We start from the raw sequence: 56,648 nt of genomic DNA, 5'->3' as shown, positions 1-56,648 counted from the left end.
GTTCACCGGCTCTGCCAGCGACCTCGTGGTGCGGCACTCGACGTCTGCGGCAGGCGGCGTCCTCGACGTACTGCCGCACTGCGTGTCGATGTTCCTGGTCGTTCGCAAGCTTCACGCTGCCCGCTCGCCGGAGCATCGGTTGGCCCGGTTGCTCCAGCAGTTCGAGGGTGTCTACGACCACGTGCTGATCGACTGCCCGCCGTCCCTCGATGTGCTCACCGATACTGCCCTGGTCGCTGCGGACGGGGTGCTGATCCCGGTGCAGCCCAGCAACACCTCCTTGCGGGCGCTGCGCCTCCTCATCGAGCAGGTTGCGGTCATCGAGGAGGAACTACAGATCACTCGTCGTGAGCTCCACGGCCTGGTCCCGGGGGTGTATCGGCGGCCGCTATCGGGGATCGCGGCGTACAAGATGAGTGAGCTGGAGCTGTACGGGATCAGTGACGGCGAGGTCCCCCCGTTGCCGATCCTGGCGTATCTCCCTCTCGCGGTGGCGGTGGAGGAAGCGTGGCTGAGCGGGAAGCCCTTAACTGATTATCATCCCACCGCTCCGATCGCCGATGCCTATCGACGGCTAGCGACCCATCTCGATGTTGCCGCTGGTCTGTCGCCTGAGTCCGCTTTAGAGCGGGCAGAGGAGAGCCCCGAGGACACGGCCCAGTCCGGCGCAGAGGCGGGGGAGAAGTAGTCATGGCTAAGAGGAAGGACTACGGCGCGATGGAGCGGAGTCGCGCTGCGGCTCCGGTGGCGGATCGCGCTAGAGAGGCGCTACGCACTCGGATCACCGCGCCGCCCAGCAGGCTGCCTATCGATCAGCTGCAGCCCAACCCCTTGAACCCCCGGCCGGAAGAGGACGAGGGGCTGGCCGCGCTCGCCGATACGATGCGCCAGCACGGGCAGCTCCAGCAGATTGAAGTCGTCTCTCGGGTGGACTTCGTGCTGGCACTCCCGGAGTCGGCTGAAGCTCTCTCGTCCGCACCCTGGGTCGTGATCATCGGAAACCGCCGGCTCGCGGCCGCAGCGATTGCTGATCTCTCCTCGCTGGAGGTGAAGGCGCCGGAGGGAATCACCTCAGCCGACCAGATCGAGAGCAGGATCCTCGTCGAAAACCTGCAGCGGAGTGACCTGCCGGTTCTTCAGGAGGCTGAGTTCCTCCAGAGGCAGCTCAACCGAGGGAGAAGTCTTCGGGCGATTGCTAGCACGATCGGTAAGTCGTTCGCGTATGTCCAGCAGCGCGTCAATCTCTTGAAGCTCATCCCGGAGCTGCAGGAGCTCGTCTCGCGGGGAGAGCTCGGCATCAAGGCAGCTCGGAATCTCTACTCGCTCAGTCCGGAGAACCAGGCGCTCGTGGCACAGCAGGGACCACCGTGGTTGCCGCCGGCCGTTCGGAAAGAGGACCCGGTGGACGCAGGCCCCGGGCATGTGGAGTCGGGTGGAAACACCGCATCTCCTGCCACGGCTCCCCAGAGCGTCGCAACAGCCGAACAGTCCGAAGCTGCCACCGAAGCGACTACGGACGTACCGGTCGACAGATCTGACGCAGCTCGGGGAGTGTCCGCTGACGAGGACGCTTCGACCGAGCCGACGACGGGCGTCGAGCGTGGAGGCAGTAGCAATGTGGCCTCGGTAGCGACGCAGACCCGGCAGCTGGTTCTGCCGCTCGCGGGTGGTCTCAGCACCCTCATCGAGGAACTCCGGCAGGTCGCGAACTCCAGTGCCGACGGCGACGCAGTCGAATCGCTCCGTCAGGTTGAGCGGCAGCTCGACGCAGCCCTCAGCCAGCTGCGCCGCTTGTAGGAGAACCGGCTTAGAGCGTGTTTGAGAAGCTCAACTTGTGGTGGTGAAGACACGCTTCTGTTGGCGGGTCGCGGGGCCGCCGCGGGCGATCCGGCGGGTGATGGTGTTGATCGCGGCCCAGCGGATCATCGCCTCGGACATGGCGGTGTGACGTTCGTAGTCGCGGGCGATGCGGCGGTGCGCGGTGAGCCAGGCGAAGGTCCGCTCGACCGCCCAGCGGCGCGGGATGACGGCGAAGCCGCGCTGGTCGGCGGGCTTGCGCACGATGCTCATCGTGGTTCGCAGGAGCATGGCGGCCCAGTCGACCAGCCGTCCGGCGAAGGCTCCGTCGGCGAAGACGAACCGGACTCGGGTGCGCAGGTAGGTATCGAGCAGGACCGGCTTGGCGCCGTCGCGGCCCTGCCGTCCCGCCGACAACACGACCACACACAGCAGCAGTCCGAGGGTGTCGGTGACGATGAACCGTTTGCGGCCGTTGATCTTCTTCCCGGCGTCGTAGCCGCGCGTGTCGTGCCCGACGGCGTCGGCGCCTTTGACGCTTTGGGAGTCGATCAACCCCCGCTCGGTTCCGGGTTGCGGCCTTCCTGCACGCGCAGCTGTCCGCGGACCACGGGCAGGATCTGTTCGGTGACCTTGGCTTGTTCCCACTGGTTGAAGTACCAGTAGACGGTTTGCCACGGCGGGAAGTCTGCTGGTAGCGCCCGCCATGCGCACCCGTTGCGGACGACGTAGAGGATCGCGTCCACGATCGCGCGGCGCGGGTGCTTCTCCGTGCGGCCGCCGGTGCGCACGTCGGGCAGCAGCGGCTCGATCAACTCCCACTGCGCGTCGCTGGTGTCGGATGGGTAGCGCTGCACACGTCGTGTCATCCACCCCAGGCTTGATCAACCAGCGGTCGACAGTCACGGAGGCGCGCCGACGCTTCTCAAACACGCTCTTAGAGCGTGTTTGGAAATGGTGGGTGTGTCGGGATGGTCGACACGGCTGGGGTGCTCCATCGTGGTCGGCATGCAGGAACGACCGCGCCGGTACCCCTCGGATACCAGTGATGCCCAGTGAGGCTTATTCAGGCTCCGTCAGGTAAGTGTGTAGAAGATGAGTCCGATGACTGCCGAGATTGTCGTTTTAAATGTGGCGTAGGGCCGCCGGTAGTCTGTGTGGAGAACTTTCCACGTTTTGATATGGGCGATGACTCGTTCGATGGTGGCGCGTGTGTGGTTGAGGCTCTTGTTGAATGTTTTTTGCCAGTCGAGAAGTTCCCGGCCGGGTGGTTTTTTGAACGGGGTGAGCATGCCGCGCCCGATGTATCCTTTATCGCCGATCGGGGGGGATGTGGCGAGGTGGTCGAGGGCGCCGGATTGGTCGAGGCAATATAGGTCGTGTCGGGAGGTGGGTGGTGATCGAGCCGTTGTTACCGCCGCTCGCGCGGCGGGGGCGGCCTGTTGCTCATGCTCGTCGGGACGTGCTGGACGCGATCTTGTATGTCGTGCGGACCGGGTGTGCCTGGCGGGCGTTGCCGGTGGACTTCCCGCCCTGGCAGACCGTCTACTGGTACTTCAACCAGTGGGAACAGCAGAAGGTCACCGAGAAGATCCTCCCGGTCGTGCGGGGGCAGTTACGGATCGCCGAGGGCCGTGATCCGGAGCCGACTGCGGGGATCATCGACTCCCAGTCGGTCAAGGGCGCCGACACCGTCGGACAGGACTCCCGCGGCTACGACGCCGGGAAGAAGACAGGCGGGCGGAAACGGTTCATCGTGACCGACACCCGCGGTCTGCTGCTGACCACGACGGTGTGCTCGGCCTCGGTACAGGACCGCGACGGCGCCAAGCCGATCCTGCTCGACCTCTACCTGCGCACCAGGGTGCGGTTCGTCTACGCCGACGCCGGATTCGCCGGGCGACTGCTCGACTGGGCCGCCACGATCCTGCAGACAACAATCGAGGTCATCCGCAAGCCACCCGAGCAGCGCGGATTCGCCGCCCTCCCACGAAGGTGGGTGGTCGAACGGACCCTGGCCTGGCTCACCGCACACCGACGCCTGGCCCGGGACTACGAACGCCACCCCGCCACATCCGAAGCCATGATCCGCTGGGCCGCGATCAACACCACCACCCGCCGCATCGCCCGCGGATACCCCGCCACTCGCCAGCAGAAACACACGAAACCCTCAACCCACTAGAATTTCCAAACACGCTCTTAGAGCGTGTTTGAGAAGCGGATATTGAGGGCTGTGCCGAGGTCGGAGTAACAGCCCCTGTTCAATCCACCTGCGGAAGTTGTGGCAGAAGCTGGCGCCGTGCCCCGCCCCGGGCCCTCGATATGGACTTCTCAAACACGCTCTTAGTCATATACCGGGAGCCTTTTTCATCGTGATTCTGCTGGTCGGCGGCGGGTTTCGATCCGGTTGAGGACGGTGATCGCGGCGATGACGGTGCTCGCGTAGCGGGGGCAGCAGCGGAGCCGGTCGAGCACGTGCCAGCCTTTGAGCTCGGCGACGGCTTGCTCGACCCGGCACCGGATCCGGGCGTGAGCGTGGTTCACCGCTTTCTGTCCGGTCGACAGGTGTGGGCGGGTCCGGTGGCGTTTGTAGGGTGTCATGGACATAGCGCCAGGCGGTGCTGGTAGCGACCCCGAACCCGGCCGCGAGCCGCGCGTAGGTGTCACCGTTACGGAGATAGGCAAGGACGAGTAACGCCTGCTGACCGGCGGTGATCCGCCACCAACGCCCCCCGCTGGCACACCGCTGCCCAGCGATCATGGAGCGCAGCTGAGCAAGAGTGTGAGTCGACAACGCGATCGCAGCAGGGTAGGACAACACACCGAGCCTCCTGGTGAGACAGCCGATCTTGGACGACTGCTGTCCTACCGGGAGGCTCACCTAGCTCCACCACCACCCACACCAAGCCCCTGACCAGCAGAATCACGATGAAAAAGGCTCCAGGTCGTCAGCGCCTACTTCCGCGAACAAGGCTTCAAAATCGACAAGTTCAGCTACCGCTGGTAGATCTCCCACACACGCCGGTGGGGCGGCCCCCGAGGAGTCGGGGCCGCCCCACCGGGGGAGGCAACAGCAGCGCCATTCAGCGGCGCCATTCAGTCGCGCTGGTCAGCCGAGGGGGATGACTCCCAGCGCGATCGCCGTTGCCATCATCACCAGCGAGCACACGGCGGCCCGCCAGATGACCTTCTTGTGATGATCAGCGAGGTCGACCTTGGCCAGCGACACCAGCAGCAGCATCGCCGGGACCAGGGGGCTGGTCATGTGCACCGGCTGCCCGATGATCGAGGCGCGTGCCATCTCCACCGGCGAGATGCCGTAATGCCCGGCCGCCTCGGACAAGATCGGCAGGATCCCGAAGTAGAACGCGTCGTTGGTGAGGAAGAACGTCAACGGCATACTCAGCATGCTGACAATCACCGCGAACCAGCTGCCCACCTCCGCCGGGACCGCCGTGACGATCCCGTTCGCCATCGCCGCGACCATCCCGGTACCCGACAGCACCCCGACCAACACCGACGCGGCGAACACCATCGCGACCACCGCCACGATCGAGCTGGCATGCGCGGTCACGGCGGTGACCTGATCGGCCGGGCGAGGGAAGTTCACGACCAACGCGATCGCTGACGCGGCGACGAACACCAGCGACAACGGCAACACATCCAGCCCCAACACCACCAGCAGTGCCACGGTCAACACCAGATTGAACCAGATCAACTTCGGGCGCAGCGTCGGCCTGTTCGGATCCAACACCCCACCCGCGTCGATGAACCCGTCCCCCGGACCTGCCGCATCCCCGCCAGCACCAGCTGTGACAGCCGCGGCAGGCGCGGACTGTCCCGCAGGACCAGCACCGCCAGCACCAGCACCGCCCGGGTCAGGCGCGGCACCGACGGGCTCGAGGACACCCTCGAGTTCATCGGCGACGATCGGCAACGGCCGCCCGGCCCTGGCAAGCCGACGACGTTCCGAACGGCCGAGGAACCAGGCCAGGATCAGCACCGTGACCATCCCCAGCACCATGCTCGGGATCATCGGGTTGAACAGCTCCGAGGGAGACACCTTCAGCGCCGTCGCCGCCCGCGCGGTCGGTCCACCCCACGGCAGGATGTTGAGCACCCCGTTGGCCAGATTCGCCACCACAGTCAACACCACCGGACTCAGCCCGAGGCGCAGATAGATCGGCAGCAACGCCGAGACCGTGATGATGAACGTGGTCGACCCATCCCCATCCAACGACACCGCCCCCGCCAGGACCGCAGTCAGCACCACCAGACGGACCGGGTCGTTGTTCACCGCGCGCAGCACGAACCGGATCAACGGATCGAACAACCCGACATCGATCATCGTCCCGAAGAAGATGATCGCGAAGAACAACAACACCGCAGTCGGAGCGAAATCCTTCATCGCCGACGTGATCGACTTGACGACCCCGTCCTCACCCGACTCCGCGACCCCCGTACCAACCGCGACCAGAGCGAAGGTCAACGGCACCAACACCAGCGCCAACGTCGGAGCGAGCCGCTTCGACAAGATCAAGTACATGAAGACCGCGATCATCGCGGACCCCAGAGCGATAAGCATGCAGGTCCTCGCATCATTGCCGGGGCCACGCCCCGTCGACCGACTTGCAGACAGTAGTCACCCTCAGGCTCCCCGCCGCAAGATTTGACCATGAAGAAACTAGAGATCACGATGCGTGACGAAAATTCCGGGGCCGCCGGTCTGCCTCACCCGGACACCGAACGCGCTCAGACCCCACCCATACCGCGCCGCCCGACGCGGTCGAGGCAGCCCAGCACCGGCCGGGGGTTTGCTCTGGCGTCCTGCGGAAAAGCCTGCACGGCGTGTACCCGGTATACGCCCTTCCGCCTGCGGCGAGCCTTCCGCAGCTAGTGGTACCGATGCCGGTACCGTACTACGGTCAGCATCTTCTGGCTTGTCTCAGGACTTATATGCGTGAGAATTCGATGGTCGCCCGGCGCAACGAGCAAGGTCACGAAGTGCTTGTCGCGTACCGGCCTGTGCAGTTCAACCTCGACCAGACCGCACGGGCGATGCATGCTGTGCTCGATCCACATCTGCGGAAGCTCAACAGCCGTTCCCGAGTCGGCCGCAGCCGCGTTCGTGACGTGCTCCGCCAGATCGTCACCGATGGATGGCCGCCCGAGTTCGATGCCGACCCCGAGCGGGTCGCCTACTGGCGGACTTGGCTCCTCCGCAACAGCATCTTCACCGACGACTCCCAGTGAGGTCGATTCTGTCGTGACACCTACGTCTGCTCCGGCTCACGCCGCGGTGGCTCTCCCCCGCGTCACCGCCATCCTCAATCAGAAGGGTGGGGTCGGGAAAACCGGGCTCACCGCTGGAACCGGTGGGGCGCTGTCTGAACGTGGCCGGCGGACGCTGCTGGTCGACCTGGATCCCCAGGGGCACCTCACCACGGAGGCGCTCGGGCTCGCAGAGGTCGACCCCTCGGAACCGAACTTCGCGGCTGCTCTGACCGGGGAGTTCACCGGCTCTGCCAGCGACCTCGTGGTGCGGCACTCGACGTCTGCGGCAGGCGGCGTCCTCGACGTACTGCCGCACTGCGTGTCGATGTTCCTGGTCGTTCGCAAGCTTCACGCTGCCCGCTCGCCGGAGCATCGGTTGGCCCGGTTGCTCCAGCAGTTCGAGGGTGTCTACGACCACGTGCTGATCGACTGCCCGCCGTCCCTCGATGTGCTCACCGATACTGCCCTGGTCGCTGCGGACGGGGTGCTGATCCCGGTGCAGCCCAGCAACACCTCCTTGCGGGCGCTGCGCCTCCTCATCGAGCAGGTTGCGGTCATCGAGGAGGAACTACAGATCACTCGTCGTGAGCTCCACGGCCTGGTCCCGGGGGTGTATCGGCGGCCGCTATCGGGGATCGCGGCGTACAAGATGAGTGAGCTGGAGCTGTACGGGATCAGTGACGGCGAGGTCCCCCCGTTGCCGATCCTGGCGTATCTCCCTCTCGCGGTGGCGGTGGAGGAAGCGTGGCTGAGCGGGAAGCCCTTAACTGATTATCATCCCACCGCTCCGATCGCCGATGCCTATCGACGGCTAGCGACCCATCTCGATGTTGCCGCTGGTCTGTCGCCTGAGTCCGCTTTAGAGCGGGCAGAGGAGAGCCCCGAGGACACGGCCCAGTCCGGCGCAGAGGCGGGGGAGAAGTAGTCATGGCTAAGAGGAAGGACTACGGCGCGATGGAGCGGAGTCGCGCTGCGGCTCCGGTGGCGGATCGCGCTAGAGAGGCGCTACGCACTCGGATCACCGCGCCGCCCAGCAGGCTGCCTATCGATCAGCTGCAGCCCAACCCCTTGAACCCCCGGCCGGAAGAGGACGAGGGGCTGGCCGCGCTCGCCGATACGATGCGCCAGCACGGGCAGCTCCAGCAGATTGAAGTCGTCTCTCGGGTGGACTTCGTGCTGGCACTCCCGGAGTCGGCTGAAGCTCTCTCGTCCGCACCCTGGGTCGTGATCATCGGAAACCGCCGGCTCGCGGCCGCAGCGATTGCTGATCTCTCCTCGCTGGAGGTGAAGGCGCCGGAGGGAATCACCTCAGCCGACCAGATCGAGAGCAGGATCCTCGTCGAAAACCTGCAGCGGAGTGACCTGCCGGTTCTTCAGGAGGCTGAGTTCCTCCAGAGGCAGCTCAACCGAGGGAGAAGTCTTCGGGCGATTGCTAGCACGATCGGTAAGTCGTTCGCGTATGTCCAGCAGCGCGTCAATCTCTTGAAGCTCATCCCGGAGCTGCAGGAGCTCGTCTCGCGGGGAGAGCTCGGCATCAAGGCAGCTCGGAATCTCTACTCGCTCAGTCCGGAGAACCAGGCGCTCGTGGCACAGCAGGGACCACCGTGGTTGCCGCCGGCCGTTCGGAAAGAGGACCCGGTGGACGCAGGCCCCGGGCATGTGGAGTCGGGTGGAAACACCGCATCTCCTGCCACGGCTCCCCAGAGCGTCGCAACAGCCGAACAGTCCGAAGCTGCCACCGAAGCGACTACGGACGTACCGGTCGACAGATCTGACGCAGCTCGGGGAGTGTCCGCTGACGAGGACGCTTCGACCGAGCCGACGACGGGCGTCGAGCGTGGAGGCAGTAGCAATGTGGCCTCGGTAGCGACGCAGACCCGGCAGCTGGTTCTGCCGCTCGCGGGTGGTCTCAGCACCCTCATCGAGGAACTCCGGCAGGTCGCGAACTCCAGTGCCGACGGCGACGCAGTCGAATCGCTCCGTCAGGTTGAGCGGCAGCTCGACGCAGCCCTCAGCCAGCTGCGCCGCTTGTAGGAGAACCGGCTTAGAGCGTGTTTGAGAAGCTCAACTTGTGGTGGTGAAGACACGCTTCTGTTGGCGGGTCGCGGGGCCGCCGCGGGCGATCCGGCGGGTGATGGTGTTGATCGCGGCCCAGCGGATCATCGCCTCGGACATGGCGGTGTGACGTTCGTAGTCGCGGGCGATGCGGCGGTGCGCGGTGAGCCAGGCGAAGGTCCGCTCGACCGCCCAGCGGCGCGGGATGACGGCGAAGCCGCGCTGGTCGGCGGGCTTGCGCACGATGCTCATCGTGGTTCGCAGGAGCATGGCGGCCCAGTCGACCAGCCGTCCGGCGAAGGCTCCGTCGGCGAAGACGAACCGGACTCGGGTGCGCAGGTAGGTATCGAGCAGGACCGGCTTGGCGCCGTCGCGGCCCTGCCGTCCCGCCGACAACACGACCACACACAGCAGCAGTCCGAGGGTGTCGGTGACGATGAACCGTTTGCGGCCGTTGATCTTCTTCCCGGCGTCGTAGCCGCGCGTGTCGTGCCCGACGGCGTCGGCGCCTTTGACGCTTTGGGAGTCGATCAACCCCCGCTCGGTTCCGGGTTGCGGCCTTCCTGCACGCGCAGCTGTCCGCGGACCACGGGCAGGATCTGTTCGGTGACCTTGGCTTGTTCCCACTGGTTGAAGTACCAGTAGACGGTTTGCCACGGCGGGAAGTCTGCTGGTAGCGCCCGCCATGCGCACCCGTTGCGGACGACGTAGAGGATCGCGTCCACGATCGCGCGGCGCGGGTGCTTCTCCGTGCGGCCGCCGGTGCGCACGTCGGGCAGCAGCGGCTCGATCAACTCCCACTGCGCGTCGCTGGTGTCGGATGGGTAGCGCTGCACACGTCGTGTCATCCACCCCAGGCTTGATCAACCAGCGGTCGACAGTCACGGAGGCGCGCCGACGCTTCTCAAACACGCTCTTAGAGCGTGTTTGGAAATGGTGGGTGTGTCGGGATGGTCGACACGGCTGGGGTGCTCCATCGTGGTCGGCATGCAGGAACGACCGCGCCGGTACCCCTCGGATACCAGTGATGCCCAGTGAGGCTTATTCAGGCTCCGTCAGGTAAGTGTGTAGAAGATGAGTCCGATGACTGCCGAGATTGTCGTTTTAAATGTGGCGTAGGGCCGCCGGTAGTCTGTGTGGAGAACTTTCCACGTTTTGATATGGGCGATGACTCGTTCGATGGTGGCGCGTGTGTGGTTGAGGCTCTTGTTGAATGTTTTTTGCCAGTCGAGAAGTTCCCGGCCGGGTGGTTTTTTGAACGGGGTGAGCATGCCGCGCCCGATGTATCCTTTATCGCCGATCGGGGGGGGATGTGGCGAGGTGGTCGAGGGCGCCGGATTGGTCGAGGCAATATAGGTCGTGTCGGGAGGTGGGTGGTGATCGAGCCGTTGTTACCGCCGCTCGCGCGGCGGGGGCGGCCTGTTGCTCATGCTCGTCGGGACGTGCTGGACGCGATCTTGTATGTCGTGCGGACCGGGTGTGCCTGGCGGGCGTTGCCGGTGGACTTCCCGCCCTGGCAGACCGTCTACTGGTACTTCAACCAGTGGGAACAGCAGAAGGTCACCGAGAAGATCCTCCCGGTCGTGCGGGGGCAGTTACGGATCGCCGAGGGCCGTGATCCGGAGCCGACTGCGGGGATCATCGACTCCCAGTCGGTCAAGGGCGCCGACACCGTCGGACAGGACTCCCGCGGCTACGACGCCGGGAAGAAGACAGGCGGGCGGAAACGGTTCATCGTGACCGACACCCGCGGTCTGCTGCTGACCACGACGGTGTGCTCGGCCTCGGTACAGGACCGCGACGGCGCCAAGCCGATCCTGCTCGACCTCTACCTGCGCACCAGGGTGCGGTTCGTCTACGCCGACGCCGGATTCGCCGGGCGACTGCTCGACTGGGCCGCCACGATCCTGCAGACAACAATCGAGGTCATCCGCAAGCCACCCGAGCAGCGCGGATTCGCCGCCCTCCCACGAAGGTGGGTGGTCGAACGGACCCTGGCCTGGCTCACCGCACACCGACGCCTGGCCCGGGACTACGAACGCCACCCCGCCACATCCGAAGCCATGATCCGCTGGGCCGCGATCAACACCACCACCCGCCGCATCGCCCGCGGATACCCCGCCACTCGCCAGCAGAAACACACGAAACCCTCAACCCACTAGAATTTCCAAACACGCTCTTAGAGCGTGTTTGAGAAGCGGATATTGAGGGCTGTGCCGAGGTCGGAGTAACAGCCCCTGTTCAATCCACCTGCGGAAGTTGTGGCAGAAGCTGGCGCCGTGCCCCGCCCCGGGCCCTCGATATGGACTTCTCAAACACGCTCTTAGTCATATACCGGGAGCCTTTTTCATCGTGATTCTGCTGGTCGGCGGCGGGTTTCGATCCGGTTGAGGACGGTGATCGCGGCGATGACGGTGCTCGCGTAGCGGGGGCAGCAGCGGAGCCGGTCGAGCACGTGCCAGCCTTTGAGCTCGGCGACGGCTTGCTCGACCCGGCACCGGATCCGGGCGTGAGCGTGGTTCACCGCTTTCTGTCCGGTCGACAGGTGTGGGCGGGTCCGGTGGCGTTTGTAGGGGGTCCGGATGGTCCCTGCGGCGCCTTGGTAGGCCTTGTCCGTAGGCCTTGTCCGCCCAGGTCTCGACGTTCCGGCTGGTCAGGGCGGCGATCACCCCGGCGGCGCGGGCGGCGGTCACGTCATGGGTGGCCCCCGGTGTCGGCGGTGAGGCCCACGGTAGGCGGCCGAACGGGTCGGCGAGGACCTGGACGTTCACCCCGTGGCGGCGGTGTCGTCCGGAGTAGTAGCGGCGCTGCCCGCCGACCCGGTCGATCGGGACCAGGGTCCCGTCCAACAGCACCCAGGCCAACGCCGCCGCCCTGGCCGCGACCTGGTCGATGTCCTCGACGAGAGCGGCAAGCAGGGCCAGGGTGTCATGGACATAACGCCAGGCGGTGCTGGTAGCGACCCCGAACCCGGCCGCGAGCCGAGCGTAGGTGTCACCGTTACGGAGATAGGCAAGGACGAGTAACGCCTGCTGACCGGCGGTGATCCGCCACCAACGCCCCCCGCTGGCACACCGCTGCCCAGCGATCATGGAGCGCAGCTGAGCAAGAGTGTGAGTCGACAACGCGATCGCAGCAGGGTAGGACAACACACCGAGCCTCCTGGTGAGACAGCCGATCTTGGACGACTGCTGTCCTACCGGGAGCCTCACCCAGCTACACCACCACCCACACCAAGCCCCTGACCAGCAGAATCACGATGGAAAAGGCTCTCTATCCTCGACCGCAGCATCACCTTCCGCAGGCGACACGACACCACCGCCGGAGACGCCGCCGCTGGAGACGCCGCCGCCGACGGGCAGAACACCGACGCCGCCACAGCCGAGGAACAGACCCCGGACCGGGAGCAGGTGCCGCCGACACCGTTCGACATTCACCAGCTCGACCCGACCAACGTCTTCGAGCGCGAAGTGCTCCGGGCGGCCCGCGGCGCCGGCACCGCAGCCGACGACGACTACATCGACACCCTCCTCACCGCCGAGCACCCCACCGAGACCCAGCACATCGCCCCCGGCACTGCCCACGCCGCCGTACCCGCCCAGGTACAGCACCCGGACCGCGTTCCTGACCAGCAGAAACAAAAGAGCTCCGCGGACCAGGTGCCAGCAGCCGAGAGCACCGACGCGACCGGCACCGCCGACGGCGTCGTCACCAGAACCACCATCGGCACCGCACAGCCCGCCCCGCCGCCCCCGACCCAATTCGCACGGAAACGACAGAACACCCACACCCCACGACAACACCCCTAAACAGGCGAAAACGCGCATACATGCAATTTCGGACAACACCTGCACCGGAATTGCACGCTCCGTGGCCACGCATGTGCGATAAGTATCCGATCTTGATCGGACAATTCGCATCGTGCTGTACTACGGAGCGTGAGCACGACGGCGTACGCACAACACACCATCATCGTGATCCTGGCAGTGGCGATCCCGATGAGCATGACCACCGGATTCGCGGCCGCCGCACCCGTACAGCACACGTCGTCATCCACTGCCATCACCGCACCGGCGACACCTCTTCCCGCTGCGCTCCCGTCTAACCACAGCGATGAAGAGATCGCCCGCGCCCTGGAACGGATCGCGACCGAACTGGAACGCGCCCTGGCCTCCCTACCCCCTGACCAGCGCGACAATCCACACGCCGTCCGCGACGCACTCCATCGGAACACAGCCCACGACCGCCTCAACCCCGCCGGGGTCGCCGCCTGCATCGCCGCGCTGGGCGAGTTCATCATCACCACCGGGATCCCCGCAGCGAAGCTCGTGAAAATCATCCGGGACGCGAAGAAGGTCTACGGCTCCTTGATGGCCGCGATCAAGAAACTGAACACAAAACCGAGCGTGTCCGATCTGGGAGAGGAAGCTGCTACGATCCTTCAGAAGATCATCGGCATCGATGGTGTCATCGCCAAGTGCAGTAACATCTAGCACCCATGTCCGATAGTGAACCCCATTCGCCGGACCGCTTCCTCATCAAGGGGCGCTGGATCGGCTTCATCATCGCGTTTGCATTCGGATTTGTCGGGTGGCTCCGAGTGCTCGCCGGAGCGCTCATAGCTGGCCTCGGATACCAGTGGGCAAGTGACCTGCCTCCCACGCACAGTCCAATCCTTCAAGTAGTCGGCGCGGCAATATCAGCCTATCTTTTTGTCGTCATCGTCGCCCCTTTCAGGGTGTTTGCTCCAATAACCCCCAAGGAAGACTCCTGGCGTCTCTGGTGCCTACTTTACGCTGGCCTCACATTCCTCTCAGCCGCCGGAGCAGGTGCTGCATTCAGGATGGCTCTCCCTTTCATTCCCGTCTACGCATGCGCGACAGCACTCTGCGCCGGAGCCATCGAGATGATGTGGCTGAAACCCTGGCAACCCGGCCCAAGCGACGAGCTCGTCGCAGCACGACTAGCCGCTCTTCAACGAGGCGAAGACCCCTCAAAAATCACCGAAGACAATACTCGATAACTCTCGCGCCAGAAATACAGTCCGCCCCACCCGCGGCGAACGCCCATCTCCAAGACACAACCCATGCTGCGGCAGACGTCGAATCGTCACTCCACCGCAGATCCGTAGGTCGCAACCAGCAGCTGGTGACCACTGAGGCTTATTCAGGCCCCGTGAAATAACGATCTAGCCCGGCGTGTCGGGTTGGGCGACAGCCCGTCCATCGCGAATATTGGTTTGCCGAATCAATCCGAGATGAACGGGCTGCCGCAGTATGTACTATACCACTGGTTTCCGGCGTGATGAAATTCAGGATCTTGTCGCTATAGTGTATGAGCAGGATCAGCGGGACGCGACGGAGGCACGTTTGTCTTGGCCGCCGGTTCTGGGGTTGTTCTGGTCGGTGGTGATCACGTTGGCGTATCTGCGCGGGAATCGTGTGCAGTGGGAGTTGGCGGAAACCTATGGGGTGTCGCAGTCGACGGTTAGTCGAGCGATCACGGGGGTGACACCGTTGCTGGCACAGGCGCTGCGGAGTGTCGTTCCGACGGCAGAGGAGCTTCGTGCCGATCGGCAGTACATCATCGATGGAACCTTGCTGCCCTGCTGGTCATGGGCCGCGGTGCCGGGTCTGTGGTCGGGCAAGCATCGCACCACCGGCGTCGTCGTCCAGGTCGCAGCCACCCTGGAAGGGCAGCTGTCGTGGATCTCCGACCCGACCCCAGGCTCCCGACACGACCTATATTGCCTCGACCAATCCGGCGCCCTCGACCACCTCGCCACATACCCCCCGATCGGCGATAAAGGATACATCGGGCGCGGCATGCTCACCCCGTTCAAAAAACCACCCGGCCGGGAACTTCTCGACTGGCAAAAAACATTCAACAAGAGCCTCAACCACACACGCGCCACCATCGAACGAGTCATCGCCCATATCAAAACGTGGAAAGTTCTCCACACAGACTACCGGCGGCCCTACGCCACATTTAAAACGACAATCTCGGCAGTCATCGGACTCATCTTCTACACACTTACCTGACGGAGCCTGAATAAGCCTCACAGTGCTGTGATCCCGGTCCCGACGCCGGTTCCGCACAAACACTTCACTCCCGGCCACCGACGCCCGCGGAGAACGGCAGCTTGTTCCGCTACGGGATGCGCGCTAGCCGTGAATCATCAGGACGTCGGCGAGGCAGGCAAGCTGCGCCAGTGCCGAGTAGCACCACACGGACTTACCGGAGCAAGTCGCACCCTGAATGAAAGCGTGCAGAACAGTTGTGGCACATAAAACTAACTTTGCACAGTCGGCTAATTAAAACCAGACAACTCGACCCAATTAGTAGGCTATCACAGCAGCCTACACGGATTGGACTTCCAGATCGAGACATAGCCGAACTCTTCATGGCGCACTCCGCGATTATCGACAATCAAGAAATCCGCTTTAACTCGGTAGTCTGCTTTCTGGCATCGTTCATTAGGAGTGGCGTTCATATAATTTACGTTGTCTCCCTTGCGCTTAGCTGAAATCTTCCACGTGTACTGCGAACCGGGAAACTTACGCTCCATTACTGCGGTTACGCCAAGATATCGTTGCTTGGTCTTACACTTGATTCGCGGATCAACCGTAACATTTCCTCGGACGTGCCCTGAAGCGTGAGGCACTTCCATAATGATGTCACAGTCGCCGATCGTCTTAGTAGCAGCATACGCTTCCGAAGGGTTAAGAAAAGCTGATCCGACAACCACTGCAGAGATAAAGAGTACGGCAATAAAAATCTTCAGAAAGCGCATTTTCCTCCGTATATCGGTAAGCCGAACAGGCTCACTCAGAATTACCAACTATTGCTTTTACACACGTTTAGTAGCTTTATGAGGCTTATTCAGGAACTCCTAGCGAGCGACCTCACTACGATCCCGACCTGGGGAAACACTACACTTCGTCATCACCCTGGATGAACCTCTATGACCACGACTTCAGTTATCAAGGTCCGCGTTGCAGGGCAAGTGAAGCCACGCAGTAGACTCAGCGTCCCATCCGCTGAGCCATGCAACTCCCGCCGGAGTTACGACACGAAAATGGTGTGCCAGCGCGAGACCGCACGCTGTCAGGCGGACCGCCATATAGTCATCCGACGCTCGGCGCCAATCAACCACAGTCCGGCCGTTCTGAAGTTTGCGTGGATAATCAGCAACGAGCCGTCGGTAATCTTCCGGATACCGAATAATGAATATATCCCGCGGCGGAGGCAAACGAAATGTGAAGTTGCGCAGTTTTCTGTTTAGGCTGGCAAACTCACTTTTTTCACTGCGAGACCATGCGCTATCTCCATTAGGAAGATAAGAAGATGTCCAGAATGCTCCCAGCGGCTTGTCTCCGTACAGGTCATCCTCGGGGTTCTCAATCTGGGTGGCCCGAAGAGTAATTGAGTCAGAGAAAACCCCTTGAGGCGAGACAACGTCGGCGGACCCTAACCACCCCCGGCTCAGAACTTGAGCAAGGGCTGCAGCTGTCTCGTCGAGACGTTCGTCGGCTCGATCGGCAAATTCTTCCACTGCATACTGATAACTGTTGGCAAAAACAATATCCCAGTACGTCTCCACCTCATCCTGGACATTCAAGTCTATCCCATGCACAACAATAGATTCAGCCGCTTGCAGAATAACCGGACCCCAAACTCTTTCATCAGACGATCTCAACTCTTCTCCTCGTGACGCCTTCGCCACCTATCAACAATGAAAATCATGGTCGTTTAAATCTCAGAGCCGGGTCTCACGCCTCGGCGTCTCGTATCTGTGAGCCGGGTCGGCATCTCCCAACCGATGCCGTTCGCGTCCAGCCAGGCCCGAGCGGCGTCGGTGCCTTCTCGTTCGATGATCGAGAGGAACTCCGGGACCCGGGGCTGGAGCTGCGGCCAGGACTCGCGAGGGATGACCGCGACCTCCTCCCCGTCCAGGGAGTCGTCGTCGACGATCTCCTCGTCGCTGCGCTCGGTCTTCTCCTCCTCGGACAGGATGTTGCGCAGGTCGTGCTTGCCTCGTGACCAGGTCATCTGCGGGACTCCCTTGATCGCCTTCTCGAACTCGCGCAGCAGCTCCTGGGCCTGCAGATCGACCATCTGGACCTGCTGTCCGGTGTCGGGGTTCTCGTAGGTCCGCCCGATCGTTGCATCATGAATCAGCTCGCCGATCGTGCGGGAGATCCCCTTCGCCTTCTTGTGACCGGCCATCAGCTGCTCCGCCGCGATGCCCTTGGCCTGGTAAGCGGCCCAGGCCTGGGCCGCCTCGGTGTCCCCGTCAGGCAGGATCTCGAAGTCCAGACCATGCTCCCGATCCGGAGCCGGCATGCCCGCGGCCACCGCACCCCGCGACCAGCGGGTGAACCACCCCTCAGCCAGCTCGGTCATCTGCTCATCGGTCGTGCCCGGCTCGAACACCACCGTCACATGCTGATGCAGATGCCAACCGTTCTCGACACCCCAGGTCAGGTCCGGCGACCGCGACCAACCACGAAGCCCCAGCTCAACGTAGTCACGCATCCCCGCCCGGCCATCAGTCACCCGACTGAAAGCCGTCCGTGACGCCTTCACCGACAGGGCCAGCTCGTGCTCAGCGAAGTGCCGCAACGTCAGGGTCAGCGTCATCACCCGAGCGCCATCCTCGATGTGCCGCGTCACCACCTTCCCCAGCAACGCCGTCCGCTCCACCGAGATACGCATCGAGCACTCCGGGCACGTCCACACCGTCCCGCACCGCATCAACCCCGCGATCCCCGCGACCCGCTTCACCCTCCCACAACCCTCTGTGACTTCCGTCACTTTCGCGACGACGGAGGCGTCCGGACGGAGGCCCGGGAGCCCGCACGCGCGCACCCGCCGACCCCGATACACCTTCCGGAGACCCTCTCGCTGCGCATACCGAGCCGCGCGAGCCTCGTCCCGCCGGACCTGCTCCGCAGCCGGGTCACCGCTCTTCTTCCGCACCCACTCCTGCAACGAGAACCACCGCTGACAACAGCCCCCAGCAACGCTGTGACCTGCAGTGGAAGGTGTATCCGTGTAAGTGCCGAGATTGTCGTTTTAAATGTGGCGTAGGGCCGCCGGTAGTCTGTGTGGAGAACTTTCCACGTTTTGATATGGGCGATGACTCGTTCGATGGTGGCGCGTGTGTGGTTGAGGCTCTTGTTGAATGTTTTTTGCCAGTTGAGAAGTTCCCGGCCGGGTGGTTTTTTGAACGGGGTGAGCATGCCGCGCCCGATGTATCCTTTATCGCCGATCGGGGGGTATGTGGCGAGGTGGTCGAGGGCGGCGGATTGGTCGAGGCAATATAGGTCGTGTCGGGAGCCTGGGGTCGGGTCGGAGATCCACGACAGCTGCCCTTCCAGGGTGGCTGCGACCTGGACGACGACGCCGGTGGTGCGATGCTTGCCCGACCACAGACCCGGCACCGCGGCCCATGACCAGCAGGGCAGCAAGGTTCCATCGATGATGTACTGCCGATCGGCACGAAGCTCCTCTGCCGTCGGAACGACACTCCGCAGCGCCTGTGCCAGCAACGGTGTCACCCCCGTGATCGCTCGACTAACCGTCGACTGCGACACCCCATAGGTTTCCGCCAACTCCCACTGCACACGATTCCCGCGCAGATACGCCAACGTGATCACCACCGACCAGAACAACCCCAGAACCGGCGGCCAAGACAAACGTGCCTCCGTCGCGTCCCGCTGATCCTGCTCATACACTATAGCGACAAGATCCTGAATTTCATCACGCCGGAAACCAGTGGTATAGTACATACTGCGGCAGCCCGTTCATCTTGGATTGATTCGGCAAACCAATCTTCGCGATGGACGGGCTGTCGCCCAACCCGACACGCCGGGCTAGATCGTTATTTCACGGGGCCTGAATAAGCCTCTCGGTGTCGAGAAGGTCGATCTCTATCCGCATCTGGTCGATCTGCAGCTCGTGATGAACGACGTCATCGGACTCGACACCGGTGATGTCGCAGAACCGGACCGTGCGAACACCCACTACCGCACACCCACCACACGCCGGTATCCGACCGACCCGACCCGCCCGGCCGTGTGGGCCGTGTGGGCCGTGTGGGTTGTCATTCCTCGTCCGAGGCTTCGGCAGCGGCGCGTTGCAGGGCCGCGAGCGTCGCCCCGGACAGCGCCTTCGACGCGATCGCGTCCCCGACCTGACGGGGTGTCATGAACCCCGACCCGGACGGCGCCAAATACTGCTCCCCGTCAGCGCCGACCCGGTAGTCCAGCGTCGAGGCGACCCGGCGGAACCGGGTCCGGCCACCGACCTGGGCGCCTTCCCACTTCTCCACCTTCACCGCCAACCGGCAACACCCACACCGCAACCTGCGCAGCAACAGCCCGGTCTCGTCCACGCCGGTGAAGTGGATACCGGCCTGCCGGATCGTGGGGAACAGGTGCCGGCCCCGTTCCCGACAGGCCAGGACTTCATCCGACACACCGTCGACGTAGGCGTCGACATCATCATCCGAGGCCCGCGGCCGGGCCCCCGGCGCCCGGTCGGCTTGTTCACCCTGGATCGACCGCACCGCACCCGACCCCGGACCTGCTGCTGACGCCCCAGCCGCCGCTGCGAATTCCGGGAACGCCGTCATCTGCTCGGTCACCCCGCCTCATCCACCCACGACGAAAAAGTCGTACTCATCATCACCATCAACCCCGTCCTCGACACCATCAAGGATGTCCAGGACAGCATCGTCGCCGCCGGTACCCGCCAGCACAGACATCGAGCGCTCCTTCATCGCGCCAGTATGAATCTCAGTGGTTCTGCTCGTAGGCGTGCGTGATCTCCACTGAGATCCGGCCCCGATCCGCGACCGCGTACCCGTTCTCCCGGGCCCACTCCCGGATGGCCTGGTTCCGGGCCTTCATCTCATCCGTCGACGCCGCACGTCGCGCTACCCGCACGCCACCGGTGGTGTCCCGCCGCGCCGCCGCCACGAAATCCGCGACCGCCGCCCGGAACAACTCCACGTTCTCCGACTTCAGATCAATCACATACGACTTGCCGTCCACCCCGAACCGCACCGTCTCGTCCGCCGGACCCCCCTCCAGGTCATCCAGCAGCTCCACCCGAGTCACCTGAGCCATAACCCTGACCTCACATCCAGACACACAACGCGGCAGTCACCCCGGAATCAGAGCGACCCGAACACGAATAAACACTACAGAAAGAAGCCGGACAGCGCGATCACACCGCACCCCTGAAACCGGTCGCGCCACCGCGACGGCCCGACAAGATAACCGGCCAGAATGACATCCGCGCAGCACCCCGACGGTGCCCCCGGTCGGAGTCGAACCGACACCGGTGACCCTTTTAAGAGGCCTGCCTCTGCCATTGGGCTACGGGGGCCGCCCCCACGCCACGACCCGCGATCCTAGTCTAGAAACAGGGGCCTGTCCCAGGAACGGTGTTTCTGGCCGGGGAGTCCTCGGTGTCGTGACACGCGGTGAGGCGGACTCGATCGTCGGTCAGGTGAGTGCGCCGAGAGCGAACACCACGCAGGACAGGGCGAACCCGACCAGCGAGATCAGGGTTTTGATCACGCTCCAGGTACGGAACGTGGTCGGGACGTCCATGCCGAGCAGGCGCCCGATCATCCAGAAACTGGCGTCGTTGACATGCGGGAAGATCGACGACCCGGCGGCAAGTGCCAGCACAACCGCGACAGTCTGCACCGGCCCTAGCCCGGCCGCAACGACAGAGGCACCGAGTAGCCCGGCAGCGGTGGTGATCGTGACGGTCGCAGTGCCGAGCGCGATCCGCAGGATCGCCGAGACCACGAACACCGACACGATCACTGGCAGACCCGTCGCGCCCAGGGTCCCGGCGAGCGCGTCACCGATACCGCTGGCGATCAGAACCGCCCCGAACATGCCTCCCGCACCGGTGATGAACACGACCGACGCGATCGGCTTCAGGGCGTTATCGAGCAGATCCTCGACCACCGCCGCAGGCTGGCCGCGGCCGGTGCCGAGCACACGACTAGCGACCAACACGGTGATCAGCAGAGCGATCGGGGTCGACCCGATGAACATCATGATCTCCGCCCACGCCGCGGCGTGATCGATGGCGCCGGTCTTGCCCAGGGTCGCGACCGTGGTGTTCGCGAAGATCAACACAAGTGGGAGCAACAGCAGCGCGACAACGGTCCCCGGCCGGGGCGGCGGCGCGGCGGTGTCATCGTCGATCATCGGGCCACCGGTCAGCAGGTCCGGGACCGGCAACACGATCCGCCGGCCGATCCACACGCTGTAGAGATATGCGCCGAGGTACCAGGTCGGGACAGCGACCACGACCCCGATCAGGATCACCAGCCCGACATCCGCGCCGAGCAGCACCGTCGCCGCGACCGCACCCGGATGCGGCGGCAGGAACACATGCACCGTGGACAGCGCCGCAGCAGCGGGCAGAGCGTGGATCAGGACACCGCCCCCAACCCGGCGAGCGATCGTGAAGATGATCGGCAGCATCACCATGAACGCAGCATCGAAGAAGATCGGGAACCCGAACAGCAGCGACACCACACCCAACGCCAACGGAGCCCGCCGGTCGGTGAACCGAGTCACCAGAGCATCCGACAACGCCCGAGCCGCACCGCTGGTCTCCGCAAGCCGCCCGAACATCGCGCCGAGCCCGACCAACAAGGCGACCTCACCGAGTGTCGACCCAAACCCGTCGACCAGGACGTCGAGGACCTCACCCGCCGGGATCTGAGTGGCGAACGCCGTCCCCGCGGACACGATGATCAACGCAAGTAGCGGATGCACCTTGAACCGGATGATCGCAACCAGCAGAGCTGCGATCGCACCCGCAGCGATCCCCAACAAGACACCGGTACTCAACGGTGAGACCCAGTTCTCCACCCACGCCCCCTGCCCGCATGCAAGTAGGAGCACCTGCTATTCGGAAACAGAGATCAGATGCTCTCGCCGCATCCTGCCGCAGAACGACCGTGATCAGCTACAGCGCGGCCCCGCCAGAAACACCGTTCACGAGACACTCCCTAGTCTGGATCCACTCCAGAAACATGTCCTGCCGGGTCCTCGGTGGGCCCAGCCCGGCGTCGTTGCAGGTCCTCGGCGCGAGCCCGGGGTGGCGTCCCCGTTGGTGGTGGAAGTAGCGGCCCTGTCCGGCGTGTCTGACCACGTGGAAGGGGCCACCGCGTGAGTCTCTGCGTGTACCCGCCAAGGAACACGGAGAGGAAGGCGCCACGCGATGGCCCTGGACCAGTCTGCCCTGCTCGAAGTCCTCGAGGCACTCAAAGCCGCCGATGTCGGTGACCGTGTCCGCACCGCCGCCGAGACGATCTACCAGGCGTTGATCGAGGCCGAGCTCACCGACACCATCGGCGCCGGCCGCCACGAACGCAACGAGTCCCGCACCGCCCAACGCAACGGACACCGGACCCGCACCCTGACCACCACCGCCGGGGACCTGGAACTACGGATCCCGAAACTGCGCACCGGGAGGCTTATTCAGGGCCCGTGAAATAACGATCTAGCCCGGCGTGTCGGGTTGGGCGACAGCCCGTCCATCGCGAAGATTAATTTGCCGAATCAATCCAAGATGAACGGGTTGTCGCAGTATGTACTATGCCACTGGCTTTCGGCGTGATGAGATTCAGGATCTTGCCGCTCTGGTGCATGAGCAGGATCAGCGGAACGCGACTGGCCTGCGACGGCCTTGGCCGCCGATTCTGGGATTGTTCTGGTCGGTGGTGATCACGTTGGCGTATCTGCGCGGGAATCGTGTGCAGTGGGAGTTGGCGGAAACCTATGGGGTGTCGCAGTCGACGGTTAGTCGAGCGATCACGGGGGTGACACCGTTGCTGGCACAGGCGCTGCGGAGTGTCGTTCCGACGGCAGAGGAGCTTCGTGCCGATCGGCAGTACATCATCGATGGAACCTTGCTGCCCTGCTGGTCATGGGCCGCGGTGCCGGGTCTGTGGTCGGGCAAGCATCGCACCACCGGCGTCGTCGTCCAGGTCGCAGCCACCCTGGAAGGGCAGCTGTCGTGGATCTCCGACCCGACCCCAGGCTCCCGACACGACCTATATTGCCTCGACCAATCCGGCGCCCTCGACCACCTCGCCACATACCCCCCGATCGGCGATAAAGGATACATCGGGCGCGGCATGCTCACCCCGTTCAAAAAACCACCCGGCCGGGAACTTCTCGACTGGCAAAAAACATTCAACAAGAGCCTCAACCACACACGCGCCACCATCGAACGAGTCATCGCCCATATCAAAACGTGGAAAGTTCTCCACACAGACTACCGGCGGCCCTACGCCACATTTAAAACGACAATCTCGACAGTCATCGGACTCATCTTCTACACACTTACCTGACGGAGCCTGAATAAGCCTCTAGATCGAGAGATACCCACGACATCACGAAGAGTGCAGCAACTAGAACATTTCCGCGCGTTCTGCGATGACCTCTCTGGCGAAGAACCAGGCGGGAGCAGAATATCCCAGCCAGCACACTCCACACTACTATAGAGGCGACATCCATTTTAAGCTGTCACTCTGCTGCTGTGGCGTCGTCAGAAGATGTCGACAGCATCACCGAAGCCGGGTCCCGATATCTTCTGTCGCCTCTCCGCATCAGCCGCGTATCCCCAGTATTGCAACACGGCGGCGAAATGCTCGGCGTCATTCTCCTGAGGAGAGTCAAAGCAATCGCGGCGGAGACAGCGGCGCCACACCATGCCCGGAGGGAGGTGCGGCGCAATCATTCGGACCAGATCTTCGTCGCCATTGTCAGGTTTGTGATCGAGGGCCATGTGGCCGCACTCATGTAGAATCGTCTTCACGCGTTGCCGCGGAGGCAGGTTAGCGTCGTGAACGATGACATCGCTATCCGCACTTTCCAACCATAGACCGAATACATCCGAGCTGGGAAGGCAGAGCTCCAGGATACTGATCGGGCGACCTCGATGAACCGCGAACTTTTGGCAGAACTCATCAATGTCCAACGGAAACACCACCCCCAGATCACGGACCAGTCTCTTCGCGATAGTATCTACTTTTCGGCCGGGCAACCATCCACGCGACAACCCCCGCCTCACGGCCCTCTTTGGAATCATCCGCTTCTCCGCAGTTACGGTTCGAGCCATCTTGGAATCACCAGGCGTCGAGGTCTTCGTCCGGGCGCACCTCAAAGCTCTGCTGCCGAGACTTTGACCGAGGCGCACTCAGCGGCGGACCGACAGGAAGTGTCTCCACCACACCGAGGAGCCACGTCCGCATTCCAGGATCCAAGGTTGCTGCTCTCGTCGCAATTCCACGTACTTCAGCGTCCCGCAAGCTTGCGACCAGCTGAAGTTCTTCATGGATTTCCGCAGCAGTTGAACCCGTCTCCAGAAAATACCCGGCCGGGACCTCAAAAAATCTGGCAAGCGCTTCGATCGTTCGAACACCCGGGTTAGTCCGATCTCCACGTCGCAAGAGCCCCAGATAATTCTCGCTAATGACCGGCTCGCCGTTTTGCGAGTTCTCCGCCAGCCACTTCACTACTTCGCGATTCGTGTACGGCGCCTCACCCGGCCGATGCACTGTTTCGAAAGCCTGATTAATTTTAGCTGCAAGCGTAAGCGGGCGGACCCCCTCGTCGGCTGACATCAGGGCATCATCCTTCCAGGGGCCAGGGGCCAGGGGCCAGGGGCCAGGGGCCAGGGGCCAGGGGCCAGGGGCCAGGGGCCAGACTCTAGCAGCAAGACACCATCAGTCACCATGATCGGTGGCGAGTAATTTGATCGAGAGTGACGATCATGTTGACGGGCGACAGGTGCTCGTGCCAGTCTCCCGGGCACGTCCCGTGACGGGACGATCACTCACTACCGCCGGGCAGGCTGCCCGTCACGTGCTGGTACTTCGTCTCCCCCGGAGGTCCCCATGCTCGCCTCGCCCCCCGACGAGCCTGATCTCGGGCGGCAGTGGATGCCGCCGGGTCTCGTCCCGCCGCGGCCGGTCCGTCGTACGGGACGTGACGGGGTGGACCAGGAGAACTGGTTGCGGGACAGGATCCTCACCGCCGCCCGGGAGCTGACGCTCGCCGCAGAAAAAGTCCGCAACCCCTACGGCGCGACCCTGGAAGATCAGGCGCCGGCAGCGTGGCATGTCCGGACCACCCAGGCGATCCTGGACGATTGCGTCGAACACCTCGATGACCTCGACGACTGCGACGGACGCCACCGGCCCGGTGAGCCCCCGACGCGGCCGACACGCCCGTAAGAAGCCCCTTCCGGCAGAGCCGCCGGGAGGGCCTGGCAGGATCAGACAGTGAGCTGGCTCTTCTGGCTCTTCTGGCTCTTCTGGCTCTTCTGGCTCTTCTGGCTCTTCTGGCTCTTCTGGCTCTTCTGGCTCTTCTGGCTCTTCTGGCTCTTCTGGCTCTTCTGGCTACCGGGACCCCGGACAGCCGCTCCCCCGACTCAGACGAAGGATCGCCGACGATGCCCACCTAGACCCCCTGGGGCCGGCCGCCACATGCTGGTCGTCCTTGGATCTCAACTCGATATGGCGGGCTGGAGCAGCACCAGCAGCAGTATGTGCTTCAGAACGAAGTAGGGCCCGACCTCTCGGCCGGGCCCTACAACGGAAGTACAACGGAGTTCCCGCTCCGCTCCTTCAGCCCCCCCAACCCTGAAGGAGCGAACACGCGTTGGCTGCGTGGTCTAACAATAACGCGACCCGTCAAGTCCCGGCAACGCCCCCGGTCGAGGGTGCCCGGGATGTCTGTGGGTGTCTGGTCCGGGCCGGGCTCGACACCGGGCTCTGGCCCCTGGCCGCAGTCGACCCGGGTGAGCTGGCCGCTACCGCAGCGGCGACGACCACCGCGTGCTGGCCGCCCGCCCGCGAGCTGCACACCGCCCCGCCGCCGACGGCGCGGATGTGTACGCACTGCGTCCGCCGTTCCGGGCAGCCCCGGGACACGGTGCTCGACTCGATCGTCTGCGCCCCGTGCTGGATCTCGATCACCGACGACACGACCACCCGGAGCGACGCCGAGACCGCCGCTGCGGCACTCCGGGGGTTACCGCGGACCGCGCAGGACTGGCGTGAGGCTATCCACGCGTCGGCCTGGTGGCAGCGGCTGCGCCGTGATGTCCGCCGACGCCTGGAGCCGTTGCTCGCCGAGCTCGCCCGCCGCGCGGACTGGACCGACCATCTCACCTGGCCCACCTGGAAGCGTCTGCAGCAGGCCTCGGGGTGGTCACGGTCCTCGGTCGCGTCCTGGCTGGCGAAGCTCCAAGAGTTCGACTGGCTGATCCTCGTCGAGCCCGGCTCGACCCCGCAGTACCGCGGCCCGATCCAGAGCATGCTCCACGGACGACACGGCAACCGCGCAGCGGTCTACCAACTCCACCTGCCCGACCACGCGATCACCGAGTCGAACACCGCCGCGCACCGCGACGACCTCCGGCCGCTCACCGAGACCGGCGACATCACCCCCGACACCACAACCAACACCCCCTCTCACAGATCGTTGCGCGGCGAAAGTTGGACCCCAACGGGGTTTACTCTTACCGCAGGTAAGAGTTCTGTTCACACGCGCGCGAAAACGATCATCCACAGCGGCCAACGAACCCGGCCCCGGCCCGCTACGCGGGGCCCGCAGCCGACCCGTCCGGAGCCGCCCCGTCAGGGACGACGGTGGGGCGACTGGTTCGATGACCGAGTGCCCACCAGCCGCGGGGGGATGCTCGCCGCCGCACGACAGCTGCGCGATGACCCGCTACTGGCCCAGCTCTCACCGCGAGCAATCCGCGCCCAGGTGAAGCCGTTCTGGCGGGCCGGGTGGACCAACAACGACCTACGCCACGCCCTTCACCACCAGCCCACCCTCGATGGCCCGTCCCGGCCCGTCGAACGCTGCCCCGCCGGGCAGGTGCGCTGGCCATCGGCGTGGCTACGCCACCGCCTGGCGCCCTGGACCGGCCCGTGCGGGCCCCTGCCCGCCCCGCACGTCGACGCCCGCCAGCGGGCCGACCTCGCGGCCCGGCACGGCCACGCCGCCGCACAGCGGCTGCCCTACGGCCACACCCAGCTGGCGGTCGACACCCTGCGAGCCGACGCCCAGCAACAGGCCGAGGCCCGCGCCACCCTGGCCCGCAACCAGACCCGCGACCGGCACGCGCTACTCACCGGGCTCGTCACCGACCACGACACCGCCAGCACCAGCACCCGGGAGACCGCCCGCGACCACATCACCGCTCTGCTCAAAGACCGCCGTTCCCGACGACTCGCCGCTGCCGGGACGTCGTGCTGAACACCAGCACCCGCGCCCGTCCGGCGGCTCTGGAGACGCACGAACGGAGCTGCCGCGCCGCTTCCGGTCCTCGCCCGCCAGAGCGGGCTCCGGTCCGGGTCGACTTGCCCACGACCACCGACGTCACCTGAAGCCGTCACAGACGCCCTCAGCGCCCACTACAGGCCCGTCCGTCACCGCCGGTGAACGTCCCCGACCAGACCACAGCCAGGACACAACCGCCACGAAGGAACCGGGCAGCCCGGCCAATACCGGAACGCCCGCCTCAACACCGAAGACCCGACGTGTCGACGGCGCCAGGATGCCGCAGACAGCCACCCACAAGCACCCGGACCAGCGGAAACACCCCACTTCTCGATCAACAACGTGGTCGCGCCGGAGCTGCTCCCAGGGCAACTCGGGATAGCTGGCGGGGGCGCTGACCTGCGGATTCCCCCGGAACCAGAGCTGCCTCCGCCGCGTCATCGATACCGACGACCTCTCCCACCTACTGGCGCGATACACCCTCGATAAGCGCCGGGACCAGCAGAAACACCCCGGCGCATGATCAACCTCTGCCTCGCCGCGGCCCCCTTCCGGGGCTTCCCTGTTGGTCACGATTGCGCCCCTGACCTGGGGAATCCTGTCGAGGTCGACCGTGCTGAACACCTCCCTCCCTGGGCGCTCGCTCCCGGAACACTCCTGCGAGTGGATATCGACACGTAGCCGGACCAGCGGAAACAGCCTTGTTCATGATCGTCCCGTGGGTCGCTACGCGGCGCCGACCAGGCCTCCGCCCCGCTCGGATCGCGCCCCTGACCTGGGGATATGTTCGCTCGCGCGCCGCGGGGACCGAGCTCTTCGCCTGGACCATCCTCCCTCACGCGCCTGGGCGAGTAGGTGTCGACAAGTATCGGGACCAGCGGAAACGCCGCAATGAAACGATCTTGAGTGACTGGTGCTGGCAGACACTGGTCGCACCGGTCGAGCCGCAGTGCTCTGACCAGGGGATTCTCTCTGACGGCGTGGCTGTCGCCGGTGCCGTCCGGGTCGCTCCACGCCGCCGCGCGGCGAATGTTGCGCACGGCAAAGGTGCTGGTCCCGATACCTGTAGGGCGATCTTGAAGCGGGTCCCTGGGGCGCTGTCGGGGCGGCGGTCCGCGCTGCCCCAGGAGCAGGTCGTCACGGTGGACTCCGGGCGGCCGGGGCCCGACCGAGCTGCCCGCGGACACCTCGCCGCGCGCTGCCAGAGCAGGCCACCGCGGCGCCCGAGGTCCGTACCCGTGGTTGCCCGTCCCGGCGGCTGTCAGGCGGCGGGCGGCCGGTGTGGAGTGCCGCCGGGGCCGTGCTCGCTGAGGCCTGCGCCGGGCGTGTCGCGTCGGTTCCGGCCCTGCCCCGAGAGGGCGTTATCGAGCAGGTATCGCCCAGGCGGGGTCGCGTGCCGGGGCCTCCGTCCACGGGAGCCCCGGTGGGGCTGCCGAGGCCGTCGGCGTCGGTGGTGGTGTCGGGTCGGGGGCGTGGCCACCGAGCACCGTCCCGAGCCCGTCCGGGGCGCTCGGGGACATCGTCGGCGGCGGTCGCCGTGCACGGCGGCGACCGGAAAAGTCGGGTGGAAATCCCCGGACTCCTCGCGTGCGCGCGCGACACGCGCCTACGCGCACATCGCGTTGAGACCCGCCCGGCGGGGATTTCCGCTGTGGAAATTTCCTCGACGGAAACAGGCCGGCACCTCGGTCGTCGCCGCTCGGCGTCAGCGAGAGGAGTCGGGCTCGGCGGTTACTGCCGCGATCGGTGCTGACTGGCACCCCGAGTCGGAAGCCCCGGCTCGCAGCGACTGCCCCGTCGGGACCAGATCGGTCGGTGTGGTCGCCGCCGCCACGGTGGCGGCAGCGCGACCTTCCGGGTGCGTCGACGCTCGCCTGCCGCTGGCGCCGTCAGCTCGTGGTCGCGGTCAGGCCGCGCGGCCGGGCCCGCGCCCGGGGCTGGGTGGCTACCGGCTCGGGGTTCGGCTGGGTCGGCCGGGGCACGGCGCGCCGGTCCGGGGTGCCGCTGATCGCGCCGCGGTCGGAGTTTTCCCTGGGGAAATTTCCCCGTCGGCGGCTGCTCGTGGCCGGTCTCAACGCGATGTGCGCGTAGGCGCGCGTCGCGCGCGCACGCGAGGTGCCCCGGGAATTTCCTTCGGCCGCGACCGTCGCGGCGAGGTCCCGGCGACGTTCGTCGGGTCCTGCGACGTCCGCATCCCGGCTCGGCCGCTGTATGCGCTGGGTGCCTGCCCGGTGACAGCGGGTCGAGCCCCGGTCTTGTCACGGTGGGGTCGGGGTGCTAGACATGAAAAAGCTCGCCGGGAGTCCTGGTGGGCGACCGACACCCCGGACCAGAAGTCCGGGGCGCCGGTCTGACCAACCAACCTGACTAGAAACAGGTGATCGGCTATGTGGCATCGTGCCTGCACGACCGATGTTGTTCCACCCCAGGGTGGGGCGATTCCCCCGGATGTTGACCCCGGCTGTGAGCAGCCCAGGTGGTTCCCGGATGGTCTGACCGAGAAGCTCATCGATCGCCTGTGGGCGACCGTCGCGACGATGCCGCTGCCGCGCACGTCGGCGCCGGGGTGGGCCCGATGAACGCCCCGTCGAATGGCCGGTCGCAGGCGTGGCTGGAGGACCTGGTCCTCGCCCCGTCCCCTGGTGATGCCGACGGTGCTAGCTCTGACGGTTCGGCGCCGGACGTTGCTGGGCCGCGTCTGATCGGTGAGGCCCGCCTGCTCGCCAAAGAGATGGAGCAGGCCCGCGCCGTCGTCGCGCTACAGGACGATCCCGCGCTTCTCGACGCCCGGTCGTCGCGGGAGCGCCGCGCCGACCGGAAGGTCACCGAGAAGCTGCGTGGCGCCGAGCGTGCGGAACGGCGCCGGACCCGGATGGCCGAGATTGCCGCTGTGCGGGGTGAGCGCCGGGAGGCCGGCTGGGCGCATCGTGCGGTCGCGAACCGCGACCGTCTGCTCAACCCGGACCGTCGGCTGACCTCGACCTACCGCCGCTATGTCGGCCTGTCGATGGTGCCGCCGCTGCTGATCGCCGCCGGGGTGCTGTTCATGGCGGTGACCGTGCACGACGGCGTCGTCGGTGTCGACGGCCCGTGGTACGGCTACCTGATCGAACCTCTCGCTTCGGTGCTGCTGGTCGTGAGCTTGTTCGTGGGTTTCACCGCGGTGCAGCACGGCCGCCGCATCCCCCGCGGCCTGTATGCGCTGGATGCGGTCCTCGCCGCGGCGTCCCTCGCGCTCACGGTGGTGCCGTGGGGCGTGCGTTACGGCTTCGACCTCGGTTCGACCCTGGCGCATGTCCTGCCGCCGCTGCTGGTCGCTGCGGCGGTGGTGGTGCAGCATGTGTTGCATTCGGTGTTCCGGCCGATCTTCGCTGACCTGTATGACGAGCTGACTCCTGCCCGGCTGGATGAGACGGCGGCGGACACGGTCGTGCTGTATGAGCGGACTCGGCGCGCGGTCGCCGATGGCCACATTCCCGCTCCGGCGGTGTCGGGGGAGCGGGCCGGGTCGGTGTCGCGGGAAGCGATCCGCAAGACCTTCGGGATCGGGAAGTCCCGCGCCCAGCTCGCCGGTGACGCCTATGACCACGTCACCACGTTCCTGCACCGCACCACTGCCGCAGCCACAGCACCGGTGTCGCCGGGTGTGTCGTCGGTGGCGGGGCGTGTGAACGGTGCCCGGGTCGCCGCCCTCGCATAGTCCTGGCGCGGCGGCGTTCAGTTCGGCTCTGCCGTTCGCTCTGCCGGGCAGGTCTGTCTAGTTCTTTCTCGGGTCGTCTTCGGCTGGTTGTAGCGGCGTGCTGTAGCTGCTGTGGGGCTGCCGTGGGCCCGATGGTGTCCGTTATCTCCTGTTTGTTCTGCTTCTTCCTTTTTGGGGTGAGGTTTGCGTGTCTGTTGCTGTGTCGTCATCTGGAGTGTCTCGTCCGGTGCCGCGTCGATCGTCGCGTCGAGTGTCGGACCGGCCGCTGGACCGGGCGTTGGATCACTCGCCAGACCGGTCGGGTCAGTTGTCGTTGTTCCCGCCGGAGCGGGTGCGGGTGCGTCGCCCGCGGTTCGCGCCGCATCCGGTGCGGGCGGCGGTGTCGCGGCTGGGGTCGGTGGTGTCGTCGGTTCCGCTGCTGCTCGGGCTGGGTGGTGTGGGGTTCGCGGTGTTTGTGCTGGTGGAGGCGATGTTCCCGGCGGCCGGGGACTGGTCGGCGCCGCGGATCGTGATGGGCTTGGCGGCGGTGCTGGTGTGGTGCAGCGTCGCTGCTCTGGTGACCCGGGCCCTCGACCGCCGGCGTGGTGTGGGGCGGGGTGGGCGGCGGTGAGCGGCTACCGCCGCCGCACCGCAGCGGCTGCTGGCGCAGAGGTTGAGGTGGCGTCGCGGCGGGGTCGTCCGGATCGGCGTCGTGGTCGGTTCGTGGTGCGTTTCGCCGCCGCTTCGTCGGATGTGGAGCGGTTAGCGGCGGCGTTCGATTACGCCCGCGGCGCGGCGAGCAGGCGGCATCCGGACCCGGCCGAAGCTGCGGCTGCGGTCGAGTCTGCGGTGTCGGCGCTGGTCACGGCGGGGGATCGGCTGCTGGAGTTGCAGGCGCGGGAGCCGCTGAGCGCGGGAAGGAGCTCGCGGTGAGTGCGACGACGAGTACGGCGCCGGGCGAGTCGGCCCCGAGCGCGGCGGTGCCGGCTGCGGGGAAGGCCGGGTGGGGCCCGGTCCCGGAGGCGGGTCCGCCGTGGTGGACGCGCCTCGCCCGTGGGCTGGCGAGCGCTACCACGGCTGCGGTGACGGGCTGCCGGGCCGCGGTGGAACGCCCGGTCACCCTGGCCGAGGGCATCGAGTTGGCGCGCCGTGGGGACTGGACGGTCAGTGAGCATCCGATGGTGCGTCAGGTCGCGGTCGCGCACTTTTGGCTGGTGCAGGCCCCCGCGCTGATCGTGGCCGGGGTGTTGGGGTGGGCGTCGCGGACCCCGGGCCGGCTGTGGACGGTCGGTCCGCTGCTGGTCACGGTGGCGTCGGTGCTGGATCAGATCCCCGTCGTGGGTCTGGTGGTGCCGGAGTTCGTGACCTGGTCCTACTGGACGCCGACCGGGCTGTCGACGTGGCTGTCGGGATCGTCTGCTGGAGGTGCGTCGTGAACGCGTGGGCGTCGACGGGTGTGGTGGCGGCGTTGGCGCTGGTCCTGGGCGGGTGGTTGAAGTACAACGGCAACTGCGCGAAGACCACGAACGCGCTGTTCTTGGTCGCGGGGACCGGGATCGGCGGTGTCCTGGGGACGGTGCTGGGCCGGGTGTTCACGACGCTGTCGGGGGCGACCTCCACAGTCACCCAGCTGTTGGGCGTCGCTGGGGGCACGGTCCTGGCCGCGGTCTGTGTGATCGCGACCTTGGAGGTCGTGGTGAAGGGCATCGTGCCGAAGACCGCGCGCCCGAAGTCGTGGCATCCGTGGCTGGCGTTGACCGCGCCGACCCTCGCGGTGGCGTCCGGTGTGCCGTTGCTGGCGGGTTTTTACAGCGTCCTGGCTCGTGGGGTCGGGGGCGCTGGTGCGGTGGCCTCGACGTGGATCACCGGGTGATGCGCGGTGGAGACGATTCTGCTGGTGTCCCTGCTGGTGTGGGGTTTGGCGCGGTATGCGGGCACGGAGGTGATCGCGACCGCGCGAGGCACGGAGCCGCCGCGGTTGGCGGATCGGCGCCGCAGGGCGGAACGCGTCCACGAGCGCCGGATGGCGAAAGATGCCCGCCGGGCCGGTCCGACGATTGCCGAGGCCCTGGCCGGGCGGGTGGCGGAGCGGATCGCGCACCCGCGCTCGCGCCGCGCCCCGGGGCCGGCGCGGCGGGCTTTGGGTGCGTGGTGGGCCGATGGCTGGGACTACGCCACCGACCGGCGTCGGCAGCGTCATGAGCGGGCCGCTGCGGGGCAGCTACGTCGGCAGCGGTGGGCGCGGGCTCTGCGGGACCGCGTCGGGCAGAGGACCCGCCAGCGTGGTGCGGGTGACCGTGGCGAATGGACGCCTCGCCCGGGCGCGCGGCGGGCTCCGGGGCCGGGTGCGGGGCGTGACACCGGCCGGGTTCCGGAGGGCGGGCCCACGGAGAAGAAGACCGAGGAACGGCCTGGGGAGCCGCCCGCGAGCGGCAGCGTTCCCGAGACCGAGACCGAGACCGAGACCGAGACCGAGACCGAGACCGAGACCGAGACCGAGACCGAGACCGAGACCGGGGGCGGGTGGGCGACGGTGCACCCACTCCAGCGCCCGGCCCCGGCGAGCACGACCGACAGTCCTGTGACCAGCAGTAGCGATGGGAAGGATGTCCCGATGACCGCAACCACCAGCAGCACGACCATGGCGAGTGGGGAGACCCTGGATCCGGGCAGTGCGCATCATTTCTGCGAGCAGATGCGCGGTCTCGGGGAGCGGATGTTCACCGAGATCGAGCAGTTGGTGTCGTCGTTGTCCGCGGCGGGGGTGTCGGGCGCACCGATCGCGCTGTTGTCGCAGATGCAGGAGCACGCCGCGCTGTTCCGCGACAGCGCGTCGAGTGCGCAGGCCCATTTCGCTCGGCATCTGTCGACCCAGGACCAGGTCCTCTCGGACGACTCCCTGGCCGCGACGGTGTCGGGCACCTACATCGGCACCCGCACCTGACCCGCCCTCGGACTGGCCCTGACCTGCGCACGCGCAGGTCAGGGCCGGACCGGGGAAGCCCCGTCCTCGGAACCGGTACGCGCGTACTGGTTGTCGGGTGTCCGTGTCATGGCGGTGCGGGGCACCACCGAACATCACCGAACACTACCGAGCAGAACGAAACGAAAGTCTGCGCGTGACCGTACCTGCGCGCGACCGCTGAGGACCGGAGGGCGCGTTGAGTGCAGCGATCGAGTCAGGGCCGGCCGATCCGGCCGGGCTGTCCCCGGAGGTGCTGGTGGCGGCGTTGCAACGCCTGACCGCCGACGAGATCCACGACGAGTCCGCTGCGAGTGCGGGTGGTGAGGTGGTGGCGCGCCCGGCGGGTTCGGTGTTGCGGCGGGAAACGCCTGGTCAGGCCGCTGCCAGCGAGCGGGTGGAGCGGGTCCGGGCGTCGGTGTGGGCGCGGCGGGTGCCGTATCTGGTCACGGCGGCGACGGCGGCGATGGGGGCCCTGGGCTGGGCGTTGTGCGATCTCGTCGCCGCTTCGGAGGGGCCGGGTGCGGCGGCCGCGGTGTCGGCGGGTCTCGGGCTCGCGGTGTCGGCCGGGCTGGCCGGTGCGCGGGGCTGGTGGCGCCGCCGGGTCCCGGCGTCGTGGAAGAAGGCGTCGTGGGCGGGTGTCGCCGGTGCGGGTGCGTGGGTGGGTGCGGCGGCGTTGGCCGGCCCGGCCGATCCGGCCCTGCTCGCCGTGCTCGCGGCCGGTTCGGCGGCGTGCTGGTCGGGCTGGATGGCCGCCCACCCGGTCACGGTGCCGTCGACCGGCCCGGTCCTGCCGACCGAGGACGCAGGTGATGTCGGGGACCGTCTTGCTCGGCGGTGGGCGGCCAATGTCGCTCGCCGGGGGAAAGCGCTGCCGGACTCGCTGTTGACGGATCGGGTGGAGTCGGGGCGGGCGATCCGGTGGACGGTGCGCACTCCGCCGGGGGAGGTGTGTTTCGACGACATCCTGGGTCGTCGGGCCCGGATCGCCTCCGCTCTGGGTGTGTCGGGGAAACATCTGGTGGTGGAGCCGTATCCGGACGACGAGGGCTGGGCGGTGATCACCGTGATCGTGCGGGACGTGCTCTCGGCGGGGATCGCCTATACCGGGCCGCGGTATGAGTCCGGGGCCATCCCTCTCGGGCCGTATGCCGACGGGGAGGGGGAGATGGTCTTCCATGCCGTGGAGGAGGTCGGGGTCCGCAACGGTCTGGTGACCGGTGAGCCGGGGTCGGGGAAGTCGGCGTGTTTGGAGGCGATCGGCCTCGGCCTCGTGGCGTCGGGGTGCTGGCATGTGTTCTTCGGTGACGGTGACCCCGACGGCGGGTCGTCCCCGGTGCTCAACGATGTCGCCGATTGGGCGGAGTCCGGTCCGGACGGTGTCCTGGCCCAGCTCGCCGCGGTCGAGGCCGCCCTGGAAGTCCGGTCGCTGCTCAAGTCCACCCTCACCGACGCCCCCGCCGACCCCGACAGTGACGGCGACGGCGACGGCGGGGCCGGGGCTGGGGCGTTGGTGGCGATCACCGATCCGGCGGTCCAGTCCCCGGCGCGCAAGCTGCTGCCCACCCCGGAGCTGCCCGGGCTGATGTGGATCATCGATGAGTTGCATCGCCTGTCGACGCATCCGCATATGGTCGCGGCCGATTTCATCGGACGGTTGGAGCGGGTGGTGCGGATCGGCCGTAAGTACGGCGTCGGGCTGGTGGTGGGGACCCCGCGTTCCGCAGTTGATGGGCACATGAGCGGGGTCCGCGGGGAGTAAGGCCTGGTCAGCGTGCTGCGCCTGCGTGAGAGTGCTCGAAAACGTGGGCACACGTTTTGGCGGGTTGAGGCTTGTGTGAGCTGCCCGGAGTGTGATCGGCTGCGGTCATGTATCTGCGGACGACCGAGCGGCGGAACAAGGACGGCTCGGTCGTGCGCTACCTGGCCCTGGCCCACAACCAACGCGTCGGTGCCACCACGAAGGCGAACGTGCTGCTCAACCTCGGCCGGGAGGACCGCCTGGACCCCGACGGGCTGCGCCGGCTGGTCCGCTCGATCAACCGCTACCTGGGCGAACCCGGCACCGACGCCGGCACGGACGCCGCTGAGTCCGCGGGCGCCGGTACCGCGGCCGAGGGGCTGCGGTTGATCGCCTCCCGCCCGGCCGGGGCGGCGTGGTTGCTGAACGGGCTGTGGAAGGCCCTGGACGTCGAGGCCGCCCTGCGCAAGGTGCTGGGTGGGCGCCGGTTCACCACCGATGTCGAGCGGGTGCTGTTCGCGCTGGTGGCGAACCGGGCGATCGACCCGTCCTCGAAGCTGGCCGCGGCCGAGTGGGTCGGCCACGACGTGGCGATCCCCGGCCTGGACGCGCTCAGCGAGGATCAGGCGTATCGGGCGATGGACCTGCTGATCGAGGCCGACACCGACGCGAAGGTGCAGGAGGCGGTGTTCTTCGCGGTCGCGGACCTGCTCAACCTCGAGGTCGACCTGCTGTTCTTCGACACGACCAGCACCTACTTCGAGCGCGACACCGAGGACCCCGACCCCGCCGAGGGCACCGACAGCAGCACCGACAGCAGCGTCGACGGATCAGACGCAGTGGCAAGCCCAGGCGGCCCGGGCGGGTTCCGGCGCTACGGGCACTCCAAGGACCACCGCCGGGACCTGCCGCAGATCGTCATCGGGCTGGCCGTCACCCGGGAAGGCATCCCGGTCCGGTGCTGGTGCTGGCCCGGCAACACCAACGACCAGGCGATCCTGCCGCAGGTCAAGGACGACCTACGGGGGTGGCGACTGGGCCGCGTGGTCACCGTGGTCGACCGCGGGTTCTCCTCCCGGGACAACCTGGCCTACCTTCAGCGCGCGGGCGGGCACTACATCGCCGGCGAACGGATGCGCGACGGCAGCCCGCACGCCGCCCAGGCACTGTCCCGCCAGGGCCGCTACCAGCAGGTTCGGGACAACCTGCGCGTCAAGGAAGTCCGGATCGACTCCACCCCCGGCGTCCGGTGGATCATCTGCCACAACCCCGACGAGGCCGAACGCGACCAGGCCGCCCGCGAAGCCGCGATCGCCAGGATCTCCGCCGAGCTCGACCGCATCGCGTCCGCCCGCACCCGAGCCCGCGAGGCCGCCCGCACCCGCCGCGCCGCCACCACAACCAGCAAGGCCGCGTGGCGGCACGCCGCCCGGGCCGCCGAACGTGAGGAGGCCGCGCACGTCAAGGCCGAATGCGCGCTGCGTGAACACCCGGCCCTGGGCCGGTGGCTGCGCCAGACACCGTCCGGGCGGCTGCAACTGGACCGGACCAAGATCGCCGCCGAAGCGAAGCTGGACGGGAAGTACCTGCTGTCCACCTCCGACCCGGACCTCTCGGCCGAGGACGTCGCCCTGGGCTACAAGAACCTGCTGGAGGCCGAGCGCGGGTTCCGCGACTTGAAATCCACCATCGAGCTGCGGCCGGTGTTCCACCGCCTCGAACTCCGCATCCGCGCCCACGTCCTGCTCTGCTGGCTGGCGCTGCTGCTGATCCGGGTCGCCGAACGCCGCACCGGCCGCACCTGGCGCACCATCTCCCGCGAGCTGGGCCGGCTGCACACGATCACCCTCACCGGCCCGGCCGGCACCGTCGTGCAGACCACCGAGCTCACCACCACCCAGGCCGGCATTCTTCGGGCCTGCGGGGTCACCCCACCACCCCGGATCACCACCCTCGACCCCGCCTAACCAGCCCAAACAGCGCCAACAGGCACCGCGGCGGGCATGGACACACGCCCACCCCGCTCCCACACCAGCGGTCCTGCAGGTCAACCCCCGAATTCAGCCCTCACATCTGCCCACGAACTGCGGAATCCGGGGGGACGCAGTCGTTGCTGGCGCCGGATTTCGGGCAGTCCACGGTGCTGCGGAGTTTCCTGACCGCCCGGAACCTGTTCGCTTTCCGCAACATGAACCGCAGCGAGAACGCCGTGATCGACGGTCTCGCGGTCGCCCCCACCAGCCTGCCCTCGGGTGGTGGGTATTGCTTCGCGAACTCAGGTGGGCGGATGACGATGGGCCGCGTCGCCTGGGCAGAGGATTTGGGGGAGTGGGTGCGGTCGGTGCCCGCCGCCGTCCTGGACGGCGACACTGCTGCGGCGGTTCTGCCGTTCCAGCCGGTCCAGGGTCTGTCGCCGCAGGCGCGGTGGGAGACCCAGACGGCGAAGCTGGCCGCCTGGCGCCGCACCACCCACACCGGCGCCGGCGCCGCCGGGGAGCTGGCCCCGGAGGCACCGGCGCCGGAGCTCTCGGCGCCGTCGGTGGTGTCGGTGGTGGCGTTGCCGGGATGGGCGGGTGTCGCCGTGCCTGCGGCGTTGACCGCCGCCGACGTCGTGCCCCTTCCTGCCCCGGCTGAGGAGCCCAGCGCCCTCGAGGTCGCGGAGCACGCCGGGTTGTCGCCTGCGCAGCGGGAGGTCTATGCCGCCCTGGCCGCCGGGCATACCCGGACCGGGGACATCGCTGCGGTGACGGGTCGGAAGGCCCCGGCGGTGTCGAAAGCGCTGACTGCGTTGGCGAGTGCCGGGTTGGCGGTCAAGACCGGGCGCTGCTGGAGCGTCTCGACCGCGCCGGTCGGCGGGGCACGGGTGGGGGCGTGAACTCGGGTTTCGGTGGGGAAAGGTTTTATTGTTTGGGTGCGCCGCCGCGGGTGGTGGCGTGTTTGATGCGGAGTCCGACGAGGAGTTTCGGGTTCCAGTGTCCGTGTGTGAGTAGTTGGTGTTGGGTGAGCCAGGCGATTGCTGTGTGGAGTTGTTTCCGGAGTCGTTCTCGGTCGTCTTTTCCTAGTCCTGCTGGTCCGGCTTTCCCTTTTTCGAGTAGTGCTCCGATGACGGGTGCTAGTGCTCGGCGTTCTTGTAGTGTTGGTGTGCGTCGGGCGAGGACGGCTGCGATTCGTTGTTGGAGTTCGGGTGTGTCTTGTGGGTGCACCATGGTGAGTGGTGTCATTTTCACTGGCCCGGTGCCTTGGATCTGCATCCAGCCGTTTTTCACGGGTTTCAGTGGTTCTGGGGCGGGTTTCGGCTTGGGTGGTGTCGGGGGTTGGCGTTTACGTTTCGGGGTGGGGCGTTTTTTCGGGGGGAATTCCCCTTCGAGTTCTCCGGTGGTGGTGAGGACTAGCACGTGCGCGGGGGTTGTGACGGTTCCGGTTGTGGTCACGTTGTCGAGGTATGCCGACCATGATCGGCATTTTGTGAAGGCGGATAGTTCGAGTCCGGCTTGGGTGGCGAGCTGGGGTAGTGCGGCGAGTTCGTCGACGGGGTAGCGGTGGGTGATCTGGAGGGGCAGGCGTGGTGTCCCGGCGGGGAGTGTTGCTGTCACGGTGTCGCCGGGTGCTGCGTCGGGGATTTCGCTGCTGATGGTTGCTGTTTTACGGCCGTCGGCGAGTCGGGTCAGCGCTCCCCGCCCGAAGATCAAGACCGGTTGAGAGTCGTCGGTGGTGCCGTCGGCAGTGCCGACGGCAGTGGTGTCGGTGGTCATCGGGGTCCTGCTTCGTGTGCGCTGTGTCCAGCGGTGGCGTTGTCGGTGGTGTCGGTGGTGTCGGTGGGTCGCGGTTCCGGGTCGGTGGTCACCGGAGGTGCGGGCGTCGGAGTGGTGCTGTCGTTGTCGGGGCGTGTGGTGCGTAGTGCTGTTCCGGCGGGTTGGGTGCCGCAGCCGATGTCGTGGAGTTCGGTGGGGCTCCAGCCGGCGTCGCGTGCGGCGCGGTAGGCGTGGGCGTAGGCGGTTTGTGCGTTGCGCCATCGTTGTCGGGCGTCGTCGAGGTGCGTGCGGGCGGTGTTGACGGCGGTTGCGAGTTCGGCGAGTGCGGTGATGGGTTGGATGCGTGCGCGGAGGAGTTCGCGGGCTGCTGTGCGTGCGTGGGTCTTGGCTTGTGGTGTTGCTGTTGTCGCCGCGCGCGCGTTCATGCGCGGAGTGTATCGGGTGCGGCCCGATCTCGTTACGTGTGACTTGGTCGGGGTTGTGACCGGGTAGGTGCTGTCTGCGTTCCTCGCCTGCTGCGCTGTGGGTCTGCTGTCGGGTGCGTTACTGCGCGGCGCGGCTTGCGTGCGCCTGCGGCGCAGCTTGCGTGCGCCTGCCGCGCAGCAAGTTGTGTGTTTTCTTTAAGAAAACACTTGGTGGGTCGTCGGTTGTGAGATGCTCGCCCCGGAGTCCGGGTCGAGCAGTTGTGTTGGGTGTGAGTGGGTGGGGGGTCGTGGGCGGATGGCGGGGTCGCGTCGTGGTCGGGCGGTGGGTGGTCGTCCGCATGGGGTGTTGGTGTGGTTGTCGACGGCGGAGCGGGTTGTGGTGGAGGCGGCGGCGGTGCGGTCGGGGATGGCTGTGGGGGCGTGGTTGGGGGTGGTGGCGGTGCGGTCGGCGGAGGTGGCTGCGGCCGGTGATGACGCGGCCGGTGATGACGCGGTCGGGTCGGGTGTGTCGGTGCGTTCGGCGGGGGTGTCGGGTGCGCGGATGCAGGGGTTGATGGGGTTGCGGGCGGAGTTGATGGAGGACCGTCGGGTGTTGCGCAATGTCGGGGGGAACCTCAACGACGTCGCTCGGGTCGCGAACACCGGTGGGGTGGTGGAGGCGTCGGCGGGGCGGGTGCTGGACCTTGTCAGCAGGGCGGTGGAGCGGATCGATGCGACGGTCGCGGTGGTGGATGAGCAGGTGGGGGCGGAGCGCGCGGTGGTGCGGTCGCGGGCGCGTTCCCGAGCCCGGTGGGCGGCGGGGGCGCCGGGTTCGGATGGGTGCGGGGGTGTGGGGTGATCGCGAAGATCAGTCGGGGGTGGCGCCCGTCCGGGCTCGTCCGCTACTTGATGGGCCCGGGGCGGGCGAATGAGCATGTGGGGCAGCGGGTGGTCGCGGCGTGGGACGGCTGTGCGGAGGTGCATCAGCCGCCGCTGAGTGCGGATGGGTCGTTCGATGTTGCGGGGTTGGTGGCGGAGTTGAGTGATCCTGCGATGGCGGCGGGGGTGTCGTTGACGCCGCCGGCGAAGGGGGAGAGGCGTCCGAAGCAGGGCCCGGTGTGGCATTGCTCGTTGCGGTGTGCGCCGGAGGATCCGGTGCTCAGTGATGAGCAGTGGTCGCAGGTGGTTGAGGATTTGATGGATCGGACGGGGATCGCCCGGCGTGGTGATCTGGATGGGTGTCGGTGGGTCGCGATCCGCCACGCTGATGATCATGTGCATGTGGCGGCGGTGTTGGTGGGGCAGGTGTCGGGGCGGCGGGTGTCGCCGTCGTTTGACAAGCGGCGTGCGCGGGAGACGTGTCAGGCGTGGGAGCAGAAACTGGGGTTGACGCCCACGGCGGGGGCGGATCGCAGTTCGGTGACCGGGCCGTCGCAGGCCGAGCAGGAGAAGGCGCTGCGGCGTGGCGCGGAGGAGACGTCGCGGGAGTGGTTGCGGCGGCAGGTGCGGGCCGCAGCAGTGCAGGCGCGGGACGCGGAGGCGTTCGTGTCGGTGTTGGCGGATCGGGGGGTGATGGTGCGGCCTCGTTACGCGGTGGCGGGGGATCGGGCGAGCGGCATGGTGGGGTATGCGGTCGCGGTTCCGCATGATGTGAACGGGGTGGGGGAGTCGGTGTGGTTCTCCGGGCGGCGGTTGGCGGCGGATCTGTCGTTGCCGAACCTGCGGGCGCGGTGGGCGTCAGCGGAGCTGGTCGTGTCGGTGGAGTCGGCCGGGGTGCGGCGGTATCGGTCGCGGGCCTCGCGTGTGGAGCGGGCGGCGGCGGTGGAGAGCGCGGTGTCGGCGATGGGCCAGGCGAGCGCAGCGCTGAGGGAGGCGGTGTCTGGGGACGGTGGGGTTCCCGTCGTCGTTGTTCCTGAGGGTGCTGGTCGTGGTGGTGATGGGGTCGTGCATGCGGTGGGGGACATGCTGGCTGCGGTCGAGACGGTCACCGCTGGTCAGGTGGTGGCTCGGCAGGTCGGTGGTCGGGCGGGGGCCGATCTGGATCGGGCGGTGCGGGTGCCGTATCGGGTGCTGCCGGGGCGGTGGTCGCCGGCGGCGGAGGCGCTGCGGTCGGCGGCGTGGCGGTTGGCCGCTGCGGGCCCGTTGGGGCGTGATGGGGAGGAGGACGCGGCCCGGTTGATCGCTGCGGTGGCGGCGGTGGTCGCGGAGGTGGTGGCGTTGCGGGAGGCGCAGCAGCGTCCGGCGCAGGCCGCGGCGGCGCGGCGGAGCTACGCGGCGTTGACCGCTGTCCCGGCTGCTGGCGGGGTTGTGTCGCCGCCGGTGGGGGCGTTGCGGGGGGCCCGGTCCCCGGCGCCGGTGCAGGATCAGGATCGTCACGATTCGCCCCGCCCGGTGCCGTCGGTGCTGGCGCGGCGGTCCCCGGCCCGCGGGCACCGTCCGAGTCCGGGCCGGGGCCCCGGACTCGGACGGTAGCGCCGCTGGTGCGGTTGTGCCGTTGGCCTGCGGGTTTACGGTTCGAGGCGGGCGTCGTGGATGAGGTCGGTGGCGTAGTCCTCCCGTCGGATGCGCTGGTCTTGATAGAGCAGGGCGGTGGCGCCGATGCCGTAGCTGCAGCTGATCGCGAACACCGCGGCCAGGACAGCACCGACGCCGAGGATCGCGATCCAGAGTGGTCCGGCGAATCCGATCGCGATGGCGGCGGCGAGGGCGGGCAGGGTGATCAGGGTGGCCACGATCAGGAGGATCACGCTGATCGCGACCAGGACGGCGAAGCAGCGCCACCAGGATCGGTGGACCAGGTCGAGGGAACGGCGCAGCGCGGCCCCGGCGGTGAGTCCTTCGACGATCACGGCGGCGGGGGCGAAGGCGAGCAGGACCGAGACGTAGATCAGTAGCAGGACTGCGGCCACGGTCAGGATGCTGGCGAGGACGCCGATGGTGTCCGAGGCCTCGGCGGGGGTGTCGGGGGTGTTCCAGAACGGGGCTGCGGCGGCGGTCTGGATCGCGGTCGGGATGAGGCCGATCAGGGTGAGGACTGCCCACACTCCGTAGAGGGACCGCAGGTGAGGGCGTGTTGCCGCCCAGGCCTGCGACAGCGATACCCGACTGTGTCCGAGGACGGCGGGGCGCAGGGTGGACAGCACCATGGCGGCTGCGGGTGGGGCCAGGATGAAGTAGAGCGCGAGCAGCACGAGGCTGAACAGCAGGTCCTGCGGTGAGGATGCTGCTGCGGCGGCCTGCGCGGCGGCTTCTGCCGCGGCCGGGTCCGTCGCCTGCGCGGCTGCGGCGGCGGCGTTGTCGATGGCGGTGGCCGGGTCGAACAGCCACCACCAGGTCAGCCCGCCGCCGCCGATCAGGACCAGTGCTGCGAGCAGTGTCGGGGCCAGCACCGCTGCGGGGTTCGCCCGGACGAACCGGGCTGCGACACCGGCGATCTGATACCACCGCAACGCCTGCAACGCCATGATCCCCGGCCGCGGCCCCGGCCCGCTGGGTCCTGCCGGAACGTCTTCTTTCATGTTTCCCTCTTTGTTTCGATGAGAAGTGAAATGGGTTGTGCTTTCGCTGACCGGTGGAACTCGAGGGTCCTGCGATGGTGACGTGGGGTCTTTTTCCTTGCGGTGGAGTGTGAAGTTGAACCACAGGGTGACTGCGCCTTGCAGGATGAGACTCGCGAAGAAAATCAAGTCCGCCCACGGCTCATCCGGGAAAATACGTGCGGACAGATACATCGCCACGCCGCACCCGCACACAATAATAAAAGCAGCAAGGAAGGACGGTTTCTTGGCGGGTTCAGCAGGCATGGTTCCCGGCTCGATCGGGAAGTGCCCCGACTCTGGGGAGGGGTAGGGTTACTGGAAGCATCCGCTCACCACGGCATTGAGTGAGAAGAATTCGAGGAGTATGCCCTGGGCGACGCCGCCGCCGTTCTGGACGATAGCGGCCTGCGCGGCAGCGGCTGCCGCGCCGACGGACTCTCCCCGCGCTCGCGCCGCCTTGAAAGCGTCGATGCCCAGTTGGGCGACCTTCTTGACACCTCCGGCGGCTTTGATCGCGCTCTTCAGCTTGAGGATCTTCGCCGGGGCGAAGCCGTTGGAGATGATCGCGATGGCGATCGCCGAGCTGCACGCCCAGACATTTGCTCGATCGGGCGGGGAGAGATGATTCCTCTTCCACTGATCCCATGCGGCATCACTGACAAGCACGGACTCGGGGATGGACTCAATGAACCGCAGCCCCTCTTCAAGATTCTTACTGTCCTGCCCGGCGAAAGTTTCCTGGACGTGCCGTTCCGCTGGTCGCGGCGTGTGGGAAGGTGCTGCGGCGGCGAATCCGGTGGTCATGCTCATCGGGATCGCCGCTGCCAGGATCACAGTGATGGTGCGTTGTGCGTACGTCGTCGTGCTCACGCTGCGTAGTACAGCACGATGCGAATCGTCCGATCAAGATCAGATGCGTATCGCACATGCGTGGCTACGAAGCGTGCAATTTCGGGCAAGTATCGCCCGAAATTTCATGTATGCGCGTTTCCGCCTGCTTAGAGGCTTATTCAGGGCCCGTGAAATAACGATCTAGCCCGGCGTGTCGGGTTGGGCGACAGCCCGTCCATCGCGAAGATTAATTTGCCGAATCAATCCAAGATGAACGGGTTGTCGCAGTATGTACTATGCCACTGGCTTTCGGCGTGATGAGATTCAGGATCTTGCCGCTCTGGTGCATGAGCAGGATCAGCGGAACGCGACTGGCCTGCGACGGCCTTGGCCGCCGATTCTGGGATTGTTCTGGTCGGTGGTGATCACGTTGGCGTATCTGCGCGGGAATCGTGTGCAGTGGGAGTTGGCGGAAACCTATGGGGTGTCGCAGTCGACGGTTAGTCGAGCGATCGCGGGGGTGACACCGTTGCTGGCGCAGGCGCTGCGGAGTGTCGTTCCGACGGCGGAGGAGGCTTCGTGCCGATCGGCAGTACATCGAGGCTTATTCAGGCCCCGTGAAATAACGATCTAGCCCGGCGTGTCGGGTTGGGCGACAGCCCGTCCATCGCGAATATTGGTTTGCCGAATCAATCCGAGATGAACGGGCTGCCGCAGTATGTACTATACCACTGGTTTCCGGCGTGATGAAATTCAGGATCTTGTCGCTATAGTGTATGAGCAGGATCAGCGGGACGCGACGGAGGCACGTTTGTCTTGGCCGCCGGTTCTGGGGTTGTTCTGGTCGGTGGTGATCACGTTGGCGTATCTGCGCGGGAATCGTGTGCAGTGGGAGTTGGCGGAAACCTATGGGGTGTCGCAGTCGACGGTTAGTCGAGCGATCACGGGGGTGACACCGTTGCTGGCACAGGCGCTGCGGAGTGTCGTTCCGACGGCAGAGGAGCTTCGTGCCGATCGGCAGTACATCATCGATGGAACCTTGCTGCCCTGCTGGTCATGGGCCGCGGTGCCGGGTCTGTGGTCGGGCAATCATCGCACCACCGGCGTCGTCGTCCAGGTCGCAGCCACCCTGGAAGGGCAGCTGTCGTGGATCTCCGACCCGACCCCAGGCTCCCGACACGACCTATATTGCCTCGACCAATCCGGCGCCCTCGACCACCTCGCCACATACCCCCCGATCGGCGATAAAGGATACATCGGGCGCGGCATGCTCACCCCGTTCAAAAAACCACCCGGCCGGGAACTTCTCGACTGGCAAAAAACATTCAACAAGAGCCTCAACCACACACGCGCCACCATCGAACGAGTCATCGCCCATATCAAGTCGTGGAAAGTTCTCCACACAGACTACCGCCGACCCTACGCCACATTTAAAACGACGATCTCGGCAGTCATCGGACTCATCTTCTACGCACTTACCTGACGGAGCCTGAATGAGCCTCGTGGCACCACAGGGACACCGCGAACAGGCTCACCATCAACGGGATCGCGACGATGATCCCGACGATCGTGAAGACCAGCAGCCAGCCGATGAGGAAAAATATCCAGATCAGCAGGTTGAAGTTGAACGCCGCCGCGGACGCCCTCCGCACAAACGGGTCGTCCTTTTTGACCAGCCAGATCAGCAACGGACCCAACAAGCTCAGCGACCCGGCGCTGACCAGCGTAGCGAACGGCGCCGAGAGATGAGCGATGATCGCCACGGTGCGACTGTCCTCAGACACGCCGTCCGACACATCATTCATTTCTCCAGCCCTCCTCGTTCATCTTCGTTGTCATCCCGGCGGGCCCACGAAACAGCGGACGTGAGATCAAGGATGTCCAGCAGCAGCCGAGCATCGGCTGCATCCTGAGCGAGCGAGGCGACCACCCGCGCCGCGCGCACGGCAGTAACCGGATTATGATCCGCACTACTCCCGGACCAACCATTCGAATACATGTAACTCGGATCGCTCCCGCCCGCCATCGAAACCACCTATAGTCATTCCTACTGGGCCAGCAACACCATCCCGAAAGTATTCCTCAGAATAATCCAGATCTAGCCGCACCGGAGCTCGATGCAGAGTTCAGCGACTTACGCGACTTAGATGACTTACGGCGGCGACGCACAATACCTCGCGCGGCAAGAATTTTCTTCGTTGAAATCCATCGACCCGACTGGTCATTATATGGCTTCGCTGAATCTGGAAGCTCCCGAGTCAACACCCGCTCCGCCCACCCCACATACGCCACCGGATCCACCTGTCGCAACGACGCCGCCGCCTCCGCTAGACCCACCCGCAGGCGCCCTGCCGCAATCACCGTCAAATCAGCCAACAAATCCCGGCCACCACCATCCCCGACAACCCCGAGACCGCTGTGAACGCCGACCGCATCGACAGAGCGGCCAGCGCTGCCGCCCGACGTCAACTCAGGAGCCGACATCACCTCAGGAACAGCAGCGGGTGCAGCAGCGGCGGGGATCGCGGGGGCCGTCGGAACCGACGCTTCGACCCGGCCGGCGTCGATGAAGGGCCGTAACACGTCCAGGAGTCGTTCGTACTCGGAGGCTTATTCAGGCCCCGTGAAATAACGATCTAGCCCGGCGTGTCGGGTTGGGCGACAGCCCGTCCATCGCGAATATTGGTTTGCCGAATCAATCCGAGATGAACGGGCTGCCGCAGTATGTACTATACCACTGGTTTCCGGCGTGATGAAATTCAGGATCTTGTCGCTATAGTGAGGCTTATTCAGGCTCCGTCAGGTAAGTGTGTAGAAGATGAGTCCGGTGACTGCCGAGATTGTCGTTTTAAATGTGGCGTAGGGCCGCCGGTAGTCTGCGTGGAGAACTTTCCACGTTTTGATATGGGCGATGACTCGTTCGATGGTGGCGCGTGTGTGGTTGAGGCTCTTGTTGAATGTTTTTTGCCAGTCGAGAAGTTCCCGGCCGGGTGGTTTTTTGAACGGGGTGAGCATGCCGCGCCCGATGTATCCTTTATCGCCGATCGGGGGGTATGTGGCGAGGTGGTCGAGGGCGCCGGATTGGTCGAGGCAATATAGGTCGTGTCGGGAGCCTGGGGTCGGGTCGGAGATCCACGACAGCTGCCCTTCCAGGGTGGCTGCGACCTGGACGACGACGCCGGTGGTGCGATGCTTGCCCGACCACAGACCCGGCACCGCGGCCCATGACCAGCAGGGCAGCAAGGTTCCATCGATGATGTACTGCCGATCGGCACGAAGCTCCTCTGCCGTCGGAACGACACTCCGCAGCGCCTGTGCCAGCAACGGTGTCACCCCCGTGATCGCTCGACTAACCGTCGACTGCGACACCCCATAGGTTTCCGCCAACTCCCACTGCACACGATTCCCGCGCAGATACGCCAACGTGATCACCACCGACCAGAACAACCCCAGAACCGGCGGCCAAGACAAACGTGCCTCCGTCGCGTCCCGCTGATCCTGCTCATACACTATAGCGACAAGATCCTGAATTTCATCACGCCGGAAACCAGTGGTATAGTACATACTGCGGCAGCCCGTTCATCTCGGATTGATTCGGCAAACCAATATTCGCGATGGACGGGCTGTCGCCCAACCCGACACGCCGGGCTAGATCGTTATTTCACGGGGCCTGAATAAGCCTCAGTGTTCTAGTACGAAGTTCAATGCCTTTAAAAAAGCAAGGTCAAGGTCAAAGTCAACAGACTGTGGGGGAGGTGGTGGTTGGGTTGGGTTGGGTGTATCTGCTCGTAGGTGGGTTGTTCGCCTCGCTGACGCCTCGGTGGTGTGCGATGTTGTTGGTGGAATATTTTGGATGGGTAGCAGGAAAGGGTGGTTGTGGTGTTGGGTGAAGTCGGTGAGCGGGTGCGTGCGCGGCGTCGGGATGCGGGTTCGGTGGTGTTGACGGCGCGGGATACGGGTTTGTTGGAGATTGCTGCGCATCAGTATGGGTTGCCTCTGGATTTGTTGTCGAGTGTGTTGGGGGTGTCGGCGCAGGCGGCGCATGCGGTGGTGGGTCGTTGGAAGCGTGCGGGGTGGGTGTGTACGGGGAAGGTGGATGCGGGGGCGATGTGGGTGTGGCCGTCGCGGACGTTGGTGCGGGAGTTGTTGGGGTGGGATGTGCCGGGGTGGCGGCCGCGGCAGACGGTGTCGGGGCATGTTCGTGCGGTGGCGGCGGTGCGGTTTCATCGGGTGGGTTTGGATGTGGGGCGTTGGGTGTCGGAGCGGACGTTGCAGCATTTAACGGGGTGGCGTCCGCGTGGTGTGCCGGTGCCGCATATGCCGGATGGGGTTGAGGTTTTCCCGGATGGGCGGCGTGCTTTGGTGGAGGTGGAGTTGTCGCGGAAGACGCGGTCGCGTTATTTGGAGTCGCCGCCGAAGAATGGGGAGGCGGATATGGTGGCGGGTTTGTTGTCGGCGGTGGTGGACCGTGCTCGGGAGTTGGAGTGTGTCGGTGTGATGTATTGGTGTGCGCCGAATGTGTTGGGGCAGGTTCAGGATGTTGCGGGGGAGTTTGTGGAGCGGGACCGGGCGCGGCGGGCGCGGGCTCGGAACCCGGAGGCGTTGGCGCCGCAGCTGAAGTGGGCGATCCGGGACATCACCGAGGTTCCGTGTTGGGAGCCGGGGCCGCGGCGGTCGGCGCGGTGAGGACGATGAGGCCGGTGGGCGTGGGCGTGAACGCGGTGTTGGTCGTCTGCCGTCAGGATTTCGATCTGCCCGGGAAGGACCTTCCCGGGGCGGCGGAGGTCCTGGGTGAGCACTTCACGGGGCTGTTGTGGCGCGGTGTGTTGTCCCGCGCGGTCGCCGCGGTCATCCTGAACCCGGCTCGTCACGGACACGACCGTGACCTGCTCAGCGTGGAGATCGACGTCGTCGCCCGGAACCACGTCGCCGGGCTCGCGACCGCGCTCAACACCATCCGCGACGGTTTCCGGCTGCTCCCGATCGCGCTACCCGACCGGTTCACCACCGCCGAGATCGAACACCTCGCCAGCAGGATCGTCGGCGCCGACGGTCTCCAGACCAGTACCCGCAAGATCGACTAACGCGGCATGAATCGGACTATCCTGGACCTGGACCTGTGGGGGCGCGCTGGTGGCGAAGAATTTTCATTGCGTGATGCAACTTCTTGAGGTGTCGCCGCAGGTCGGGACAGCGATCGCGGCGCCGTTACGGACCGCGATGCGCCGCCAGCAGGGCGAGCACGGCGGGAAGCTGGTCGGGACGAAAGCCGACCTCGTCCCCGGTCTCGGTGTCGGCCTGGCGACGATCGTGATCGCCCGGTCCCCGCAGACCGCGATCGGGTTCGCCGCCCGGATCGCGAAGACCGCGTTCGTCCGGCTCGCCGCCGACCCGACGGTCTGCTACGACCTGGACATGAGCATCGCCCAGGTTGAGAACCTCTATGCCGCCACCGCGGCCCCGGCGTGGCTGGCCCCGGGGGGAGTTCCTCGGCTGGCAGGCTTGTAACGACCAGACCTGCCCCGACCGCGAACAGACCGGATGAACCAGCAGCGTCTACCAGGCCAGGTACGTCAGATCGGCGCCGGTTTCGGGCGGCCCACGACCGTCCGGCTCAGCATCCCCGCCGACCTTCATCAAGCGTTCGCGGCGTGGCGGTCGCAGACCGCGCTCGACCTCGGCCTCGGCGTGGACAGGTAGCGCCGGGCTGGGAGCGGATCACGACCGGCGCCGGGCGCGCGCTTCCGGTGCGCGGAGTGCTCTCGGTGCCGGTCATCGAGGCGAAGCTGCGGTGTGCCCTCCCTCGAAGCGGCCCCAGTGTCGAACGGTGCCCAGAACCCGCCAAGGGCGCCGCGAGCGGCGTCGCTACGCGATCGGCTACGCCGCCCCTTGACTGAACCTGAGCACCGCTCGGGCGGCCTTGTATCGAGGAAGAGCAGCCGTCGAGACGGGCGTGGTGTCGGTCCGTCGTCGGGCATCCGGTGACCTCGTCGGACACACACGACGACCGGTTGAGGCTATCGTCGCTGGTGGCGGGCGCCGGAGTTCCTGTTTCGCGGTCGGAGCAAAGCGCGGTCTGGACGGCGCCCGCCCCACAGTCAGGGACCGCTTACCGGCGAGCGGGATTCAGCGCGGTCGGCGGCCAGGTAGACATGGTGGGCAGCCGCTACCGCGCCCAGCAACGCGACCATCGCGGCCACGACCGGCGCGGCGACCAGGGCGACACCAGCGGTGAGGACACCGACGGCAGCGAGCAGCCCGAAAGCCCGTAGGAACAGAAGCCCACCGATGGCCGGCGCCGACGCGCGCGGCCCCGCCGGCCCCGCCGGTGTCGTCGTGTGTGGAGTTGCTCGCGGTGGCGCTGGTGGTGTGGTGAGTAGTTCGTAGGCGCTGGTCAGGGCGATGAACCGTTCCGGGTCGCCGCCCCGGTCTGGGTGGTGATGGCGGGCGGCGGCCCGCCACGCGGTCCGCAGCAGCTCAGGTGAGGCGCCGGCGGGGACACCGAGCAGCGCCGCGGCGGCGGCCCGCGCCTGTTCAGGATGGACACTCGGGCTCGGGCTCATCGTGGGTCCTCGTTGCTGGTGTCGTGTGTCCAGTCGTCGCCGGTCCAGTCCGGCGCCTGGCCATCTCCGCCGCCGGTGGCCCGGGCGCCGTTACCGGTCGTGGTGCCGGGTCGGCGGAGCTGAACCGTCCTGGGTGGTGGAGAGGCTCCTGATCTAGCAAGGAGACTGGAGCTGTGGGAGCACCTCGGAAGTTCGATGAGGAGACCCGTGCCCGCGCGGTCCGCCTCTACCTTGACCGTCTGTGTGATCACGGCGAGTCGAAGCTGGCCGCGCGCCGGCACGTCGGTGAGCTGTTGGATGTGAACCCGGCGACGATCCGCAATTGGGTCGAGGCCGAAGAGCGCGATTCCGGTTCCGGGGTTGGCTCGGCGGCGGGTGGCGATGACGCAGCGGCCGAGTTGCGACGGCTTCGTGCAGAAAATGCCGAGCTGCGGCGGGCGAATGAGATTCTGAAGACTGCTTCGGCGTTTTTCGCGCGGGCGGAGCTGGGCCGTCGACTCAGGGAGGCTTATTCAGGCCCCGTGAAATAACGATCTAGCCCGGCGTGTCGGGTTGGGCGACAGCCCGTCCATCGCGAATATTGGTTTGCCGAATCAATCCGAGATGAACGGGCTGCCGCAGTATGTACTATACCACTGGTTTCCGGCGTGATGAAATTCAGGATCTTGTCGCTATAGTGTATGAGCAGGATCAGCGGGACGCGACGGAGGCACGTTTGTCTTGGCCGCCGGTTCTGGGGTTGTTCTGGTCGGTGGTGATCACGTTGGCGTATCTGCGCGGGAATCGTGTGCAGTGGGAGTTGGCGGAAACCTATGGGGTGTCGCAGTCGACGGTTAGTCGAGCGATCACGGGGGTGACACCGTTGCTGGCACAGGCGCTGCGGAGTGTCGTTCCGACGGCAGAGGAGCTTCGTGCCGATCGGCAGTACATCATCGATGGAACCTTGCTGCCCTGCTGGTCATGGGCCGCGGTGCCGGGTCTGTGGTCGGGCAAGCATCGCACCACCGGCGTCGTCGTCCAGGTCGCAGCCACCCTGGAAGGGCAGCTGTCGTGGATCTCCGACCCGACCCCAGGCTCCCGACACGACCTATATTGCCTCGACCAATCCGGCGCCCTCGACCACCTCGCCACATACCCCCCGATCGGCGATAAAGGATACATCGGGCGCGGCATGCTCACCCCGTTCAAAAAACCACCCGGCCGGGAACTTCTCGACTGGCAAAAAACATTCAACAAGAGCCTCAACCACACACGCGCCACCATCGAACGAGTCATCGCCCATATCAAAACGTGGAAAGTTCTCCACACAGACTACCGGCGGCCCTACGCCACATTTAAAACGACAATCTCGGCAGTCATCGGACTCATCTTCTACACACTTACCTGACGGAGCCTGAATAAGCCTCAGGTAAGACTTCTGTTCGTTCACGAACATCGAAGCCGTTTCGGGGTCGAGCCGATCTGTGCCGTGTTGTCCGAACACGGTGTGCAGGTCGCCCCGCAGACGTATTATCGCTGGCGGTCCCGGCCGGTGACCGATCGCCAGTTGGATGAGGCGTATCTGGTGAATCGGATTGTGGATATCTATCGGAAGAACAGGTGTGTGTACGGGGCGCGGAAGATGTGGCGTGCGGCGCGGCGGGAAGGGCTGCGGGTCGGGCGGGACCAGATGGGCCGATTGATGCGTGTCGCCGGGATCCAGGGCGTGCGCCGCGGGGTCCACCACACGACCACGACGACCCGTGATCAGCGCGCAGCCCGCCATCCTGACCTGGTCAGGCGGGCGTGGGCGGCGCCGACTCGACCGGATGCGCTGTGGGTCGCGGATTTCACGTATGTGTGGACCGCCTCTGGGTTCTGCTACGTGTCGTTCGTGACCGACGTCTACTCCCGCAGAATCCTCGGATGGAAGGCGTCGATGAGCAAGACCACCGATCTCGTCTCCGGGGCCCTGGCGCAGGCGTTGTCCACTCGCCAACGGGCGATCAGCGAGTTCACCTCCGAGGGTCTTATTCATCATTCGGATGCCGGGTCTCAATATACGTCTCTGGCGTTCACCGAGCAACTCGCCGAGGCTGGTATCGTCGGCTCGATCGGCACCGTCGGTGACGCGCTGGACAACGCGCTGATGGAGTCCACGATCGGCCTGTACAAGTCAGAGCTCATCGTTCCGTATGCTCATTCTCGGAACTGGAGCGGTCTTCGTGAGGTGGAGCGAGAGACCGCGGAGTGGGTTCACTGGTACAACAGTGTGAGGCTCCACTCCTCCATTGACTATATGTCGCCGATCGAACGAGAAATGGTGTACGCTACATCCATCGCCCAACAGGGTGCGGTGGCCTGAACCTCAGCCTCTCGCAGACCCAGGACGGTTCAGAGCCGCCGGTTGATCGCGGCGGCCTGGCCTGCGGTGAGCCGCCGCCGGGACAGCGCGGGCCCGTTGGTGGGCGCGGTGCGCCGGGGCGAGCCGGCGATCGCGGGCGAGGCGGTGAGTGGGGCGACGACGCCGTAGATGACCTGGTCGGGTGTGGCGTAGGCGAGGTGGTGGCGGGGGAGTTGTCGGAGCCGGTTCGGGTCGAGTAGGTAGGTGTGCTGGCGGCGCACGGTGCCGACACCGGTCATACGGCCACCGTCGAGTTGGTAGCCGACTTCGTCGACCAGCCTGGTCCCGAACCGCTCGGCCAACGCTTCGGCGTTGCTGGTGCGGCCGAGTAGGGCGCCGCCGCCCATCGCGCCCAGCAGCCGCCGTCGTTGGTCTTCGGTGTCGGCGAGGCCTTCATAGGATTGGGCGGAGACGATGACCGAGCCGCCCAGGGAGCGGAGGCGTTCGACGAGGTTGATGACATCGCCGGCGGTGTCACCGGAGACCGCGGAGAACTCGTCGATGACGAACAGCACCTGACGGCGTTGCCCGTCGTGGGCGACACCGAGTTCGTAGGTCAGAAGTTCGATGAGGACGGCGGTCTTGGTGGCGGCGACGACCTGGTCGGTGGCGCCGGGGACGGAGACGTAGAGGGCGTCGAAGTCCGACAAGGGCTGCCCGGCGTCGAAGTCGCCGCCGATGCTGCGGAACAAATCGGCGAACAGCAACAGGTCGGTGTCGAGCGATGAGGCGCCCGCTCCGCCGCCGGTGGTCTTGGTCAGGGCGGCGATGGCGCGTTCCTCGACCGGATGTCCCGCCCACGCCGCCGTGAGCCAGGCCGGGTCGAGCCGTTGCAGGAACTCCGCCGAGGATGCGGGTGGTTTCTCGGTGGGTGTGTCGATGATCAGGTGGAGCAGGCCGCGTTGCAGGACGTCGTAGAAGCGGTGATCGGTTTTCGCGAGTTTGTGTAGGGCGGCGCGGAGCTGGGTGGCGGGCATGCGCCACATGTTCAGCCGGGTCTCGAACGGGAACACCCCGATCCGGTCCGGGTGCAGGCCGAGGTCTTCCATCGCGTCGGCCCATTCGTGGGCGTCGGTGTCGGCGTCGGGGCCGCCTTTCGCCGCGAGGAAGATCACCAACGGCCGTGATCCCGCAGCGCCGTGCTGTTGCTGGTTGTAGGCGGTCCAGGTGATCTCGGCCCAGCTGGCTGAGCAGCGCACCAGCATCGTGGTCTTCCCGGCGCCGGTCTCGGCCAGGCAGACGGTGTGGAGGGCGATCGCGGGCATCGGGACCTGTAGCCACGGTGCGGCGCGCCGGCGCAGAGTGTCGGTGAGTAGGTCCGGTTGGGCGCGGACGGTGTCATAACGTGGGCCGAGGATGACCGAGGGTGTGCCGGTGCGGTCGGTGTGGGCCAGCGGGATGCGCTCGCGGCGGGCGCGGCGGGCCGCCGCACCGGCGCGGATGTGTAGCTGGCGGCGGACGTGGCGTTCGCCGGCGGCCTGGGCGACACCGGACCGCATCCGCTTGGTGTAGAGGTGCCACCACACCCACGCCGCCGCCGCCACCAGAGGGGCGGTCGCCGCGGCGGAGTCGATCCCAGCGGGCAGGTAGTGCCCGTCCCATGCCTGACGCACCGCCGAGGCCGTCAGCTCCACGCCCCACCAGGGCAGCCTGCCGACGATCGGCCCGGCCAGCAGCGCAGCGGCCACGATGACCAGGGCGAGGTTGCGCAGCCGGTGCGGTTCCCAGCCGCGGGCCCACGCCCACAACACCAGCACATGCCCGACCACGGTCGCGGGCACCACGACCGCCGCGACCGCCACGAACACCTGCCCGACCGTCACCGAACCGAACAACGGGATATCCGGAAGGTCCGGGGCCCGCGCCGCGAGCACCTTCGCGAGGTCACTCATCGCTACTCGTCGTTCGGGTGCGCTTGAGTTCGGTGAATTCCGGGTGCGCGATCAGCGTCGCGACGGCGTCGAAGATCGCCGCGCCACGTGCAGTGTCGGGGACGGTGGTGAGGACCGGTCCGAAAATCCCTGTCCCGTTGATCCGCACGATCGGAGTGCCGACGTCCTCACCGACACCGTCCAGGGCAGCGTGGTGGCTGGCGGTCACCGCCTCGTCCCAGAGCGGGTCGTCCGCGGCGCCGTACAGGCCCATGAGGTCGAGTGCGGCGAGTGTGTCGCGTAGGACCGTGTCACGGGGGCGTTGTCGCAGATCGTGATAACGACGGCCGAACTCGTCGAGATAGCGGTGAAGATACTCGGAGGCTTATTCAGGCCCCGTGAAATAACGATCTAGCCCGGCGTGTCGGGTTGGGCGACAGCCCGTCCATCGCGAATATTGGTTTGCCGAATCAATCCGAGATGAACGGGTTGTCGCAGTATGTACTATGCCACTGTTTTCCGGCGTGATGAGATTCAGGATCTTGTCGCTATAGTGTATGAGCAGGATCAGCGGGACGCGACGGAGGCGCGTTTGTCTTGGCCGCCGGTTCTGGGGTTGTTCTGGTCGGTGGTGATCACGTTGGCGTATCTGCGCGGGAATCGTGTGCAGTGGGAGTTGGCGGAAACCTATGGGGTGTCGCAGTCGACGGTTAGTCGAGCGATCGCGGGGGTGACACCGTTGCTGGCACAGGCGCTGCGGAGTGTCGTTCCGACGGCGGAGGAGCTTCGTGCCGATCGGCAGTACATCATCGATGGAACCTTGCTGCCCTGCTGGTCATGGGCCGCGGTGCCGGGTCTGTGGTCGGGCAAGCATCGCACCACCGGCGTCGTCGTCCAGGTCGCAGCCACCCTGGAAGGGCAGCTGTCGTGGATCTCCGACCCGACCCCAGGCTCCCGACACGACCTATATTGCCTCGACCAATCCGGCGCCCTCGACCACCTCGCCACATACCCCCCGATCGGCGATAAAGGATACATCGGGCGCGGCATGCTCACCCCGTTCAAAAAACCACCCGGCCGGGAACTTCTCGACTGGCAAAAAACATTCAACAAGAGCCTCAACCGCACACGCGCCACCATCGAACGAGTCATCGCCCATATCAAAACGTGGAAAGTTCTCCACACAGACTACCGGCGGCCCTACGCCACATTTAAAACGACAATCTCGGCAGTCATCGGACTCATCTTCTACACACTTACCTGACGGAGCCTGAATAAGCCTCGTGATATCGATATCTTTGAGGACCAGTCGATCCGTGTAAGAGAACGTAACTCTTGACATCTGCAAGACATTCCCGCTGGAGGATGCGCTCTCACCCGTGGGTCGCTCTCCTACGACTTGTAGCGCTGTCGCGATATCCGCTGGTTCCACCGGCAGATCGAGGAGCTCGTT

At 66.1% G+C, this 56,648-nt stretch carries 57 protein-coding genes, 1 tRNA gene and 6 pseudogenes (1 of these 64 running past the window's edge); 33 read left to right on the top strand and 31 right to left on the bottom strand.

The window, feature by feature from the left end; all coding sequences use genetic code 11:
* Positions 1-688 carry the 3' portion of a ParA family protein gene (locus KPL59_RS11755; protein ID WP_226360820.1) on the top strand. 212 nt of this gene lie to the left of the window's left edge, so 688 of the gene's 900 nt are visible here — the last part of the coding sequence; its start codon lies off the left edge, out of view; it ends in the stop codon at positions 686-688.
* Between the two features lie 2 nt (positions 689-690).
* Positions 691-1,797, top strand: a complete 1,107-nt coding sequence (locus KPL59_RS11750) for a ParB/RepB/Spo0J family partition protein (protein ID WP_226360819.1) — start codon at positions 691-693, stop codon at positions 1,795-1,797.
* Between the two features lie 30 nt (positions 1,798-1,827).
* On the opposite strand, the gene KPL59_RS11745 is transcribed toward KPL59_RS11750, so the two are convergent.
* The 3 genes and pseudogenes from KPL59_RS11745 to KPL59_RS11735 all read right to left on the bottom strand — a co-directional run.
* A complete protein-coding gene (locus KPL59_RS11745) occupies positions 1,828-2,352 on the bottom strand; it encodes a transposase (RefSeq protein ID WP_255676971.1) in 525 nt (174 codons plus the stop codon).
* Entirely contained in the window at positions 2,349-2,654 is a 306-nt protein-coding gene (locus tag KPL59_RS11740; RefSeq protein WP_226360818.1) for a transposase, read from the bottom strand. The genes KPL59_RS11745 and KPL59_RS11740 overlap by 4 nt, the downstream gene beginning before the upstream one ends.
* Before the next feature lie 219 nt (positions 2,655-2,873).
* Positions 2,874-3,179, bottom strand: a pseudogene (locus tag KPL59_RS11735) (transposase family protein); the annotation flags it as partial.
* Here KPL59_RS11735 and KPL59_RS11730 point away from each other — a divergent pair.
* On the top strand, positions 3,128-3,979 hold the full coding sequence (locus KPL59_RS11730) for an IS5 family transposase (protein ID WP_226360817.1): 852 nt from the start codon (positions 3,128-3,130) through the stop codon (positions 3,977-3,979). The pseudogene KPL59_RS11735 and the gene KPL59_RS11730 sit on opposite strands and share 52 nt — an antisense overlap.
* A gap of 185 nt (positions 3,980-4,164) precedes the next feature.
* On the opposite strand, the pseudogene KPL59_RS11725 reads toward KPL59_RS11730, so the two are convergent.
* Together KPL59_RS11725 and KPL59_RS11720 are read right to left on the bottom strand one after the other, a co-directional pair.
* Positions 4,165-4,618, bottom strand: a pseudogene (locus KPL59_RS11725) (transposase family protein).
* Positions 4,619-4,906: 288 nt separating this feature from the next.
* Positions 4,907-6,358 carry a CitMHS family transporter gene (locus KPL59_RS11720; protein WP_226360822.1) on the bottom strand — a complete coding sequence of 484 codons (1,452 nt, stop codon included), beginning with the start codon at positions 6,356-6,358 and terminating at the stop codon, positions 4,907-4,909.
* A gap of 395 nt (positions 6,359-6,753) precedes the next feature.
* Here KPL59_RS11720 and KPL59_RS11715 point away from each other — a divergent pair, with 395 nt between their 5' ends.
* The 3 genes from KPL59_RS11715 to KPL59_RS11705 are packed head-to-tail and all read left to right on the top strand — an operon-like array spanning position 6,754 to position 9,105.
* Entirely contained in the window at positions 6,754-7,050 is a 297-nt protein-coding gene (locus KPL59_RS11715; RefSeq protein ID WP_226360821.1) for a hypothetical protein, read from the top strand.
* 46 nt (positions 7,051-7,096) lie between these two features.
* Positions 7,097-7,996 (top strand): ParA family protein, encoded by a 900-nt coding sequence (locus KPL59_RS11710; RefSeq protein ID WP_226360820.1) that lies wholly within the window; start codon positions 7,097-7,099, stop codon positions 7,994-7,996.
* A 2-nt stretch (positions 7,997-7,998) separates the two neighbouring features.
* The gene (locus tag KPL59_RS11705; RefSeq protein ID WP_226360819.1) at positions 7,999-9,105 is read left to right on the top strand and encodes a ParB/RepB/Spo0J family partition protein; all 1,107 of its coding nucleotides are present in this window, start codon (positions 7,999-8,001) and stop codon (positions 9,103-9,105) included.
* A gap of 30 nt (positions 9,106-9,135) precedes the next feature.
* Here KPL59_RS11705 and KPL59_RS11700 read toward each other — a convergent pair whose 3' ends face one another.
* The 3 genes from KPL59_RS11700 to KPL59_RS11690 all read right to left on the bottom strand — a co-directional run bounded on the left by KPL59_RS11700 (position 9,136) and on the right by KPL59_RS11690 (position 10,478).
* Positions 9,136-9,660, bottom strand: coding sequence for a transposase (locus KPL59_RS11700; RefSeq protein ID WP_255676971.1), 525 nt, complete (start codon positions 9,658-9,660; stop codon positions 9,136-9,138).
* Entirely contained in the window at positions 9,657-9,962 is a 306-nt protein-coding gene (locus tag KPL59_RS11695) for a transposase (RefSeq protein WP_226360818.1), read from the bottom strand. The genes KPL59_RS11700 and KPL59_RS11695 overlap by 4 nt, the downstream gene beginning before the upstream one ends.
* A gap of 219 nt (positions 9,963-10,181) precedes the next feature.
* Complete coding sequence (locus KPL59_RS11690) at positions 10,182-10,478, bottom strand: transposase family protein (protein ID WP_226360851.1); 297 nt, start codon at positions 10,476-10,478, stop codon at positions 10,182-10,184.
* On the opposite strand from KPL59_RS11690, the gene KPL59_RS11685 reads away from it, so the two are divergent.
* Positions 10,437-11,288 carry an IS5 family transposase gene (locus KPL59_RS11685; RefSeq protein ID WP_226360817.1) on the top strand — a complete coding sequence of 284 codons (852 nt, stop codon included), beginning with the start codon at positions 10,437-10,439 and terminating at the stop codon, positions 11,286-11,288. The genes KPL59_RS11690 and KPL59_RS11685 overlap by 42 nt on opposite strands.
* Before the next feature lie 185 nt (positions 11,289-11,473).
* Here the strand turns inward: KPL59_RS11685 and KPL59_RS11680 are convergent.
* Positions 11,474-12,278, bottom strand: a pseudogene (locus KPL59_RS11680) (transposase family protein).
* Between the two features lie 102 nt (positions 12,279-12,380).
* Entirely contained in the window at positions 12,381-13,004 is a 624-nt protein-coding gene (locus KPL59_RS11675; RefSeq protein WP_226360816.1) for a hypothetical protein, read from the bottom strand.
* 60 nt (positions 13,005-13,064) lie between these two features.
* Between KPL59_RS11675 and KPL59_RS11670 the strand changes: the two genes are divergently transcribed.
* Together KPL59_RS11670 and KPL59_RS11665 are read left to right on the top strand one after the other, a co-directional pair.
* Positions 13,065-13,619 (top strand): hypothetical protein, encoded by a 555-nt coding sequence (locus KPL59_RS11670; RefSeq protein ID WP_226360815.1) that lies wholly within the window; start codon positions 13,065-13,067, stop codon positions 13,617-13,619.
* A 783-nt stretch (positions 13,620-14,402) separates the two neighbouring features.
* On the top strand, positions 14,403-15,167 hold the full coding sequence (locus tag KPL59_RS11665) for a transposase (protein WP_226359944.1): 765 nt from the start codon (positions 14,403-14,405) through the stop codon (positions 15,165-15,167).
* A 308-nt stretch (positions 15,168-15,475) separates the two neighbouring features.
* On the opposite strand, the gene KPL59_RS11660 is transcribed toward KPL59_RS11665, so the two are convergent.
* The 9 genes from KPL59_RS11660 to KPL59_RS11620 form a co-directional block, all read right to left on the bottom strand.
* Complete coding sequence (locus KPL59_RS11660; protein ID WP_226360814.1) at positions 15,476-15,919, bottom strand: hypothetical protein; 444 nt, start codon at positions 15,917-15,919, stop codon at positions 15,476-15,478.
* Positions 15,920-16,102: 183 nt separating this feature from the next.
* Positions 16,103-16,852, bottom strand: coding sequence for a hypothetical protein (locus tag KPL59_RS11655; protein ID WP_226360813.1), 750 nt, complete (start codon positions 16,850-16,852; stop codon positions 16,103-16,105).
* Between the two features lie 26 nt (positions 16,853-16,878).
* A complete protein-coding gene (locus KPL59_RS11650; protein WP_226360850.1) occupies positions 16,879-17,883 on the bottom strand; it encodes a protein rep in 1,005 nt (334 codons plus the stop codon).
* A gap of 56 nt (positions 17,884-17,939) precedes the next feature.
* A complete protein-coding gene (locus KPL59_RS11645; protein ID WP_226360812.1) occupies positions 17,940-18,920 on the bottom strand; it encodes a transposase in 981 nt (326 codons plus the stop codon).
* A 97-nt stretch (positions 18,921-19,017) separates the two neighbouring features.
* The gene (locus tag KPL59_RS11640) at positions 19,018-19,155 is read right to left on the bottom strand and encodes a hypothetical protein (RefSeq protein ID WP_226360811.1); all 138 of its coding nucleotides are present in this window, start codon (positions 19,153-19,155) and stop codon (positions 19,018-19,020) included.
* Positions 19,156-19,234: 79 nt separating this feature from the next.
* The gene (locus KPL59_RS11635) at positions 19,235-19,699 is read right to left on the bottom strand and encodes a hypothetical protein (RefSeq protein WP_226360810.1); all 465 of its coding nucleotides are present in this window, start codon (positions 19,697-19,699) and stop codon (positions 19,235-19,237) included.
* Positions 19,700-19,928: 229 nt separating this feature from the next.
* Entirely contained in the window at positions 19,929-20,261 is a 333-nt protein-coding gene (locus KPL59_RS11630) for an Lsr2 family protein (RefSeq protein ID WP_226351925.1), read from the bottom strand.
* A gap of 188 nt (positions 20,262-20,449) precedes the next feature.
* A tRNA-Leu gene (locus tag KPL59_RS11625) sits at positions 20,450-20,523 on the bottom strand.
* 119 nt (positions 20,524-20,642) lie between these two features.
* Positions 20,643-22,037: a GntP family permease gene (locus tag KPL59_RS11620; RefSeq protein WP_226360809.1), complete on the bottom strand. Its 1,395-nt coding sequence runs from the start codon at positions 22,035-22,037 to the stop codon at positions 20,643-20,645.
* Between the two features lie 352 nt (positions 22,038-22,389).
* Between KPL59_RS11620 and KPL59_RS11615 the strand changes: the two are divergent.
* Both KPL59_RS11615 and KPL59_RS11610 read left to right on the top strand, forming a co-directional pair.
* A pseudogene (locus tag KPL59_RS11615) lies at positions 22,390-22,641 on the top strand (transposase); the annotation flags it as partial.
* 118 nt (positions 22,642-22,759) lie between these two features.
* Positions 22,760-23,524: a transposase gene (locus tag KPL59_RS11610; RefSeq protein ID WP_226360808.1), complete on the top strand. Its 765-nt coding sequence runs from the start codon at positions 22,760-22,762 to the stop codon at positions 23,522-23,524.
* Positions 23,525-23,721: 197 nt separating this feature from the next.
* Here KPL59_RS11610 and KPL59_RS11605 read toward each other — a convergent pair whose 3' ends face one another.
* Positions 23,722-24,165, bottom strand: coding sequence for an ImmA/IrrE family metallo-endopeptidase (locus KPL59_RS11605; protein ID WP_226360807.1), 444 nt, complete (start codon positions 24,163-24,165; stop codon positions 23,722-23,724).
* A 136-nt stretch (positions 24,166-24,301) separates the two neighbouring features.
* A complete protein-coding gene (locus KPL59_RS11600) occupies positions 24,302-24,799 on the bottom strand; it encodes an XRE family transcriptional regulator (RefSeq protein WP_226360806.1) in 498 nt (165 codons plus the stop codon).
* Between the two features lie 372 nt (positions 24,800-25,171).
* Between KPL59_RS11600 and KPL59_RS11595 the strand changes: the two genes are divergently transcribed.
* The 11 genes from KPL59_RS11595 (at position 25,172) to KPL59_RS11545 (ending at position 38,727) form a co-directional block, all read left to right on the top strand.
* Entirely contained in the window at positions 25,172-25,411 is a 240-nt protein-coding gene (locus KPL59_RS11595; RefSeq protein ID WP_226360805.1) for a hypothetical protein, read from the top strand.
* 655 nt (positions 25,412-26,066) lie between these two features.
* Complete coding sequence (locus tag KPL59_RS11590; protein ID WP_226360804.1) at positions 26,067-27,446, top strand: hypothetical protein; 1,380 nt, start codon at positions 26,067-26,069, stop codon at positions 27,444-27,446.
* Positions 27,447-30,045: 2,599 nt separating this feature from the next.
* Positions 30,046-31,170 (top strand): hypothetical protein, encoded by a 1,125-nt coding sequence (locus KPL59_RS11585; RefSeq protein WP_226360803.1) that lies wholly within the window; start codon positions 30,046-30,048, stop codon positions 31,168-31,170.
* 307 nt (positions 31,171-31,477) lie between these two features.
* Complete coding sequence (locus KPL59_RS11580; protein ID WP_226360802.1) at positions 31,478-31,780, top strand: hypothetical protein; 303 nt, start codon at positions 31,478-31,480, stop codon at positions 31,778-31,780.
* Entirely contained in the window at positions 31,777-32,082 is a 306-nt protein-coding gene (locus KPL59_RS11575; RefSeq protein ID WP_226360801.1) for a hypothetical protein, read from the top strand. The genes KPL59_RS11580 and KPL59_RS11575 overlap by 4 nt, the downstream gene beginning before the upstream one ends.
* Positions 32,079-32,585, top strand: a complete 507-nt coding sequence (locus tag KPL59_RS11570; protein ID WP_226360800.1) for a hypothetical protein — start codon at positions 32,079-32,081, stop codon at positions 32,583-32,585. The genes KPL59_RS11575 and KPL59_RS11570 overlap by 4 nt, the downstream gene beginning before the upstream one ends.
* Positions 32,582-33,022: a hypothetical protein gene (locus KPL59_RS11565; RefSeq protein ID WP_226360799.1), complete on the top strand. Its 441-nt coding sequence runs from the start codon at positions 32,582-32,584 to the stop codon at positions 33,020-33,022. Before KPL59_RS11570 ends, KPL59_RS11565 begins: the two co-directional genes overlap by 4 nt.
* A gap of 6 nt (positions 33,023-33,028) precedes the next feature.
* Complete coding sequence (locus KPL59_RS11560) at positions 33,029-34,093, top strand: hypothetical protein (protein WP_226360798.1); 1,065 nt, start codon at positions 33,029-33,031, stop codon at positions 34,091-34,093.
* Positions 34,094-34,310: 217 nt separating this feature from the next.
* Entirely contained in the window at positions 34,311-35,873 is a 1,563-nt protein-coding gene (locus tag KPL59_RS11555; protein ID WP_226360797.1) for an FtsK/SpoIIIE domain-containing protein, read from the top strand.
* 107 nt (positions 35,874-35,980) lie between these two features.
* Positions 35,981-37,819, top strand: a complete 1,839-nt coding sequence (locus KPL59_RS11550; RefSeq protein WP_226359530.1) for an IS1634 family transposase — start codon at positions 35,981-35,983, stop codon at positions 37,817-37,819.
* A gap of 143 nt (positions 37,820-37,962) precedes the next feature.
* Positions 37,963-38,727 (top strand): hypothetical protein, encoded by a 765-nt coding sequence (locus tag KPL59_RS11545; protein ID WP_226360796.1) that lies wholly within the window; start codon positions 37,963-37,965, stop codon positions 38,725-38,727.
* 25 nt (positions 38,728-38,752) lie between these two features.
* Here KPL59_RS11545 and KPL59_RS11540 read toward each other — a convergent pair whose 3' ends face one another.
* Positions 38,753-39,604 (bottom strand): hypothetical protein, encoded by an 852-nt coding sequence (locus tag KPL59_RS11540; protein ID WP_226360795.1) that lies wholly within the window; start codon positions 39,602-39,604, stop codon positions 38,753-38,755.
* The gene (locus tag KPL59_RS11535) at positions 39,601-40,029 is read right to left on the bottom strand and encodes a hypothetical protein (RefSeq protein ID WP_226360794.1); all 429 of its coding nucleotides are present in this window, start codon (positions 40,027-40,029) and stop codon (positions 39,601-39,603) included. Before KPL59_RS11535 ends, KPL59_RS11540 begins: the two co-directional genes overlap by 4 nt.
* A 355-nt stretch (positions 40,030-40,384) precedes the next feature.
* On the opposite strand from KPL59_RS11535, the gene KPL59_RS11530 reads away from it, so the two are divergent.
* Both KPL59_RS11530 and KPL59_RS11525 read left to right on the top strand, forming a co-directional pair.
* Positions 40,385-40,867 (top strand): MobC family plasmid mobilization relaxosome protein, encoded by a 483-nt coding sequence (locus KPL59_RS11530; RefSeq protein WP_226360793.1) that lies wholly within the window; start codon positions 40,385-40,387, stop codon positions 40,865-40,867.
* The gene (locus tag KPL59_RS11525; protein ID WP_226360792.1) at positions 40,864-42,480 is read left to right on the top strand and encodes a relaxase/mobilization nuclease domain-containing protein; all 1,617 of its coding nucleotides are present in this window, start codon (positions 40,864-40,866) and stop codon (positions 42,478-42,480) included. The genes KPL59_RS11530 and KPL59_RS11525 overlap by 4 nt, the downstream gene beginning before the upstream one ends.
* Before the next feature lie 35 nt (positions 42,481-42,515).
* Here the strand turns inward: KPL59_RS11525 and KPL59_RS11520 are convergent, their stop codons facing one another.
* A complete protein-coding gene (locus tag KPL59_RS11520) occupies positions 42,516-43,457 on the bottom strand; it encodes a hypothetical protein (RefSeq protein WP_226360791.1) in 942 nt (313 codons plus the stop codon).
* A gap of 402 nt (positions 43,458-43,859) precedes the next feature.
* Complete coding sequence (locus KPL59_RS11515) at positions 43,860-44,417, bottom strand: hypothetical protein (protein WP_226360790.1); 558 nt, start codon at positions 44,415-44,417, stop codon at positions 43,860-43,862.
* Between the two features lie 250 nt (positions 44,418-44,667).
* Between KPL59_RS11515 and KPL59_RS11510 the strand changes: the two genes are divergently transcribed.
* Positions 44,668-45,012, top strand: a complete 345-nt coding sequence (locus KPL59_RS11510; protein ID WP_226360789.1) for a transposase family protein — start codon at positions 44,668-44,670, stop codon at positions 45,010-45,012.
* Between the two features lie 84 nt (positions 45,013-45,096).
* Positions 45,097-45,861: a transposase gene (locus tag KPL59_RS11505; protein ID WP_226360788.1), complete on the top strand. Its 765-nt coding sequence runs from the start codon at positions 45,097-45,099 to the stop codon at positions 45,859-45,861.
* Here the strand turns inward: KPL59_RS11505 and KPL59_RS11500 are convergent.
* The 3 genes from KPL59_RS11500 to KPL59_RS11490 form a co-directional block, all read right to left on the bottom strand.
* Entirely contained in the window at positions 45,854-46,162 is a 309-nt protein-coding gene (locus KPL59_RS11500; RefSeq protein WP_226360787.1) for a DUF4870 domain-containing protein, read from the bottom strand. The two genes, KPL59_RS11505 and KPL59_RS11500, sit on opposite strands and share 8 nt — an antisense overlap.
* Before the next feature lie 17 nt (positions 46,163-46,179).
* Positions 46,180-46,404, bottom strand: a complete 225-nt coding sequence (locus KPL59_RS11495) for a hypothetical protein (RefSeq protein WP_226360786.1) — start codon at positions 46,402-46,404, stop codon at positions 46,180-46,182.
* Positions 46,405-47,177: 773 nt separating this feature from the next.
* The gene (locus KPL59_RS11490; RefSeq protein WP_226360785.1) at positions 47,178-47,942 is read right to left on the bottom strand and encodes a transposase; all 765 of its coding nucleotides are present in this window, start codon (positions 47,940-47,942) and stop codon (positions 47,178-47,180) included.
* Between the two features lie 1,136 nt (positions 47,943-49,078).
* Here KPL59_RS11490 and KPL59_RS11485 point away from each other — a divergent pair.
* The 3 genes from KPL59_RS11485 to KPL59_RS11475 all read left to right on the top strand — a co-directional run bounded on the left by KPL59_RS11485 (position 49,079) and on the right by KPL59_RS11475 (position 50,078).
* A complete protein-coding gene (locus tag KPL59_RS11485) occupies positions 49,079-49,462 on the top strand; it encodes a hypothetical protein (RefSeq protein WP_226360784.1) in 384 nt (127 codons plus the stop codon).
* A gap of 73 nt (positions 49,463-49,535) precedes the next feature.
* Positions 49,536-49,886: a hypothetical protein gene (locus tag KPL59_RS11480; RefSeq protein WP_226360783.1), complete on the top strand. Its 351-nt coding sequence runs from the start codon at positions 49,536-49,538 to the stop codon at positions 49,884-49,886.
* Positions 49,887-49,919: 33 nt separating this feature from the next.
* A complete protein-coding gene (locus KPL59_RS11475) occupies positions 49,920-50,078 on the top strand; it encodes a hypothetical protein (protein ID WP_226360782.1) in 159 nt (52 codons plus the stop codon).
* Positions 50,079-50,476: 398 nt separating this feature from the next.
* Here the strand turns inward: KPL59_RS11475 and KPL59_RS11470 are convergent, their stop codons facing one another.
* On the bottom strand, positions 50,477-50,941 hold the full coding sequence (locus KPL59_RS11470) for a J domain-containing protein (protein WP_226360781.1): 465 nt from the start codon (positions 50,939-50,941) through the stop codon (positions 50,477-50,479).
* Between the two features lie 173 nt (positions 50,942-51,114).
* Between KPL59_RS11470 and KPL59_RS11465 the strand changes: the two are divergent.
* From KPL59_RS11465 to KPL59_RS11455, 3 genes and pseudogenes are all read left to right on the top strand, one after another.
* A pseudogene (locus KPL59_RS11465) lies at positions 51,115-51,414 on the top strand (transposase); the annotation flags it as partial.
* 149 nt (positions 51,415-51,563) lie between these two features.
* A complete protein-coding gene (locus tag KPL59_RS11460; RefSeq protein ID WP_226359944.1) occupies positions 51,564-52,328 on the top strand; it encodes a transposase in 765 nt (254 codons plus the stop codon).
* A gap of 6 nt (positions 52,329-52,334) precedes the next feature.
* Entirely contained in the window at positions 52,335-53,285 is a 951-nt protein-coding gene (locus tag KPL59_RS11455) for an IS3 family transposase (protein WP_255676979.1), read from the top strand.
* A gap of 29 nt (positions 53,286-53,314) precedes the next feature.
* On the opposite strand, the gene KPL59_RS11450 is transcribed toward KPL59_RS11455, so the two are convergent.
* Both KPL59_RS11450 and KPL59_RS11445 read right to left on the bottom strand, forming a co-directional pair.
* Positions 53,315-55,216 (bottom strand): TraM recognition domain-containing protein, encoded by a 1,902-nt coding sequence (locus KPL59_RS11450; RefSeq protein WP_226360780.1) that lies wholly within the window; start codon positions 55,214-55,216, stop codon positions 53,315-53,317.
* Positions 55,209-55,562 (bottom strand): annotated as a pseudogene (locus KPL59_RS11445) (disulfide bond formation protein DsbA); the annotation flags it as partial. The pseudogene KPL59_RS11445 and the gene KPL59_RS11450, both read right to left, overlap by 8 nt.
* 132 nt (positions 55,563-55,694) lie before the next feature.
* Between KPL59_RS11445 and KPL59_RS11440 the strand changes: the two are divergent.
* Positions 55,695-56,459 carry a transposase gene (locus KPL59_RS11440; protein ID WP_226360778.1) on the top strand — a complete coding sequence of 255 codons (765 nt, stop codon included), beginning with the start codon at positions 55,695-55,697 and terminating at the stop codon, positions 56,457-56,459.
* The last annotated feature ends 189 nt before the right edge of the window (positions 56,460-56,648 follow it).

Source organism: Pseudonocardia sp. ICBG1142 (assembly GCF_020496255.1).
In the GTDB taxonomy this organism is placed as follows: Bacteria; Actinomycetota; Actinomycetes; order Mycobacteriales; family Pseudonocardiaceae; genus Pseudonocardia.
Note: the sequence above shows the minus strand (reverse complement) of the source record. Positions and strands in the feature narration are given on the sequence as shown.

Coding starts and splice junctions, on each gene's coding strand:
- KPL59_RS11585 (WP_226360803.1), top strand. CDS start 30,046: ATGAACGCCCCGTCGAATGGCCGGTCGCAGGCGTGGCTGGAGGACCTG.
- KPL59_RS11645 (WP_226360812.1), bottom strand. CDS start 18,920: ATGTACTATACCACTGGTTTCCGGCGTGATGAAATTCAGGATCTTGTC.
- KPL59_RS11540 (WP_226360795.1), bottom strand. CDS start 39,604: ATGACCACCGACACCACTGCCGTCGGCACTGCCGACGGCACCACCGAC.
- KPL59_RS11460 (WP_226359944.1), top strand. CDS start 51,564: ATGTACTATACCACTGGTTTCCGGCGTGATGAAATTCAGGATCTTGTC.
- KPL59_RS11535 (WP_226360794.1), bottom strand. CDS start 40,029: ATGAACGCGCGCGCGGCGACAACAGCAACACCACAAGCCAAGACCCAC.
- KPL59_RS11720 (WP_226360822.1), bottom strand. CDS start 6,358: ATGATCGCGGTCTTCATGTACTTGATCTTGTCGAAGCGGCTCGCTCCG.
- KPL59_RS11505 (WP_226360788.1), top strand. CDS start 45,097: ATGTACTATACCACTGGTTTCCGGCGTGATGAAATTCAGGATCTTGTC.
- KPL59_RS11610 (WP_226360808.1), top strand. CDS start 22,760: ATGTACTATGCCACTGGCTTTCGGCGTGATGAGATTCAGGATCTTGCC.
- KPL59_RS11550 (WP_226359530.1), top strand. CDS start 35,981: ATGTATCTGCGGACGACCGAGCGGCGGAACAAGGACGGCTCGGTCGTG.
- KPL59_RS11470 (WP_226360781.1), bottom strand. CDS start 50,941: ATGAGCCCGAGCCCGAGTGTCCATCCTGAACAGGCGCGGGCCGCCGCC.
- KPL59_RS11630 (WP_226351925.1), bottom strand. CDS start 20,261: ATGGCTCAGGTGACTCGGGTGGAGCTGCTGGATGACCTGGAGGGGGGT.
- KPL59_RS11590 (WP_226360804.1), top strand. CDS start 26,067: ATGTGTACGCACTGCGTCCGCCGTTCCGGGCAGCCCCGGGACACGGTG.
- KPL59_RS11475 (WP_226360782.1), top strand. CDS start 49,920: ATGAACCAGCAGCGTCTACCAGGCCAGGTACGTCAGATCGGCGCCGGT.
- KPL59_RS11665 (WP_226359944.1), top strand. CDS start 14,403: ATGTACTATACCACTGGTTTCCGGCGTGATGAAATTCAGGATCTTGTC.
- KPL59_RS11450 (WP_226360780.1), bottom strand. CDS start 55,216: ATGAGTGACCTCGCGAAGGTGCTCGCGGCGCGGGCCCCGGACCTTCCG.
- KPL59_RS11730 (WP_226360817.1), top strand. CDS start 3,128: ATGTGGCGAGGTGGTCGAGGGCGCCGGATTGGTCGAGGCAATATAGGT.
- KPL59_RS11685 (WP_226360817.1), top strand. CDS start 10,437: ATGTGGCGAGGTGGTCGAGGGCGCCGGATTGGTCGAGGCAATATAGGT.
- KPL59_RS11510 (WP_226360789.1), top strand. CDS start 44,668: ATGTACTATGCCACTGGCTTTCGGCGTGATGAGATTCAGGATCTTGCC.
- KPL59_RS11705 (WP_226360819.1), top strand. CDS start 7,999: ATGGCTAAGAGGAAGGACTACGGCGCGATGGAGCGGAGTCGCGCTGCG.
- KPL59_RS11750 (WP_226360819.1), top strand. CDS start 691: ATGGCTAAGAGGAAGGACTACGGCGCGATGGAGCGGAGTCGCGCTGCG.
- KPL59_RS11495 (WP_226360786.1), bottom strand. CDS start 46,404: ATGGCGGGCGGGAGCGATCCGAGTTACATGTATTCGAATGGTTGGTCC.
- KPL59_RS11660 (WP_226360814.1), bottom strand. CDS start 15,919: ATGCGCTTTCTGAAGATTTTTATTGCCGTACTCTTTATCTCTGCAGTG.
- KPL59_RS11650 (WP_226360850.1), bottom strand. CDS start 17,883: ATGCGGTGCGGGACGGTGTGGACGTGCCCGGAGTGCTCGATGCGTATC.
- KPL59_RS11715 (WP_226360821.1), top strand. CDS start 6,754: ATGCGTGAGAATTCGATGGTCGCCCGGCGCAACGAGCAAGGTCACGAA.
- KPL59_RS11490 (WP_226360785.1), bottom strand. CDS start 47,942: ATGTACTATACCACTGGTTTCCGGCGTGATGAAATTCAGGATCTTGTC.
- KPL59_RS11600 (WP_226360806.1), bottom strand. CDS start 24,799: ATGTCAGCCGACGAGGGGGTCCGCCCGCTTACGCTTGCAGCTAAAATT.
- KPL59_RS11440 (WP_226360778.1), top strand. CDS start 55,695: ATGTACTATGCCACTGTTTTCCGGCGTGATGAGATTCAGGATCTTGTC.
- KPL59_RS11480 (WP_226360783.1), top strand. CDS start 49,536: ATGCAACTTCTTGAGGTGTCGCCGCAGGTCGGGACAGCGATCGCGGCG.